Genomic DNA, 55936 nt, shown 5'->3' on the forward strand with positions numbered 1-55936 from the left:
GTTCACGCTGTACCTGTTGGACCTGTATGACCTGCGCATCGCGGCCGAGGACCGGACGCGCGGCTACCGCTTCCTCAAGGCCGCGGGCGTCACCGCGATGGTGGCGGGTGGCGTGATGCTGCTCCTGCCGCTGGCCCTGCCGGTGGTGCTGCCTCCGGGCACGCTGCTGGGTGGCGCGATGGGCGCCCTGGCCGGCACCCTGGTGGTGCGCGTCTCCATCCGGGCGCTGGTGGGTGAACCCGACGCGGTGCTTGTCGTCGGTGATGGCCTCAAGGCCCGCGCGGTGGCGAGCGCCATCGAAGACGGCGGCGAGGGTTCCTTCCGCGTGGTGGCCCTGGTGGACCCGCGCAAGGTGGAGGAGCCGCTGGACGCGATGGCGGCTCGGCTCAACGCCTCCTACGTGGTGCAGGCCGCGGATGACATGCGCGGCGCCAACTGGGTGGACTCGCTGCTGCGCTGCCGGCTGGACGGGCGGCGGGTGTACGACGCGGCGGGCTTCTGCGAGCGCGTGCTGCGCCGCATCCCGGTGCAGTTCTTGCGAGCGAGCGACTTCGCCTTCGCGGATGAGATGACGGTGTCGCCCCTGCGCCGGGCCTTCAAGCGCGTGTTCGACGTGGCGGTGGCGTCGCTGCTCCTCCTGATGGCTTCGCCCTTCCTCATCCTGGTGGCGCTGGCCATCAAGCTGGACTCCAAGGGCCCCGTCTTCTACCGGCAGGACCGAGTGGGCCTGGGTGGCCGCGCGTATCCGCTCTGGAAGTTCCGCAGCATGCGCACCGACGCGGAGAAGAACGGCGCGGTGTGGGCGCGCTCCAACGACGACCGCGTCACGCGGGTGGGCAAGTTCATCCGCAAGACGCGCATCGACGAGATTCCGCAGGTGTTCAACGTGCTGCTGGGCCACATGAGCTTCGTGGGCCCTCGTCCGGAGCGCCCGGTGTTCACCGAGCAGCTCAAGCAGCAGATTCCGTTCTACGGCGTGCGTGAGGCGGTGAAGCCGGGCATCACGGGGTGGGCGCAGATCCGCTACCCCTACGGCGCTTCGGTGGAGGACGCGCGCAACAAGCTGGAGTTCGACCTGTACTACGTGAAGAACGGGTCGCTGTTCCTCGACGTCGGCATCATCTTCCACACCGTCCGGCACGTGCTGTTGGGGCGGGGTGCTCGGTAGCTCGGTTCAGTAGTAGGCGTTGATGACCGTCCGCGGCCTCCGGTTGTCGGGGGAGGCCGGGATGCCAAGGGTGGGTAGCCATGGATTGGGATGGGCGAGGGGGTCGGAACATGGTGGGCATGGACGTGGACGCACCGTTCTCAGAGCAGTGGAACCAGGACGACGCGCGCAACAAGCAGCAGGCCGTGGAGCGCAACGAGCTGCTGCAGGCGCCGAAGAACCGTCCCACGCGCATCGTCGCGATGGGCGGCGGTACGGGCCTGCCCATGGTGCTCAAGGGGCTGGCCCGGCGCGCGGCCCCCAAGGGCGGCCAGCCAGGCGTGGACATCACCGCGGTCGTGGCGATGAGCGACGACGGCGGCAGCTCCGGCCGCCTGCGCCGCCAGCACGGCGTGCTGCCCCCGGGTGACATCCGCAACTGCCTGGTGGCGCTCGCGGGTGGCAAGAGTGCACTGAAGGACGTGTTCCAGTACCGCTTCGGCGGCGCGAAGGGCCTCGCCGGCCACGCGGTGGGCAACCTGCTCATCGCCGCGCTCGCGGAGCTGAAGGGCGACTTCCTGGAGGCGGTGCGGCTGTCCGGGGAGCTGTTGGGCGCGCAGGGCCAGGTGCTGCCGAGCACGCTCGCGTCGGTGCAGCTCGTCGCCCAGATGCATGACGACACGGAGGTCGTGGGCGAGCGCAACATCTGCCGCGCCCAGGGCCGCGTGCGCCGCGTGTCGCTCAGCCCTCGTTCTCCTCCGCCGGTGGACGGCCTGCTGGAGGCCATCTATTCGGCGGACCTCATCGCCATCGGGCCGGGCTCGCTGTACTCGAGCGTGCTGCCCAACCTGCTGGTGGACGGCGTGGCCCAGGCGCTGAAGGAGACGCGCGCGCTGAAGGTCATGGTGGCCAACCTGATGACCCAGCCGGGTGAGACGGACGGCATGAACTGCCTGGACCACGTGCAGGCCGTCATCGACCACGTGGGGCCGGTGCTGGACGCGGTGCTCGTCAACGGCCGGGCGCCCAATGAGGATGCCATCCAGCGCTATGCGCGCAAGGGCTCCTTCATGGTCACGGCGGAGACGCGGGAGCTCTTGTCCTCCGGCGTGATTCCGGTGCAGGCGGACCTCCTCAAGGAAGGTTCCAAGATCCGACACGACAGCCGCAAGGTCGCTGCCTGCCTGCTGAAGATGGCGCGCAGCGGGTTGTAGGCCGCATTGGCCATCACCACCTTGGGGCCCGCGAACATGGAAGCCATTCAACTATCGACTGCCCCCCAGGTCGTGGAAGTCAACGACCGGGCGGACTTCATGTCCCTGGAAGCCGAGTGGAATCAGCTCGTGGAGACGACCTCCCACGAGCTGTTCTACCGGCATGAGTTCCTGCGGCTGTGGCTGGACAACTTCGCCGCCGGGGCACGCATGCGCGTGCTGCTGATGCGCGGCGAGGATGGAACGCTCACCGCCGCGCTGCCGCTGGTGGAGGAGCGCACGTCGATGTACGGCGTTCCTGTCCGCCAGCTCACCTCCGCGGCCAACGCGCACTCCTGCCGCTTCGACATGCTGGCGCGGGAGCCGGATGCCGCGGCCCAGGCATTCCTCGCGCACCTGCGCGCGACGGGCGGCTGGGATGTGCTGCGGCTGACGGACGTGCCGGACGGCGGCGTGGGCTTCCGCCTGATGGAGGCCGCGAAGCAGGCCCGCTTGCCGGTGGGCGAGTGGGAGTCATTGCAGTCGCCCTATGTGCCGCTGCCCGCGAAGAAGGACGCGTACTTCGCGAAGCTGCCGTCCAAGTTCAAGGCCAACTGCCGCCGCCGGCGCCGCAAGCTGGAGGAGAAGGGGAAGGTCACCTTCGAGCGCATCTCCGGCGGGCTGGACCTGGAGGGCACGCTGGAGGAAGGGCTGCTGCTGGAGCAGAGCGGCTGGAAGGGCGCGAATGGCACGGCCATGGCGCAGGACGCGAAGACGCGCGGCTTCTACACGGAGCTGGCGCGGGACTCGGCCTACCGCAAGCGGCTGGCGCTGTACTTCCTGCGCGTGGACGGGCGCGCGGTGGCGTTCCAGTACGGCCTGGAGTTCGGCGGGCGCTACTTCCTGCTGAAGCCTGGCTACGACGAGTCCCTGAAGGAATGCAGCCCGGGGCAGCTCCTGATGGAGGAGGTGCTGGCGGACTGTCTGGACCGGGGGCTCACCGAGTTCGATTTCCTGGGGCCGGACATGGTGTGGAAGCGCGACTGGACGGATCAGGTCCGGCGGCACACCTGGCTCTATGTGTTCAATGACACCGCCTTCGGCCGGGCCCTGTGCGCGGCGAAGTTCCGGTGGGTACCGGCGGCGAAAGAGGTGGTGGCGCGATGGAAGAAGTGAAGACGACCGACAAGATGTTCGTGCCGTCCCTGCCCACGCTGTGGCCGGGCATGCTGATGGCCCCGCCGCGTCCGGGGGCGCTGCCGCCGTTCTCGTCTCCCAACGCGCGGTACTTCTACTTCGCGCGCAACGCCGTCTGGCTGACCATCAAGATGTTGCGCCTGGACGGCGGCGAGGTGCTGATGCCCGCCTACCACCACGGCGTGGAGGTGGAGGCGGTGGTGGACGCGGGCGCCATTCCGCGCTTCTACCGCGTGGGCAGCCGCTGGGACGTGGACGTGGCGGACGTGGCGAAGCGGATTACGCCGAAGACGCGCGCGCTCTATCTCATCCACTACGCGGGCTTCCCGGGGCCGGTGGACGCCATGCGCAAGCTGGCGGACGAGCACGGCATCCCGCTGATTGAGGACTGTGCGCTGTCGCTCCTGTCTTCGGACGGCGCGACGCCGCTGGGCACCACGGGCGACGTGGGCATCTTCTGCCTCTACAAGACCCTTCCGGTTCCCAATGGAGGTGCGCTGGTCGTCAACGGCAAGCGTTCGTACAGCCTGCCGGAGCCGCCGTCGCCGCCGCTGGCGTCCACCTTCAGCCACACCGTGTCCGCGCTGCTGCAGAACATGGAGCTGCGCGGCGGGGCGGTGGGCCGGGGGCTGCGCGGCCTGGTGCGCTCGGTGGGGCACGGCACGGTGAAGGCCGCGAGCATCGAGCGGGTGGCCACGGGCACGCAGCACTTCGACCGGCGGCACGTGGACCTGGGCATGAGCCCGCTGACGAAGCGGATTGCCCTGGCGCAGGACCTGGAGTCCATCGTCGAGGCGCGCCGCCGCAACTACTTCCTGCTGCTGGGCCGGCTGCGCGACGTGTCGCCGCCGCTCTTCAACCAGCTGCCTCCGGGCGTCAGTCCTCTGTTCTACCCGATGGTGGTGCAGGACAAGGAGCTGCTGCTGGCGAAGCTGCGAGAGAAGGGCATCGACGCCATCGACTTCTGGAAGCGCTTCCATCCCGCGTGCGACCCGTCGGAGTTCCCGGAGGTCGCGCAGCTGCGGCGCACGATCCTGGAGATTCCGTGCCACCAGGATCTGTCGCCGGAAGTCATGGGGCAGGTGGCGGACGTGGTCCGGGAGGCGCTGAAGTCCGAGCGCCGGCCGAGCAAGCGCGCGTCGTGAGGGAACAGGGGCTGGCTCCCGGGTTGCAATCGCCCCCGGGGGCCGGGGCATTGCTTCGGGAAAGGCATCAGGGTGACGCGGTGATCCGCGAAGACGAGTTGACGTCGGGGCCGAGGTTGGCGCCGCGGCTGGACGTGGCAGCGGTGGGCAGTGCCTCGCAGCTGGCGGGGATGCGGGCGGAGTGGAACTCGCTGCTGGACGCGAGCACGGCCGGTCCGTTCAACGCGTGGGAATGGCTGTATCCGTGGTGCCGGCGCATCTCGCCTGACGTGCGGCCGCTGGTGCTGACGGCGCGCGACAGGCTGGGCACGCTGGTGGGCCTGTTGCCGCTGGGCTTGGAGCACCGCTGGGTGAATGGCATGCGCGTGCGGCGCCTGGGCTTCCTGGGTGAGACGCACGTGGGCAGCGACTACCTGGACGTGGTGGCGCGCAAGGGCCGTGAGGCGGAGGTGGCCCGGACGTTCTTCAACGTGCTCCAGGGGCTGCGCGACGAGTGGGACGTGCTGGATTTGACGGACCTGCGCGAGGGTTCGACGACGCTCGGCGTGGCGCGCGAGGTGTTTGGCGACGTGCGCGTGACGGAGCGCTACGTGTGCCCGTACGAGACGCTGGTGCCGGGCGAGCCGTTCGATGCGTTCCTCAAGCGCACGGGCCGCCGGGACAACTACCTGCGCCGCCGCAAGTGGCTGGAGAAGCAGGACGGCTACCGCATCGAGCGCACGGACGCGCCGGGTGCGCTTGCCGGGCCGATGACGGACTTCTTCCGGCTGCATGCGCTGCGCTGGTCCTCGGATGGAGGGTCGCAGGGCATCAAGGGCGCCGGGGTGGAGGCGTTCCATCGGGACGCGACGCAGTGGTTGGCGGAGCGGGGCCGGCTGCGGATGTACACGATGAAGGTGGGCGGCCAGGCGGTGGCGTCCGTGTACGGCATCCTGCATGGCCAGACGTTCGTGTACTTCCAGTCCGGCTATGACCCGGCGTGGCGCAACCGCAGCGTGGGCCTGGTGCTGGTGGGCGAGACGTTCAAGGACGCCATCGACATGGGCCTGACGGAGTACGACTTCCTGCGAGGCACGGAGACGTACAAGTCCGACTGGGTGACGAAGCAGCGCCAGACGGTGTCCCTGCGCGCGCACGGCGCGGGCTTCGCGGGCACGTGGTTCACGCGCTCCGAGGAGTGGGCCCGCCAGACGCGCAACGCGGTGAAGGGTGTGCTGTCGGATGAACTGGTGGAGAAGGTGCGCCGGTTCCGTCGGCGGAAGGCCGCGGTGCATTGACGCTCGGTGGCGGCGTGGCGGATCCTGGCGGGTGCCATGGAGAAGCTGCGCTGCGCTGTCCTGGATGACTATCAGGGTGTTTCAACGCGGCTCGCGGATTGGTCTTCCGTGAGCGGACAGGTCGAGGTGACGGTGCTCCGCGAGCACTTCTCCGGTGAGGAGGAGTTGGTCGCGGCGCTGTCGCCGTTCGACCTGCTCGTCGTCATGCGGGAGCGCACGCCGTTTCCGAAGTCACTGCTCGAGCGGCTGCCACGGCTGCGGTTGCTGGTGACGACGGGGATGCGGAATGCGTCCATCGATGTGGCCGCGGCCACCGCGCGCGGCGTGACGGTGTGCGGGACGGCGAGCGCGACCGAGCCTCCGGTGGAGTTGACGTGGGCGTTGATATTGGCGCTCGCGAGGAACGTGGTGGGGGAGAGCACGGCGTTCCGGCAGGGGGGCCCGTGGCAGCACTCGGTGGGCGTGGACCTGCACGGGAAGCGGCTGGGGCTCCTGGGCCTGGGGAAGATCGGGAGCCGGGTGGCTCGCGTGGGTGCGGCGTTCGGGATGGACGTGATCGCTTGGAGCCCGAACCTCACGGACGCGCGGGCCGCTGAAGTCGGGGTGACGCGGGCTTCGTCGAAGGAGGCGCTCCTGGAGACGAGCGACTTCGTGTCCATCCACCTGGTTCTGGGCGAGCGTTCGCGGGGGCTGGTGGGGCGTGCGGAGCTCGCGAGGATGCGGCCCACGGCGTACCTCATCAACACGTCGCGCGCGGCCATCGTGGATCAGGCGGCGCTGGTCGAGGCGCTCCAGCAGGGTGTCATCGAGGGCGCGGCGGTGGATGTCTTTGAAACAGAGCCGGTGCCCACGGACGACGTGCTGCGGACGCTGCCGAATCTGCTGGCGACGCCGCACCTGGGATACGTGTCCCAGGGGAACTACGCGACGTACTTCCGCGAAGCCGTGGAGGACATCCGGGCGTTCCTCGACGGCGCGCCCATCCGCAGGCTGGGATGAGGCTCAGGGAAGGTTGTCGGGTTCGCTTGTGAAGAGCGCGTGAAAGAGCGTCGTCTTCGGAGGGGACTTCCAGCCCACGAAGACGGGCGCTGGGTGGTTGGCGATGTCTGGTGGCAGCAGGCTCAAATCCATCGCGGACTCCATGAGTCTCGCCATCGTGACCGCGGGCTCTGTGGCGGGAGGCTCCAGGTCGAGTTGCCGGAAGATCCGGCGCTCGCCGTACTCAAACTGGACCCGATACACGGTGTAGACGGGCGCGATGATGCTGGCGCAGCCGACGTAGACCCAGTGCAAGCCGGACCGCTCAGGAGAACGCCTTGGGTAGATGGCGCACCAGAAGCATCCATCCCGAGACGTCGTGATGTCTCCGATGGCGTTCTGGGCAAATGCCTGATCGAGTTGATCGATCAATACGTCCCAGGGCCCAGGCTCCGCGAGCTTCTTGCGCCAGAGCGCATGGAGCAGATGTGCTTCGGGGCTGGGTTCCTGATTGGGATCTTCCTCAGAGGGCCAGTAGGTCCGCGCAATCTCCAGCAACTTCTCTAGGGATGGAACCATGGGCTACATGCCTCCGCTGGTGGTTGGCCCCGAAGGTGTCACCACGACGGGCTTGATGCCCATGGCACAGACCTTCGTGACTCGAGCACCGTCAATGGCCGCCTTGAGCGTCAGGTCGTAGAAGGTCTTGAATTCCTCGCAGGCAATTCCGATGGGCGTGGCTGGCGTCGCGCCAGAGAAAGTGGTCCTCGCTGCCTGATTCGCGCAACTCGCGGAGAGGCTTTGGGCTTGTTCCATGGAGATCGCTCCCTGCGCACCGTTGACGATGGGCATCTCCACGCCGAACTTGCAGTAGAGCAACTCTCCCGTGTCACGGGCGATGCCGACGTGGAGACAGGCTGCCATCCAGCCACCTGGTTTCTTTCCACGCTGCTTCACCACTTCATGAAAGACGAAGTGACGGGGGCGCAGGGCGCCCTCTACATACGTCGCGGAACCGCCTGTCGCGCAGGCGGATGACAACGCGACGCCGCACAGCGTGACCGCGGCCTTCCAGAAGCCTGACACACCCATGGCCCACCTCCAGGGGTGACACACTTCACGGGGCCGGAAGTCCGGCCCCTCACAGCGCACAGCCTACTGCTACGGCTGAGCGACCTGCTCGCGCAGCTGGGCGATGGCGGGGGCCAGCTGCGGGGGCTGCATGTTCTTCGGCACTTCCACCGTGAAGCGTTCGAAGTGCTCCAGCGCTCCGGCCTTGTCGCCCCGGCGCAGCGACAGGCTGCCCAGGAAGATGAGCGCCTCCTGCGCGTCCGGCCACGTGTCCACCAGCTCCATCAGCTCCTGCTCCGCGCCCTGCAGGTCGCCCTGCGACGCCGCGCGCAGCACGCCCCGGTGCACCCGCAGCTCCACGTTGAACGGATCCACCGCCAGGCCCTTCAGCGTCACCTTCAGCGCTTCGTCGAACTGCTGCTGACGGATGAGCTCGTGGCTCAGCATCGACGCGGCCTCCACGTCGCCCGGGTTCGACGCCAGCCGCTGACGCGCCTGCTCCAGCTCGTCGTTCATCTCGGGCATCTGCGGCATCTGCTGCTGGGCCATGCCCGGCGGCGTCGCGCCCGTGCCCATCTGGCCTTCTTCGCGCGGCTTCTGCTCGGAGACGAGCAGGTAGCCCAGCCCTCCGAAGAAGACCACCACGCCCGCGCCCCACAGCGCGCCCACCATCTGCGGGTTGCGCGACGCCCAACCCGAGGGCGCCGGCACGTTGCGCGCGGGCGCCTTCACTCCCGCCGCCTGCCGCTTCTGGTGCTCGTCCTTCGCGCGCAGCGCCGCGGCCGCTTCCTTCTCCAGCCGCGCCTTCTCCGCCGTGTAGTGCTCCGCGGTGAAGTGGTGCTTCTCCGCCTCCAGCGTGCGCAGCTGCTCGATGAGCGACTGCGCCCGCTGCGCCAGGTCGTCCGCCGTTCCGTCCGCCTTCGCCGTGGTGTCCGACGGCAGCGCGCTCCCCGTCTTCATCTTCATGTAGAGGAGCCACGCGGCCGCCAGCACGAAGGCGACCGAGAGGACGATGATTCCGGGCAACCAGTTGGTGGGCTCGGGCTGCATGGCTTAGCGCTCCAGCTCCCGGCGCACGGCCTGGAGGTAGGGGTCCGCTTCGTCCGTGGACGGCGCGGGGGTGGAAGGGGAGGGGGCCGGCGCGGCTTCCGCGGGCGCGGCGGCCTCTGGCAATGGCTGACGCTGCTTCAGGATGACGAAGAGGCCGCCCAGCACCAGCGCGACCGGCCCCAGCCACACGAACCAGTTGAAGCCCTCCGCGCGCGGCTCCAGCAACACCCACTCGCCGTAGCGCGCCACGAAGTAGTCGACGATTTCGGTGTCCGTCTTTCCGTCGGAGACCAGCTCGCGCACCTTGTCCAGCTGCGCGCGCGCCATGGACGACGGGCTGTCCGCCACCGACAGGCCCTGGCACACCGCGCAGCGCAGTTTCTTCGCCAGCTGCTGCACTCGCGCCTCCTGGGCCGGCGCGAGAGGCTCACTCGCGGCCTGCTGCGGCGCGAACTGCCCCGTGGCAAGGCTCAGGGCGAGGGTCAACGAGACGAGGACGGCATTCATCGGGGGCTCCAGCGGGGGCCGTCCCTAACTACCGCCCCCTGACGGGTATTGCACACGGAATCCTGGGCCGCACGCCCGCCGCCCGGGCAGCCCTTCCGATTGAAGCCAGCGGCCTAGCCCCGGTAGCCCGAGTCGGGCTCGGTCTCCAGGTCCTGGTCCGGATCGTACGGGTCGTCCTCCGGCGGCAGGTACTCCGCCGGCTCGTCGCGGCCCAGCGCGTGGCGCACGGCATGGAAGCCCACCGCCCCCAGGCCCAGGAGGAACGCGATGGGGCCCACCGCGAGCTTCACCCCCGCGAGCGCCCAGAGCAGGCTCACGCTCACCGCGCCCACCGGCACCCACCGCAGGAAGGCCGGGCGCTCCACGTCCGTCCGCAGCGCCGCGAGCACGAGCAGCGACAGGAGCGCCAGCAGCGGCAGCTCCGACAACGGCAGGTCCCAGCCCGAGCGCGACGCGACGCCGCCCCCCGCGCTGTAGAGAGAGTCGTCCGAGGGCCGCGTGGTGGGAATCACGCGCAACTCGGCCGGCACGCTGCGCACGCCGCCCGGCACCGGCGCGTTGTCCGGCAGCGCCGAGCCGTCCGCCATCACCTTGCCCCACGACAGGAAGAGCGCCACCACGCACACCGCCACGCCCGCCAGCGCCACCACCCGGGGGAAGCGCAGGAGCGAGCGCAGGTCGAAGTCGCGCGCCACGCCGTCCGGCTCCGCGATGACCAGCTTGTACTGCTCCACGGCGATGAGCGCCGTCCCCGCCGCCCAGATGGGGAAGAGCAGGTTGAAGCCGGACAGCAGCCGCACGGACAGCGCCAGCAGCAGCAGCGTGAACGCGGCGGGGATCTCCGGCCGCATCAGCACCAGCGGCACGGAGTCCACCCAGCCGGGCGCGTTGCCGTCGCGGCGCAGCTCCCGCGCGACGAGCGCCACGCAGCCCACCAGCGACAGCAAGGTCCCCAGCACGCCCACGCTGGGGAAGAAGGGCAGGATGGACAGCACCAGCGAGAACGCCACCAGCCCCACGCCCAACACGCTCTGCGAGTGGCCCGGCACGTCCTTCAGCCAGGGGGGGCCCGTGTACGGATCCTCGTCCTCGAACTCCTCCGGCGGAGGCTGTGCCTTGGAGCCGCGTGGGGGCTGAGCGCCGCTGGCCTGGCGCCGGTCTTCCTCCTCTTCGTCCAGGATCTCCGCCGCATAGGCCGGCTCGGTCATGGGACGGCTGGGGCGGTTGCTCCTGGCGCTGCTGGCTCGGGGCGGGGGCGCGGGACGTGCGGGCATTTTCGCGCCGCAGTTCTCGCAGTACATCAAGCGGACGTCCGCCGCGCTTTCACCGCACTCGGGGCACTGCATGGGAAGCCCACCTCGCTGGAGCAGGGGCCGGGGGAAGCCCTCGCGAACGACGCCGACAGATGGGACTTACTACGGATTCCAGGCCTCCCGCGAGGCGGCCCCGGGCCTCCCTCTTCCGGCTCCCGGGTGCCTGCCTTCCAAGCGGGCGCAAGTTGACTCAGTTTTGACGCGCGGCTTCCGCGGTGGGACGGGCCGCCGGCTGGGTCAGCTCCTGCACCCGGGTGGCCAGCGTCTTCGGGTCGATGGGACCCACGTGCTTGCCGCGGATGATGCCCTGCGCGTCGATGAAGTACGTTTCCGGGACGCCCGCGACGCCGTAGTCCACCGCCATGCGCGAGCGCTCATCCATCAGCTGCGGGAAGCTCGCGCCCATGCGGCGCAGGAAGTCGCGCGCGTTGGGCTCCGTGTCCTCGAAGACGACGCCCATGAACACGGCCTGGGAGCCCAGCTCGCGCGCGCCCCACTCGAGCACCGGGTGTTCGTACTTGCAGGGCCCGCACCACGACGCCCAGAAGTTGATGACCACCGGGCGGCCCTTCAGGTCCGCCAGCTTCACGGCGTCGCCGCCGTCCAGCGGCTTGAGTGTGAAGTCCGGCGCGGCCGCACCCTTCAGCATGAAGGGCACCTCGTGAGGGTTCCGCCCGAAGCCCTGGAAGAGGACGAAGAGCAGCGCCGCCCCCACCGCGGCGAACACCAGCGGAAGCCGCCAGCGCTTCATGCCGCACCCCGCTCGGCGTCCGTGCCCGGCAGGGGAGGCGAAGCTCCCACCGTCGGCGCGTCCGCGCGCAGCACCGCCGCCCGGCGCGAAGGCCATACGGCAATGAGCGTGCCCAGCATCAGGAGCGGCAGGCTGTACCAGATCCATCCCACCAGCGGGAACACCCAGACGTTGAAGCTCGCCGTGCCCGTCGTCTCGCTGAAGGCCATCAGCGAGATGTACAGGTCCTCCTTCGGCGACTCACGCACCGCGGGCGTGCCCACGGGGTCCGTGCTCCGCTCGTAGTAGTTCATGCGCGGGCGCGCCTCCGTCACGTCGCCGTTGGGCGCCGTCACCTCCAGGCGCGCGGCGACGAAGGTGCGGTGCGGCTCCTCGCCGCTGGACAGGCCCAGGTACTTCAGCTGGTAGCCGTCCAGCATCATGGTGCCGTCCTTCTTCAGCGTGCCGGACGTGTGCTTCACGTACGCGCTGGAGGCCGCCACGGCGACGATGATGAGCACGATGCCCAGGTGCACCACGTAGCCGCCGAAGCGCCGGCGCGACTTGCTCGTCGCGGTGGTCAGCGCCGTGACGAAGCCCTCCTTGCGCTCCGTCATTCGCACGCGCACCGGCACCACCAGCTCCCGCAGGGTGATGAGGGTGACGAAGCCCGCCAGGCCGAACGTGAGCAGCGGGTACACACCGCGCAGCCCCGCCGCGTAGCAGGCGATGGTGATGACCACGCCCACCGCCGCGGGGATGAGGAACTGCCGGCGCAGCGTGGCCTTGTCCGGCGTGCCCCACGGCAGCACCGGGCCCACGCCCATCAGGAAGAGCACCGCGATGCCGCCCGGCACCGCCATCTTGTTGAAGTACGGCTCACCCACGCTCACGCGGATGCCGCGCACGGCCTCCGACACCAGCGGGTAGAGCGTGCCCAGGAGCACCGTGAAGGTGATGGCCACGAACACCAGGTTGTTCACCAGGATGCTCGCCTCGCGCGACAGCAGCGACGAGAGCCGGCCCTCCGGCGCCAGCAGGTGGCCGCGCGTGGCCAGCAGGCCAATGCACACCACCAGCAGGACGGCGATGAAGACCAGGAACGTGGGCCCGATGTCCGACTGGGTGAACGAGTGCACCGAGTTGAAGATGCCGGAGCGGGTCATGAACGTGCCCAGGATGGTGAGCACGAACGACGCGAGCGCGAGGCTCAGCGTCCACAGCTTCAGCATCCGCTTGCGCTCCTGCACCATGGTGGAGTGCATGAACGCCGTCGCGGTCAGCCACGGCAGGAACGACGCGTTCTCCACCGGATCCCACGCCCAGTAACCGCCCCAGCCCAGCACGGCGTACGCCCACCACGAGCCCAGCACGATGCCCAGCGTGAGGAACATCCACGCGATGAGCGTCCAGCGCCGCAGGGGCGCCATCCACGCTTCACCAATCTCCCCGCGCAGCAGGCCCGCCACGGCGACGCCGAACGGCACCGTCATGCCCACGTAGCCCGCGTAGAGCATGGGCGGGTGGATGATCATCAGGAAGTGGTTCTGCAGCAGCGGGTTCGGGCCTGGACCGTCCGCCGGAACCGGCGACACGGCGCCCCAGGGGTTGGCGGGGCCCGCGATGAGGAAGGCGAAGAAGACGCCCACTGCCAGCATGGTGCCCAGCGCCAGCTGCATGTAGCGCGCGTGCTCCTTGCGGTGCACCCAGGCGAACGCCGCCAGGTACACGCCCATGATGAGGCCCCAGAAGAGGATGGAGCCTTCCAGCGCGCTCCACAGCGACACGATGGTGTAGATGAGCGGCGTCGCGCGGCTGCCCACCTGGGCCACGTACTTCACGCTGAAGTCGTGGTTGATGAGCGCTTCCACCATCACCAGGTTGCTGCCGATCATGCACGCGGCGAAGCCCCACACCGCGCGCAGCACCCAGGGGTAGCTGGCGTCGTTGCGGCGCATGCCGCCCACCAGGCCCAGAATGGCGCCGAACGCGGCGAAGGCCAGGCCCGCGAGGACCAGCCCATAGCCCAACATTCCGTTCACGGCGCCCCCGGCGGCGTCGCGGTCGCGGTGGTGGCACCTTCAGCCAGCGTGTCCTGCCACTTGCGCGGCTCCTCGCCTTCCTTGGGCGCGCGGTACTCGTTGGAGTGGTTCACCATCAGCCGGTTGGACGTGAAGACGCCGGACTTGTCGTAGGTGCCCTCCACCACGACGCCGATCTTCTCGCGGAACATCTGCGGGGGCGTCTCCAGCGAGCGCACGTGCACGCTCTTCGCGTTCGCGTCCGGGCCGTCCGCCACGCGGAAGTCCAGCGTGGTGTGGCCTTCATTCCACTGGATGCTGCCCGGCTGCACCACGCCGCCCAGGCGGATGGTGGCCGTGTAGGCCTTGTCGCCGTTGGAGATCAGCTCCGACGGGCTCCAGTAGTAGACGAGGTTGTCCCCGATGTTGCCGAAGGCGATGAAGCCAAGGCCAGCGCCGGCGAAGAGCAGGGCTCCCAGCGCGATGAGGCGGTTGCGGTTGACGGGCGTCATGGGCTCACTCCTTCGAATCGGCAGCGGCGCGGGGACGGCGCGCCCAGAGGGACACTGAGTAGAGCACGAAGGCGGCCACGGAGATGCCGTAGCAGGCCCCCACGTATCCCCAACCACCCTGGACACGGCCACTGCCCACCTGGGCCAGCAGCATCAGCGACGTCAGCGAGGTCATGTTCAGGCCACCTTCGAGGAATGGGTCGCGCGCTGCGCGGGGTCATCCGAGGGCAGCGCGTCCGGCAGCGCCACCTCCGCCTGCCGCTCCGCGAGCGCGATGCGGTAGCGGTGCACCATGAAGACGATGAGCAGCGCCAGCATGCCGAACGCCGACACGCGCAGCGGCAGCACCATCTGCGGGTCCACCGTCTTGGGGCTGGACTGCACCTGATGGAGGCTGCGCCACCAGCGCACGGAGAACCACACGATGGGCAGGTTGATGGCACCAATGATGGCCACCACCGCGCTCCACACCGCGCGCTTCTCCGGGTCTTCGACGAAGCGCCGCAGCACCAGGTAGCCGGTGTAGGACACCAGCAGGATGGCCTCGGACGTCAGGCGGGGGTCCCACGACCAGTACACGCCCCAGGTGGGGCGGCCCCAGATGGAGCCGGTGATCATGCCCAGCGTGCCGAAGAGCAGGCCGATTTCCGCCGAGGCCTCCGCCATCGCGTCCGTCTTCCATGACTGACGCAGCAGGTACGTCACCGCGGCCACGAAGTTGATGAACATGGCCATCATGGCCATCCACTGGAGCGGCACGTGGACGTACATGATGCGCTGTACTTCGCCCATCTCCCGGTCCGGCGGTGCCCACGCAAGGCCCAGCCACCAGCCCGCGCCCAGCAGCGCCAGCGTCACCGCCGGCAGGCCAAACTTGACGAACTTGTTCATCCTTCAGTCCTCGATGACCCGGGGAAACAGCAAGAAGCCCACGCCCCAGTAAATCAGATTGAACCCCAGCAGAAGCCCCTGCCATGAGCCCAACTGCTGCATCGGGTCACCCTGGAGTACGAGCGTGGTGCCCTTGGCGGCGGAGAGGAGGGCTGGGATGACGAGCGGGAACAATAGCAGAGGCAGCAGCACATCCCGGGCCCGGGCATTGCTGGAGATGGCCGCGTACACGGTCCCCGGAGCGCTGAGCGCCATGCTGCCCAGCACCAGGATGCCCGCCAGGTCACCGACCCCGGTGACGATGCGCACGCCATAGAGGGCGACCATCACCGGCACCAGCACCACCGCCAGCGCCAGGAGCAGCAGGGCGTTGCCCAGCGCCTTGGACAGGAAGATGGCGCGCGCGTCCGCCGGGGCCAGCCGCACGCCGTCCAGGCAGGCGTTCTCCGTCTCCACGCGGAAGGACTCGCCCAGGGACAGCACGCTGGCGAAGAGGATGGCCAGCCACAGGTAGCCGCCCGCGTTGCGCTCCAGCAACTTCGTGTCCGGGCCCAGCGCGAAGGAGAAGAGCAGCAGCGTGGCCATGGCGAAGAACACCAGCGCGTTGAGCCGCGCGCGGGTGCGCCATTCGATGAGCAGGTCCTTGCGCATCAGGACGAGCGTCGTCGTCAGCAGGCCCGGGCGGCGCTTCGTGTTCGGGGGGCTCATGCCGCCACCGCCCGGCCGTCCTGGAGGTGCAGCCGCTCCTCGCACAGGCTCAGGCCCTGCTCGATGAGGTGCGTGGCCAGCACCACCGTGGTTCCGCCCGCCTTCAGCTCCGCGATGACGCCCTCCATGTCCTGGATGCCCGCCGGGTCCAACTCACCGAAGGGCTCGTCCAGGAGCGCCAGGGCCGGGGCCTTCATCAGGAGTCGCGCGATGGCCAAGCGCTTGCGCATGCCCGCGCTGAAGCCTCGCACCGGGCTGTCCGTGCGGCGGTTGAGGCCCACGCGGTTGAGCAGCGCGTCCGCGACGTCCTGCGGCGCGTCAACGCCCAGCAGGCGCCCCAGCACCATCAGGTTCTGCTGCGCGGTCAGGTCCTCGTAGAGGAAGCTGGCGTGGGACAGGAGCGCCACGTCGCGGCGCACGGCTTCACGGTCCTGCACGGCGTCCCGGCCCAGCACCTCCACGCGGCCCGCGGTGGGCCCGAGCGCGGTGGCGACGAGGCGCAACAGCGTCGTCTTCCCGGAGCCGTTGTGGCCGGTGAGCAGCAGCGAACGGCCGGCGGGCAGCGCGTAGGTGAGCCGCGCCAGCGCCCACCGACGCCCATAGCGCTTGCTCACGTCGTGGAGGGCGAGCGCGGGCGCTGAACCAGAGGGGAGAGGGGGCATCGGCGGGCCGTTTCGTAGCCGGAAACCCCGTTGTTCACCAGTGAAACCCCTGGGGTCGCCCGCCGGAGGACAAGAAGAATTTACGCCTGCTTCTTCCGCCGCTTTCGCCGGGGGACTGAAAGGTTTTCGCCACGGGTGGGCGCGCGACTGCCCTGGTACACCCAGGTACGACCTCCAAAGGGGCGTTCCTGCCCTTGGAGGCACGGGGTTTCCCGGGGTTACGGGTGATTTCCACCACCTACCTGCCCTGGCATCCAGCATGCACACAGGCGGCGCGGGGCCCGTTCCATTGGGGGGAGCGGGCAGACGGCGAAAGCCGCGAGGGAGGCGTGATGGCAGGCAGGGTGTTGCGGCGGGCGGCGAAGGCGGCGGCGGCGGGGTTCCTCCACTACAGCGGGGCGCGCAAGGCGATGGCGGCGTACCGCCGTTCGCAGTCGGGTGGCCGGCGCATCCTCATCGTGAGCTACCACCGCGTGGTGAGCGACTTCACGGGGGAGCTGCAGCGCTCCATCCCGGGGCTGCTCATCTCCCAGGAGACGTTCCGTCGTCACCTGGAGCAGGCGCACGCGGCGGGCTTCGAGCTGGCGAGCCTGGGTGACGCGGTGGACGTGATGGCGGGCCGCCGCGCCGCGAAGAAGGACCTGTTCGTGGTGACGTTCGATGACGGCTACCGCGACGTGTACCGGCATGCGTACCCGGTGCTGAAGCAGATGGGCGTGCCGGCCATCACCTACCTGCCCACCGCGTTCATCAACACGGACAAGCGCTTCAACCACGACCGGCTGTTCCACCTGCTGCGCTGCGTGCAGGAGCGCCGGTTCCGCCCGGACTACTCCACCATGCCCGGCCCGTCCGTGCAGCTGTTGGGGCCCATCCTCTCCGGGCAGAAGACGACGTCCGCGGCGCTGGACGACTTCATCGGAGAGCACCCCACGCGCGTGCTCACGGGCATCATCGACGCGCTGGAGCGGCAGCTGGGCGGCGGCTCGGACCTGATGCCCGAGCAGGGCGACGTGATGAACTGGGACGAGGTGCGCCAGATGGCGCGCGACGGCTTCGAGTTCGGCGCGCACACGCTGGGCCACACGGTGCTGACGCTGGAGCCCACGGCGGTGGTGGAGAAGGAGATCGTCGAGTCCAAGCAGACCATCGAGCGCGAGGTCGGTGTCCAGGTGAAGGACTTCGCGTACTGCAACGGCTGGTACTCGGACGAGATGATCCGCGTGCTCAAGCAGAACGGCTTCCGCTCGGGCGTCACCACGGAGGACCTGCCCAACCGCGTGGGCGGCGACCCGTTCGCCCTCAAGCGCAAGGTGATGTGGGAGAACTTCAGCCTGGGGATGATGGGGGACTACTCGTCTGCACTCACGGTGTGCCAGTTCGATGACTGCTTCGGCGTGCTGGGCATGAGCCACCCGGTGCTGGGCCACCGTCCGCACATTCTCTCTCCGGCCGTCAGCGGCGCCCCCAACATCCTGGTCCAGGAGGCGGCCGCCGCGGAGGTCGCGCTCGCGAAGGCGACGCCGGTGGAAGTCGTGGACGTGACAGCGCCGGTGATCGTGACGGATCCGCGGGTTGCGGCCGCGGTGACGGGTGCGCAGGTCGTGGTGGCGCCGAACGTGGCCATTGCCCCGGAGGCGGCGCAGCCGGAGGAGCTCCAGTGAGTGTGTCACCCAAGCCGGCCCCGTCCCCGTCGTTCCTGGGGCGGGCCGGCCCGTTGGTGTTGGCCCGGTTGTTCACCGCGGGGCTGACGCTGTCCATTCCACTCGTGCTCGCCCGGGTGCTTCGCCTGGACGAGTACGGCACCTACTACCAGCTGTTCCTCATCGCCACGACGCTGTCGTACGTGCTGCCGTTCGGCGTGGCGCAGAGCCTCTACTACTTCCTGCCCCGCGCGGAGGCGAAGCGGCCGTACCTGGGCCACGCGCTGCTCTTCGTGACGGGCGCGGGCGTCGTGGCGGCGGGCCTGGTGTGGTTCTTCCTGGGCCATGTGGCGGCCTACTTCAACAACCCGGCGCTGATGGAGCACCGCGCGGCGCTGGCGCTCTACACGGCGTTCTTCCTGGGCAGCTACCCGCTGGAGATTTCGCTCACCAGCCAGGGGAAGACGAAGGCGTCCGCGGTGGTGTACCTGGCGTCGGACGCGGTGCGCTCCGGCGTGATGGTGCTGCCGCCGCTGTTGGGCTTCTCCCTGCACGGGATGATGATCGCCGTGGCCTGCTTCGCGGGCCTGCGCTACGTGGCCACGTGGGTGGTGTCGCTGCGTGGCTCCACCGGGCCGCTGGTGGACTGGAAGCTGTTCAAGGAGCAGCTGGTGTACGCGGCGCCCTTCGGCGCGGCGATGTTCCTGGCCATCCCCCAGCAGAACGCGCACATGTACGCGGTGGCGGGCGTGGTGGCCCCCGCGGTGTACGCGCTCTACCGGGTGGGCTGCTTCCAGCTGCCGGTGGTGGACCTGCTCTACACGCCCACCAGCGAGGTGCTGATGGTGCGCCTGGGCGAACTGGAGCGCGAGGGCCGGCTGGAGGAGGGCGTGGAGGCCTTCCGGGAAGCGGCTGGAAAGCTGGCGTACGTGTTCCTGCCGTTCGCGGCGTTCCTCTTCGCGGCGGCGCCGGAGTTCGTGGGGGCCATGTTCGGCCAGAAGTTCCTGCCCGCGGTCCCCATCTTCCGGGTGAGCGTGCTGGGCGTGGTGCTGTCCATCCTGCCCATGGACGGGACGCTCCGGGCCCGGGGACAGACGCGGGCCATCTTCGCGTCGTACCTGGTGAAGGCGGTGGTGACGGTGCCGCTCCTGTGGTTCGGCGTGAAGCACTTCGGGATGATGGGCGGCATCGCGTCCTGGGCGCTGGCGGAGGTGGTGGGCAAGGGCATGCTGCTCATCCGCGTGCCCCGAGCGCTGTCCACGCCCGAGCGCAAGCTGGGGCTCACGGACGTCATCCCGTGGCGGGAGCTGGGGCAGGCGTCGCTGGCGGCTGTCGCGGCGGGCGGGAGCATCTTCCTGCTGCGCACCGGCGTGCATGACACGTGGATGAACCTGCCCACGGGCTTCCTGTGGCGGGTGCTGCCACTGGCGGTGGCGGGGCTGCTCTTCGTGGTGGGGTACGTGGTGGGTCTGTATGCGCAAGGCGTTCGCCCGTGGAGCGCATTGCAGTCCCTCCGTCCCCGCCGGGCGGCCTGATCCACCGTCGGGTATCGCACGCGTGGGGGGCACTTCCCTCCCCACGCGTGGGTACCTACCTTCCAGGCGTCACGGAGTTCGGATGTGGGCGAGGAGAGGCGTGATGGGATTCGACGCGATGACGCTGTACCGGATGGCTCATGGGCTGAAGAAGCGAGGGGTGCCGTTGCTGCCCGCCGTTCTGCGCAAGGCCATCTACTACCTGCACAGCTCCTACATCCCTGAAGACGCGGAGCTCGGCGAGGGGACGCAGCTGGGCTACGGCGGCATCGGCGTGGTCATCCACAAGGCGGCGAAGGTGGGCCGACACGTGCTCATCTCGCAGCAGGTCACGATTGGCGGACGCTCCGGGCTGGAGGGCGCGCCGGTGATTGGCGACTACGTGCGCATCGGCGCGGGCGCCAAGGTGCTGGGCAACATCCACGTGGGCGACTTCGCGGTGATTGGCGCCAACGCGGTGGTGGTGAAGGACGTGCCCTCGGGCGCGGTGGTCGCGGGCGTGCCCGCGAAGCTCATCCGGCAGGACGCGGATCCGCTCACCACGTACCAGCGCGAGATGGGCCTGTTGCCCACGCGTGCGCCGCCGAAACTCACCCAGGTCCCACGTCCCTCCGCGCAGGCTTCCGCGCGCTAGGCACTTCGCTTCGTTGGGCAAGGGGCTTCCTTCATGCGCGTGCTGCTCGTCGGGGACTACCCGCCGCCGTACGGGGGCGTGGCCATCCACGTCCGTCAACTCCATCAATTTCTGCGCGACCGCGAGGTCGAAGCGAAGGTGCTCGATATCGGGAAGGGTGGCCGGCCGGCTCCGGACGTCCTCCCCGTACACGGCGCCGCCGCCTTCGGCCTGCGGCTCGCGGGATTCACCTCCGCGGGCTGGACGGTCCACCTGCACACCAGCGGCAACAACCCGAAGGCGTGGGTGCTGGCGGCGCTGGTGGGCACCATGCCCGGGCCTCGCTCGCCGCGCGTCATCACGCTGCACTCGGGGCTGATTCCTGACTACCTGGCGGAGTCGCAGGCCCGGCGCGTGTTCGCGCGCACGGCGCTGGCGGGCTACGCGCGGGTGGTGGCGGTGTCCCCGGCGGTGCGCGACGCGGTGGTCGCGTGCGGTGTGCCGGAGGAGAAGGTCGTGGTGCATCCGGCCTTCTGCGGTTCGCAGGTGCGGCCCGGTCCGGTGACGCCGGAGGTGGAGGCAGCGCGGTCCCGGCGCGGTCCGCTGCTCGCGATGGCGCACCACCCGTCGCCTGTGTACGGGCGCAAGCAGATGTTCCGCGCGCTGAAGCTCGTGGCGGAGACGCACCCGGGCGTGGGCCTGGCGCTGTTCGGGCCGGGCACGCGCTCGGAAGAGTTCATCCGCGACGCGCGCGAGCTGGGCGTGGCGGGGCTGCTGGAGGACCTGGGCGAGCTGGAGCACGCGAAGGCGCTGGGGCTCTTGTCCCAGAGCGACGCCTTCATCCGGCCCACGACGCACGACGGGGACTCCATCTCCGTGCGCGAGGCGCTGGCGTTGGGCGTGCCGTGCGTGGCCAGCGACGTGTGCGCTCGGCCGGAGGGCACGCGGTTGTTCAAGGCCGGGGACGAGCGGGCGCTGGCGCAGGCGGTGCGCGACGCGCTGGCGGCGGGCCCGGCGAAGGTGACGGCTCCGGATGCGGGGCCGGTGATGCTGGACATGTACGCGGAGTTGATGCCGTCCGGCATGGCAGGTGCAGGAACCGTGAACGCGGCGTGACGGAGTGGGGACGGGTTGGGGCGCCTTCGAGTGAGAGGGCGCGCTTCAGGGCTTTCAGCACGGAACTTTTGACTTCAGGAGAAGACGATGCGGCGCAGTGAAGAGATGGACCTGTCGAAGCGGGCCCTTCGTGGGCGGGACCTGGTGGTGTTCTCCAACGACTGGGACGGGGATCCGCTGTCGAAGGTCCACATCATGCGGATCCTCTCGCGGGACAACCGCGTGCTGTGGGTGAACAGCATTGGCAACCGCGCGCCCAAGGCGAACGCGCACGACGCGCAGCGGATCATCAAGAAGCTGAAGACGTTCACCCAGGGCATCCGCGAGGTGGAGCCCAACCTGCACGTGCTCGCGCCGCTGGCGATTCCGTTCTACGGCTCGGAGACGGTGCGCCAGGCGAACCGCCACCTGCTGCGGCTCCAGGTGCTTCGCGCGATGAAGCAGCTGAAGTTCGAGCGCCCCATCTCCTGGAGCTTCCTGCCCGCGTCCGCGCCGGTGTCCGGCACGCTGGGCGAGGACTTCGTCGTGTACCACTGCGTGGACGAGTTCTCCGCGTTCAGCGACACCAACGGCAAGCACATCGCGGAGCTGGAGGAGCGCCTGCTGCGCCGCGCGGACATGTGCATCACGTCCGCGGAGCGCCTGTATGAGAACAAGAAGCGCATGAACCCGCGCACGGTGCTGGTGCGTCACGGCACGGACCACGCGCACTTCGTGAAGGCGTGCGACCCGGCGACGAAGATTCCGGAGGACATCGCGAAGCTGCCCAAGCCCATCATCGGCTTCTTCGGGCTGGTGGCGGACTGGATTGATCAGGACGCCATCATCGCGTGCGCGAAGGCGCACCCGGAGGGCTCGGTGGTCATCGTGGGCAAGACGACGCCGGACTGCGACGACAGCCGCCTGCGCGCGGTGCCCAACATCCACATGCTGGGGCGCAAGCCGTACGCGGACCTGCCGGGCTACAACAAGGCGTTCGACGTGGCGCTCAACCCGTTCGTCATCAACGAGCTGACGCTGAACTCCAACCCGCTGAAGGTGCGCGAGTACCTGGCGTCCGGCCTGCCGGTGGTGTCGTCGGATCTGCCGGAGGTCCGCAAGGTGGGCCTGTGCCGCATCGCCACCACGCCGGAGGACTACGTGAAGCAGGTCAACGCGGCGCTGGCGGACAACCCGGGCCCGAACCGGGAGCGCGCGGAGAAGATCTTCCACGAGAGCTGGGAGGCGCGCGTCACGGAGATCCGCCAGCACGTGGGTGAGGCGATGCTCGCGGCGGGCAAGAAGCTGTAGGTCCGGTCCGGTACCGGGCGACAAGAGGGCGCGGGTCCGGAGCGTGTGAGCGCGCCGGACACCGCGCCTTCGTCATTCCTGGAGATCGCCAGCGCGACCCGTCACGCGGCGCTCCAGCAGGGCGTAGCGGCGAGCGAGGCGGGTGTAGTCGGCGGGGCGGATGGGTGTGCGCTCCCGCGTGCGCACGAGGTCTTCCTTCGCGTCCAGGTAGTCGCGCGCGGGGATGCCGCAGGTCTCCGCCAGGAGGCGCGCGGCCTCCGCGTCCGGCAGGGAAGGGGCAATGCCCAGGCGCTCGTGCATCAGGCGTCGCAGGCCGGTGTCGAGCTCCGGCAACAGCTCCGCCTCCACCTTCGCGCGGCGCATGAGCCAGCCCAGGGAGCGCACGTACTCGCGAGATGAGCGGTGCCGCTCCACGCGCACGGGCCGGGGCGCGCCGAAGCGCGTGCCTCGGGAGACGACGTAGACGAGCCCCACGGCGAGGCTCTGCGCGATGAAGACCCAGAGGCCCTGGGATAGGGGCGGGCGGGTGATGACGGCGTGGTGGAACTCGTCGAAGCGCAGGGGGCCGCGCGCGGCGAGCGCATCCCAGAAGCGCAGGTTGTCGAGCAGCTCCAGTCGCCGGTTCTCCGCGAGGTCCGGGCCCGCGGCGACGTAGACCTCGCCCTGGTCCAGGCCCCAGCGCCACAGCACGCTCGCGCCGCCCAGGCCCGCCAGCGGCACCGCGTCTCCGTGTTCTACTCGCAGGCTCCGATCCCGGGCCACGCGCAGGAGCGACAGGTCGCGCAGCGCGCCAGCGGGCAGCCACACGTCCACGGTGACGCCGGCGGGATCCACCCATTCGGAGGCAAGGCCCTGGTGGTTCGTACCGGGCAGTGCGCCCGAGGTGATGTGCAGCCAGTCCTCCATGCCCGGTTGGTGTTCCGCCAGCGCATGCGGAGACAGATACACCAGCGTGCCGCCGCCTCGGACGAAGCGCTCCAATGCGGCGACTTCTTCCTTCGTCACGGGCTGGGCTTGCGGCGCGGCGATGACCAGCGTGCGCGTGTCGGCGGGAATCGAGTCCAGGGATGTCGTCTGCGCGCTGACGTCCCGTCCGCGTTCCTCCAGGTAGACGAAGAGGGCCTTGAGCCCCAGCGGGCCCGGGTTCGTGATGGATGGCACGGGCGAGTCCGGCGGGGCCTCGTGCGAGGCAAGGCCCACCGCCAGCGCCACGGCGATCATCAAGCCCAGGACGATCGCGACGCGCGCGTTCCTCACGGTCGGACCTCCGCGAGCGAGCCGTGCAACTGCTCCACGGACTCCACGAAGCGGGTGGCCTCTTCGCGCGACACCGGCTCCAGCGAATAGAAGGCCCGGTCGTACCAACCGACCAGCCGCTCCACTTCACCCGTCACGCGCGCGGGGGCGCCTCGAGTGGGCAGCTCCGCGGCGAGCTCGCGGTTCGTCTTCACGCGGTCCGGCCGCGCCAGCTTGCGCTGCTCCAGCGTGGACAGCAGGCCCAGCAAGCCTTCGCGGATGGCCTCGCGCGCGTCCTCCGTCTCCAGCGCGGTGCGCGCCCGGCCCAGGTGTTCTCCAGGCGTGTCCAATTCCAGGGGCGCGGCTTCACCTTCCACTCCCTGCGCGGTGACGGTCTTCTTGCTCCGGCGCCAGCGCACCCGAAGCACGCCGAACAACACCACCGCCAGCGCCAGGCCCAGCATCACCGCGCGCGTGGCCACCGCGAAGCCCTGCGCCCCCCGGGATTCGAAGAGGCCCTCCAGCCAGGTCTGCAGCTCGCGCAAGAGGCGCGTCAGCAGGTCGCTGTTGCGCTGCCGGGCTCTCGCGAACTCCGGCCGGTCGAGGATGGCGCGCAGCCGCTCCGGCTCGCTCGTCACGCCGGGCGATACGGCCGGCTCCGCGTCCAGAGCGCACACGGCCTCCAGGTACACGGTGAGCTGCCGTGCACGGTCGGGCTCCGTCTGGCCGGAGGTTCCGGGCGGCAGGGGCACTCCGTCCAGCGCCTCCATCAACCGGTTCACCTCCGCGTTGAACGCGGCGGGCCGCGAGCGCGCCGTGTCCTCGAGCCGGCGCGACACGGCCTCCCGGTCAGCGCACGGGGGCAGGGCAGCCAGCAGGAGGAGCAGGGGCAGGGCGGGCACGGGTTGTCAGGGGGACGGCGTCGCCGGCTCCGCGGTCGCGATGCGCCGCTCCAGGTCCAGGCCCTCGCGGCGCACGCGCATGTCCACGTAGAAGAACGCGGACACCACGAAGCTCAGCGGCGTGAAGAAGGACTGCCCCACCACCTGCAACAGCTCCGCGGGGACGAGCAGCGCCTGAGGAATGGCCGCCTGGGACGCCGGATCCAACAGGTTGCCACCGTAGGCGAGCCGGACGATCCACGCGGGCAGCCCCGACACCAGGCTCACCGCGATGAGGATGCCGCCCACCACCGTGGACAGCACCATGGCCCGCACCGTGCCCCGGCCCATGAAGCCCGGCTCGACACGCCCCTTCAGCAGGGCCCCGGAGCGCTTGAAGGCCGCCCACGCGCCCACGTCCTCCATGGCCAGCACGGGGGGCAGGAGCATGAAGCGCAGGAAGTACCAGAGCACCGCCGCCAGCGCCCCCAGGCCCAGCACGATGGCGCCGATGATGATCAACGCGATGCTGAGCACCGTTCCGCCGCCAGTGCCCTTGCCGGTGACGGCCGCGACCACGCCCATCCCCATGACGAGCGAGCCGGGCAGGCACAGCAGGAGCGTCACCCCCGCGGCCCACGCGATGGACAGCAGGTAGGTCGCGGTCAACGTGCCCAGGCGCGACACGGCCCGCCGCAGGCCTTCCGAGGGACGCACCGGCTCACCCAGCCGCGCGGGAATCACGTACCGGGCCGCCGCCGTGGTGGCCACCCAGAAGTTCCACACCAGGAACGTGTACAGCACGAGCATCAGCCCCATCACGATGCCGGACTGGGTCAGGGCCTGCGTGGGGTCCGTACCCGCGGGAGCCCCACCCAGCCCGGGCAACACGCCCACCGTGCGCGTCATCGCGACGGTGAACGCCTTGACCGCGATGTAGTTAAGCAGGTCGAACCCCAGGACCAGCACGAACAGGGGCTTCAGGTGAGCGCGCCAGAACGTCGCCGCGCGGTCGATGATTTCTCCGATGGCGAGCGGGCGCAGCTCAACGGAGGTCGGGGATGGCGTCACGGCCGCGCAGCATAGCGCCGCCTCAATCGCGCGGGGGCCGGCATGCGTCCAGCAACGCCCGGGCCGCCGCGCGCGGATCCTCCGCCTCCAGCACGGCGGAGATGACCGCGACGCCCCAGGCCCCCGGCACCTCCCGGGCCCGCTCCGGCGTCATCCCCCCTAGCGCCAGGGCAGGGCAGGGCAACCGCTCCGCGAGCCCCCTGAAGCCATGAGGCCCCAGCGTGTCGCGCGTGTCCCCCGGCTTGGACCCCGGAGCGAACACGGGGCTCACCAGCGCCAGGTCCGCGCCCACCGCGGCACCCGCCTCGCGTGCGTCATGCACCGCCACGCTCACCCACCGGTCCGCGGGCAGGAACGGGCGCACGTCGCGGGGAGAAGGGCCAGAAGCGGGCAGATGCAGGTGCGCGCCCACGAGCAGCGCGACATCCATCCGGCCATTCACGAACAGCGTCCGGCCCCGGCACACGTCCGCCAGGAGCCGGGCCTCCTCCAGGAACAGCCGCCCGGAGGCCTCTGGGTGACGGTGCTGCACGGCGACGTCCGGCCCCGCCTCCAGCGCCCGCTCCAGCGCGGTGAGCAACCGCGCCCGGGGCAGCCGCCAGTCCGTGATGACCACGAGGCGGGGCAGGACGGGCACCGCTACTCCACGAGCCCTTCGATGGGGCTGGACGCGGAGCCGTACGCCTTGCGCGGGATGCGGCCCGCGAGGAACGCGTCGCGGCCGGCCTCCACCGCCTTCTTCATGGCCACGGCCATGCGCACCGGATCCTTCGCGCCCGCGATGGCGGTGTTCATGAGCAGCGCGTCCACGCCCAGCTCCATCGCGATGGCCGCATCGGACGCCGTGCCCACGCCCGCGTCCACGATGACCGGTACCTTCACCACCTCGCGGATGAGCCGCAGGTTGTGCGGGTTGCGGATGCCCAGCCCGCTACCGATGGGCGCCGCCAGCGGCATCACCGCCGCGCAGCCCGCGTCCTCCAGCTTGCGCGCGGTGATGGGGTCGTCGCTGGTGTACGGCAGCACCGTGAAGCCTTCCTTCACCAGGATGCGAGCGGCCTTCACCGTCTCCTCGACGTCCGGGTAGAGCGTCTTCTCGTCGCCAAGCACTTCCAGCTTCACCCACTTGCTCATGCCCAGCTCTTCCGCCAGCCGGCACGTGCGCACCGCGTCGTCCGCCGTGTAGCAGAGCGCCGTGTTGGGCAAGAGGCGCATCTTGTTGCGGTCGATCCAGTTCATCAGCGACGCCTCGCCCGTCGCCTTCAGGTCCAACCGCCGCACCGCCACCGTGACGAGCTCCGCGCCCGACGCTTCGTGGCACTGCTTCATCACCTCGTGGCTGGGGTACTTCCCCGTCCCGACGATGAGCCGCGAGGTGAACGTCACCCCCGCCAGCGTGAAAGGCTTGTCCGCGATACCGCTCATGACCGTCTCCTCTCCAGGGCCTGCACTCACCCGCCACCCACGAAGGTGACGATCTCCACCCGGTCCCCGTCCTGGAGCCGGTGCTCGGGGTGACGGGCGCGGCGCACCACCTCCGCGTTCACCTCCACTGCCACCCCCGGGCCGCTGCCCAGCTCCAACAGCGCCAGCAGGGACGAAAGGGTGCTGCCCTCTGGCAGCGTCCGCGCTTCTCCGTTGACCCACACGTTCACGGCCTCACGGCTCCTTCCGGTCCCCGTCGGTCGGGACCCGCCGGTGCCAGTACAAGGGCGGTTCTGCCCTGTCAACGCACAGCCTCCCCCACGCAAAAGGCCTGCTTCAGCGCACTGGAACGGATTTTTCGCGCTCGAATGCGTTTTGTTCCGCTTCCCCAGCAGGCGAGCGGCCAGGGCCTTCCTCGTGCGCGGGCCGCCCCTGCTCATGGCTCCATGCGTTGCCAAGCGCTGTGCAGGTACGGGGGGAGCGACCAGTTTCTGCCCAACGCCGGGGAACAAATCACCGGCACTCAAGAACACACTCACAGGGGGCGGTCACACATGCGGAAGCTCATGATTGCGGTTACGGCGGTCGCGGGTCTGACGATGGTCACCGGCTGCAAGAAGGATGACGTCCAGGCGCAGCGCGAGGATGTCGCCGAGGCCCGTCAGGAAGCGGCGCAGGAGACGGCGGAGGCGCGTCAGGACGAGAACCAGGAGATGGCGTCGGCGCAGCATGACGCCAACGAGGACATCGCGGAGGCCCGTCAGGACGCGAACGACAAGATCGCCAGCGCCAACGAGGACGTCCGCGACGAGGAGCAGGACCTGGCCGAGGCCCAGGCCAACCGGAATGAGGACCTGGCCGAGGGCGGCTCCGGCATGGCCGGCACCACCAGCGCCGCGGCGGCGACCACCGTCAACGGCCGCGTGATCGCCAAGTCCGGTGACACGCTGACGCTGGTGGACAGCACCAACAAGGAACTGAAGATCAAGACCAATGACCGGACCGCGCTGATGGACAATGGCAGCCGCGCGGTGAAGCTGGACGACATCAAGGAAGGCTCGCAGGTGCGCGCCTCCTACGTGATGGACGGCAAGGACATGGTCGCCCGCGACGTCACCCTGGTGGCGGCGGTGAAGAAGCTGGACAAGTAATCCCCGCGCCTCACGCGCCTCTGTCTTTCCGGACTGGGGAAAATACTTGAAGGCGGCGGCTCCCACCCTCGCGGTGGGGGCCGTTTCCTTTTTAGTCGGGAGATGCCCGGTGGGGTCGGATGGGGATGTCTGACCCGGGTGGTAGGACGCGGGCGTGAGGAGTTCCTCATGCCTTCCCACCCCCGGGAAGCGCCTCTTCGTCAGGAGCGTCACCCACGATGGCCACCCATCCCCCCGCGTCCTCCGCGTCCCGGCCGTTCATCCTCTTCACCACCGGGGCCACGTCCTATGAGCTGGTGCGCTACCTGGGGTCGCGCGCCGGAGGGGAGCTGCTGCTCGCCCGCCGGCACTACGCGCGCACGCCGGGCGGACTGGTGCTCATCAAGCGCCTGCGCGACGTGACGGATGACGTGGCGCGGGCGCGGCTGCGGGAAGAGGTGAAGCTGCTCATGCGGCTGTCCCACCCGGCCATCGCGCCGGTGTACCTGGTGCGGGTGCACGACGGCGCGCCCCATCTGGTGACGGAGTACGTGGACGGGCCGTGCCTGGAGACGCTGTCCAGCTTCGCGGCGCTGCGGCGACGGCCCTTCTCGGAGGCGTTCGCCGCGTACGTGGGCGCGGAGGTGGCGGACGCGCTCCATCACGCCCATGCGTTGGAGGACTCGCGCGGCCTGCCCGTGGGGGTGGTCCACCGCGACATCAGCCCCCGTTCCCTGCGCGTGGACGTGCACGGGCGGGTGCGGCTGTCGGACTTCGCGCTCGCGTGGTCGCGGCTGCCCGGGCGCGTGGTGACGGAGCCGGGGCTCGTGCGCGGGGACGTGGCCTATGCCTCGCCAGAGGCGCTGGAGGGCCTGCCGCTGGATGGCCGCGCGGACCTGTTCTCCCTGGGGATGGTGCTGCTGGAGCTGCTCACCGGGCTGCACCTGCTGGACCTGGACGACGTGGAGCGCGCCGCGCAGCAGGCCCAGCCCGTGCCTGGAACGCGCGGGCTGTGCGCGGAGACACCCAGCTGGCTCCCCGCGCCGCTGATGGCCGCGCGCATGGCGTGCCTGACACCGGCGCACGTGGAGCAGGCCACGCGGGGGCTTTCGCCGGGAATGCGGGCCGTGCTCCAGAGGGTGCTCCAGCGCGACCGCGACCTGCGCTTCCAGACGGGCGCGGAGCTGCGGGATGCGCTCCGGGGCCTGCTGAACGCGGAAGGGCGGCCCTATGGTCCCCCGGAAGCGCTGCGCGAGGTGTCGGAGGTGCGCACGGACGCGCTCGTGGGCCCGGCGGGAGCGGCGGAGGCGGGGCTTCCGCTGGAGGATGACCTCTGGGACGGCTGCGATGACGACGGCGCGGACTGGACGTGAGGTGTGACGGGGGGATGTCCCGGGGCGCTTGTCATCGCGGGAGGGCGTGGCGAAGACTGCTGGCATGGGTGACGTGAAGGAGCTGCATCGCCAGTGGTGCATCGCGGACGGACACGCGGATTCGCTGATGTGGAACCGCGACCTGTGCGAGCGGTCGACAGAGGGGCACGTGGACTTCCCCCGCCTGCGCGAGGCGGGGGTGAAGCTGCAGTGCTTTACGCTGGTGACCCGGGGCTTCCCGTTCATTGGCGGCTTCCCGCTGTTCGCCGCGTGGCGCAAGTGGCCCCGCGAGGCGCGCGGCAGCGAGTGGACTCGCGCGCTCTGGCAGATTGAAAAGTTGGACTCCTTTTGCGCCCGCTCCGGGGACACCGTGCGTGTCGCCACCACGGGGGCGGCGCTGGAGGACAACCTCGCGCACGGGCGGCTATCCGCGGTGCTGGGCGTGGAGGGCGGCCACGCGATTGAAGGCCAGGTGGAGCGGATCGAGGAGCTGCACCGGCGCGGAGTGCGCTTCATGGGGCTCACGCACCTGTCCAACAACGACCTGGGCGGTTCGTCCTTTCCCATGATGGGCAACCGGGGGCTGACGCCGCTGGGGAACCAGGTGATGGAGGAGATGGCCCGCCTGGGAATGAGCGTGGACGTGGCGCACGCCTCCGAGCAGACGCTCACGGACCTCTTCGCGCACCCCACGGTGCGCTACTTCTGTTCGCACACGGGCGTGCGCGCGGCGGGCGGCGGCTGGCGCAACCTGTCCGACGCGGCCCTGCGCACCATTGCCCAGCGCGGCGGTGTGGTGGGCATCATCCTGGCGCCGGTGTACCTGGGCGGCGACACGTGGGACGACGTGGTCCGCCACGTGGAGCACGCCGTGGACGTGATGGGGGAGGAGGGCGTGGGCGTGGGCAGCGACTACGACGGCATGGTGGCGCTGCCCCGGGGCATGCGGGATGTGACGGATTTGCCGCGACTCACGGAAGCCCTGCTCAAACGACACCCGGAGTCGTGGGTGGAACGTGTGATGGGTGGCAACTTCCGGCGTTACTTTCGCGAGACGCTCGGCGGCGGTTGACAGCGAAAAACCTGTCGAAAAGAGTCGCCGGCACCCATGAACCGTCTTCCCCTTGCGCTCTTGTCTCTCGTCGGTTTCTTCCTTCTTTCCGGTTGTGGCGGGCCGGGTTCGGGCGACTCGTGTGACGGCGGCGACTACGTGTGCCAGGACGACGCGCAGGCACTGGAGTGCCGCAACGGCACCTGGCGCCCGCTCGCGTGCCGGGGGCCGCTGGGCTGCCGGGAGCTGGCGGACAGCGTGCGGTGCGACACGTCCCTCAACCAGGAGAACGACGGGTGCGCCACGAACGCGGAGGGCAAGGGCGTGTGCAGCCCCAACGGCGCCGCGATCCTCACGTGCCAGCAGGGCGTGCTGGTGAAGACGGCGGATTGCTCGTCGTGCGCCGTGCAGGACTCGCAGGTCGTCTGCCAGCCGTGAGCCTCAGCGCTCCGGTTCCCCTCCGGACCTGGGGGGGGAACCGGGAGGTGGCGTGGGCGGGTAGCCGCCCGCGGCCATGCGCTTCCCGGACCGTTCGTACATGGCCGGTGAGAGGCCCTGGACGCCGGTGCCGTCAATCCACCGGTTGTAGAAGTTGAAGAGGGCGCAGACGGAGACCGCGTCGTACACGGCCTCGTCCGACCAGCCGGCCGCCTTCAGGCGCTCCACGTCCTCGCGGCGCAGGTCTCCGGGCGCGTCGTTGAGTTGATCCACGAAGGCGAACAACGCCTTCTCGGCCTCCGGGATGGGGGCCGTCTTCACATCGTCCAGTACCGCCTGGACGTGCTCCTTGCTGCCCAGCAATTCCGCCGCGACCGCGGCGTGAGAACCCGTTCAAAATACGCAGGCGTTGCGCCGCGAAGTGTACGCGGCGATGAGCTCCCGCAGCCCGGCCGACAGCGGGGACGGGCCACGCATCACCTCGTGGGTGAAGGCGGACAGCGCGTCCGTCATGCGCGGCTTGAACGCGAACAGGTGCCAGATGCCCGGCGGCGTCATGCCCCCGGCCCGCGCCATGGCGATCATCTTCCCGTAGTGCCCGTCGGACTCGTGCGACTCGACGTCGGGCAGGTACATGTTTTCCGGAGCGGGGGACTTCATCATCGCGCACTTCCCTGGCGAAAGGACGGGGATGCCGCCCATCAGGCCAGTGACGCGAGGAAGCTGTCCAGCACCGAGTTGAAGGCCTCCGGCTGTTCCTGGTTCGGCAGGTGCGCCGCGCCGGGGATGACCTCCAGCCGCGCGCCCTGCACCAGGTCCGCCATCTGCTTCGCCTTCGCCAGCGGCGTCACGGTGTCGTGCTCGCCCACCACGACCAGCGCGGGCCCCGCGTAGCGTGCGAGCAAGTCCTTGCTGTCCAACCGCAGCGCCATGCCCCGCTGCGCGGCGGCGATGGACTCCGGTGAAACGGACAGCCCCAGCTTCGTCACCTCGCGGCCCACCAGTGAGTCCGGCGCCGCGTGGACCAGCTTGGGCACCAGCCCCTGGACGACGGACGCCGTGCCTTCCTTCAGCGCCTGCTGCGCGGTGGCCTCGCGCTTGTCCTTCCCGGCGGCGTCGTCCGCGGTGCACTGCGTGTCCGAAAGCACCAGTCCGCGCACCCGGCCCGGGTCCTCGCGCAGGAGCGCCAGGGCCGCGTAGCCGCCCATGGACACGCCGCCGACCACCGCCGTGTCGATGTTCAACGCATCCAGCAGCGCGAGCGCGTCCTGCGCCAGCTTGCGCATCTCCGTGGGGCCTTCACCCAGTTGGCTCTGCCCGAAGCCGCGCAGGTCCGGCACGAGGAAGCGGTAGCGCCCTGACAGCGCGGCCACCTGCCGGTCGAACGCGGAGCCATCCAGCGGGAAGGCGTGCATGAGCAGCACCGGCAACCCCTGGCCCACGTCCCGGTAGTGCAGCGGAATCCCATCCACGGCGACCGTCAGCATGCGTGCCTCCTCGCGGCCCGTCGCAGGGGGCGGCGTCAGATCCACTTCTTGTACTTGAACCAGCCGACGAGCCCCAGGGGGAAGCCCACCATGGTCACCCACATGGCGACGTACCAGCCCGTTCCCGTCAACTGTTCGAAGTTCTGCCCGAAGAACCCCACGATGAAGGACAGGGGCAGGAAGAGGGTGGCGAAGATGGTGAGCTGCTTGCTGATGTCATTGGTGCGTTGGGCCACCACGGACAGGTAGCCGTCCATCACGTTGCCCACCACGTCACGGCTGGCGTCGATCTGCTCGTACAGCCGTATCAGGTGGTCGTAGACGTCGCGGAAGTACAGCGTCGTCTTCTCTTGAATCTGCGGGATTCCCCGGCGCGACAGCATGCCCACCACGTCGCGCTGCGGAGACAGCACGCGGCGCAGCGTCACCAGCGCGCGCTTGAGCTGGAAGATGCGCTGCAGGTGCTCCGGATCCGGCTCGGCGAAGATGGCGTCCTCCAGGTCATCCAGCCGGTCGCCGAATTCGTCCATGATGGGGAACTGCGCGTCCACGAGCGCGTCCGCGAGCATGTAGAGGATGACGTCCACGCCCCGGCCCAGCGTGCCCGCGGGGTCGTCCTTCACGCGCCGTAGGACGGCGTCATGGCTGGGCAGGCGCAGCTCGTGCACGCTGATGAGCCAGTCCTGCGCGAGGAAGAAGTGGTGCTCGTGCAGCGTGAGCTCCGTGACGTCCGAACCGCAGCTGAAGCCCTGCATCACGATGAACTGGTGGTGCGGGTATTCCTCCAGCTTGGGCCGCTGGTCCAGGTGCAGGCAGTCCTCCACGGCCAGCCGGTGTAGCTGGAAGCGCTCGGCCAGTCGGCCCAGCACCTCCGCGTTCGGCTCCAGGACGTCGATCCACTTGGGCCCCGGCTTATCGAGCAGTTCCTCACCCCCCGAGACAGCCCTGCCGTCCTCCCACAGACAGACCTGGATCATTTCCGTGGACTCCCCGGCCCAGCCCTCGGGCCCGGGACGCTTGCTAGAACTCCCCGGACGCGATGTCGAGCGGTAGAGTGGGGGCAACGTGTCCGCTGCCGCCGAGAATCCACCGCCGGCCTCCCTGACCCCGAGGCTCGAACAAATCCTCCAGTCGCTGCCCGACCGCGCCTTCTCCGCGCGGCTGAGAGCGGTGTATCTCGCCGCGGCCCAGGCCATCTCCCGGCTGAGCGACCTGGACCTGGTGAAGTACGAGACGCCCGTCGTCGACGCCAGCCCCGACCTGTCGCTGTGGGAGGAGATGGCGCCCGTCATCCGCGACACGGTGATGGACGTCAACGCGCTGCTCAACGTCATCCGGGAGCAGTTCCCCGGCACGCCGCAGCCGGCCGCGTCCCGCAAGGGCCCCGCGGACGTGCCCGCCATACTCCAGGAGGGCATGGCCAGTCTGGCCCAGAGCATCACCCAGCTGGGCGAGGCCATGCGCAACCCGTCCGTGGTGAGCGACCGCTGGCAGCTGTTGGCGGAAATCCAACGCTTCCGGTCTGACTACCGCGAACAGATGAGCCAGCTCGTCTTCGAGTCCGCGAGCACCTTCGGCGAGGTGTCTCGCGCCCAGGTGGTGCCCGGCTACGAGGCGGAGGTGAAGGCGGCCGTCACGGTGCGCGCCATCACGTCCGACCTGTCGCGCATCGTCACGGCGCGGCTCAACAAGGTGCGCGACGCGAAGCCGGAGGAGGTGCTGTGGAACGCGCAGCAGCTCCAGACGGAGCTGGACGCCTTCGGCCGCACCGCCGCGTACCGGAACCTGCGCGCACAGGACAAGCGCCACATCGTGGAGGCCCGCGCGGAGATTGGCGCGCTCGCGCTCGAGTCCGCCCCCGAGCCGGGACGGCTGCTGACGGTGACGGAAGGGCTGGAGGAGCTGGTGCGGAGCCTGTCGGCGGTGAACCAGCGCCAACTGCTCATCCTCCACGACCGCGAGGTGTGGGCCGCGTGCGGCGTGCGCCTGGAGCGCGCGCTGGCCCAGTCCACGAAGGATCCGGTCGCGTCCGCGAAGGCCCTGGCGGAGGCCGCGGCCAGCGCCCAGTCGCTCTACGGCCGGGACCCCACCATGGACGCGTTCCTGCGCAAGGCGCGCAAGCTGAAGCTCGCCACGCTCACGGGCCCGGAGCTGCTCTCCACCATCGAGTCCTTCCAGTCCCAGCTCGCGCAACTGGACGTGATGTGAAGACAGTGAGTGTGAAGGCCGTGGAACCGCGCCCCCTGCGGCAGGCGGACCTGTCCGGTGTGCAGGGCGTCTTCACCGACGTGGACGGCACGCTGACGACGGGCCACAAGCTGCGCAGCCAGACGGTGCGGTCCCTGGAGCAGCTGTCCGCGTCCGGCCTGCGCGTGGTGCTGGTGAGCGGCCGTCCGGCGGGGTGGGGCGAGGCATGGGCCCGCCAGCTCCCCGTGGACGGCGTCGTCGTGGAGAACGGCGGGCTGTTCTTCCTCAAGGACGCCAAGGGGAAGCTGCGCAAGGTGTACCTGGAGCCGCCCGCCCAGCGCGTGGCGAACCGCCAGCGCCTGGAGAAGGAGGTCGAGCGCGTGCTCGCCCAGGTGCCCGGCGCGCGGCTGTCCGTGGACAGCCGCTACACGGAAGTGGACCTGGCGGTGGACTACAACGAGGAGGCCCGGCTGGGCGATGACGGGGCCTCCCGCATCGAGTCGCTGCTGCGGGCTCGGGGCGTGACAGCGGTGCGCTCGTCGGTGCACGTCAACTGCTGGCTGGGCCGCTTCGACAAACTCTCCGCGTCGCGCCGCTTCGCCAAGGTAGCGTGGGGCGAGAAGCTGGACCCCGCGGACGGCCGGTACGTCTACGCGGGGGATTCTTTCAACGACGCTCCGATGTTCCAGGCGTTCAAGCTGGGCGTGGGCGTGGCCAACGTGCGCGCGGTGCTGGATCGCATCGACGCGCCGCCGGCCTTCATCACCCGGGCGCCCGAGGGGCGGGGCTTCGAGGAGCTGGCGCGTGCCCTCCTCTCCCGCCGCCGGCCGGCCCGCAGTCGAGGAGTTTCAACGTGAATGTCGTGAAGCTGGAGCTGGCCCGAGGCCTGGGGCGTCACCTGCGTGCGGGGCACCCGTGGGTGTTCCGCAAGGCCCTGGAGCACATGCCGCGGATTCCGGCCGGCAGCGTGGTGGACCTGACGGAGAACGGGAAGTTCGTCGCGCGCGGGTACTACGACCCGCACTCGGCCATCGCGGTGCGCGTGCTCACGCGGGACGCGAGAGAGACGGTGGACTCGCGCTTCATCACCCAGCGCGTGCAGCGGGCCCTGGCCGCGCGCACGGCGCTCATCGACCTGAAGGACACGGACAGCTACCGCCTCATCCACGGCGAAGGCGACGGCCTGCCCGGCGTGGTGGTGGACCTGTACGCGGGCTGGGCGGTGATGAAGCTCTACTCCGCGGGCCTCACTCCCTACCGCCCCCTCATCGTGGAGGCGCTGAAGGCGGGCGTCCCAGGCCTGAAGGGCATCCTCGGCCGTGACGAGGTGGGGCGCGACGACGTGGAGGAGGACGACGGGCGCGGCAGCGGGAAGATGCTGTGGGGCGAGGAGGCCCCGGAGCTCATCCCCATCCGCGAGCGCGGCGCCATCTTCCTGGTGGACGCGTGGAAGGGGCAGAAGACGGGCTTCTTCCTGGATCAGCGTGAGAACCGCTACCTCATCCGCCGGCTGGGGCAGGGGAGGGACGTGCTCAACTGCTTCAGCTTCAGCGGCGGCTTCTCCGTGAACGCGGCGCTGGGCGGGGCCAACAGCGTCTTCTCGGTGGATCAGGATCCGGAGGCCATCGCCCTGGCGCGGGAGAACTTCACGCGCAACGGGCTGCCGGCGGCGAAGCACGACTTCCTCGCGGCGGACGCGTTCGACCTCATCCAGTCGTTCAAGGAGGAGGGCCGCACGTTCGACCTCATCATCCTGGACCCGCCCGCCTTCGCGAAGAGCCAGCGCGCGGTGGAGGCCGCCGTGGACGGCTACGCGTCCCTCAACCGGCAGGCCCTGGCGCTCTTGCGTCCCGGCGGTCTGCTGGCCACGGCGTCGTGCTCCGCGCGCGTGACGGGGGACCTGTTCATGGGCGCCGTGCGCGAGGCGGGCTTCAAGGCTGGCGTGGACCTGGCGCTGGTGGAAGAGCGCTACCAGCCGCCGGACCACCCCGTGCGCCTGCAGTTCCCGGAAGGGAAGTACCTGAAGTTCTACGTGATGCAGTCGGTGTAGCGGCTTTGCCCGGCCCCGGGGCGCGCCTGACATGAGGCGCGCCTCCAGTGGTGCTCGGGAACGCTCAGGTGCCGAAGACCTTGTGGGCCACGCGGTCCAGCACGTCCTTGCCCCAGACGATGCTGGCCTTGCCCAGCCGGTCCAGGTCGCGGGTGAACTCGCGGCCGTCCGGCATGACTTCGTAGGTGCGGGTCAGGAACAGGTTGCCGGTGTCCGGCTCGAAGTCGACGTTGCCGCCGCCGGTGTCCGTGCCCTCTTCCTGCTGCTGTCGGAAGCCCTCGATGATGCCGGGCTTGGGTGCTTCACGGAACCGGTAGATGAGGGCGCTGCACTTGAGCGCGGGCGGGGACTCGACGTGCTCGAAGGCGTACTGGCCTTCGCCGCTCATCATGCCGCCCAGCCCCTGCTCGTTGAGGCCCTCGGTGACGCCAGCGCCCTGGGACTGGAGGTACCACTTCACCAGCTGCCGGGCCGCGTCGCGCGTCATCGGGCCCCCCGCGGGCGGCGCAGGACGCGCCAGTCCCATGGAGGACAGCAGCCACTGCACCTTGCTGGAGAAGGAGCTGATCACTTCGCGGGGATGACGCGATCCGCGACGCGGTTGAAGACTTCGTCGCCCCACACGAGGCTGGCTTCCACGAGCCGGTCCACGTCTTCCTTGAACTGCTGCTCCGACGGCACCACGCCGTACGTGCGGCTCAGGAAGAGGGACTTGTTCTCGGTCTCGTAGTCCACCTTGCCGCCGCCGGTGTCCGTGCCCTTCTTCTCTTCGTCACGGAACCCGTCGATGACGCCCGGCCGGGGCGCGTCGCGGAAGCGGTAGATGAGGGCGCTGCACTTCAGCGCCCCCGAGTCCTTCACGTGTTCGAAGTAGACCTGCGCGTCGCCAAGCGCGGCGCCGCCAAATCCCTTCGCGTTCAGCCCGGAGGCCTGCGCATCGCCTCCGTGGCCCCGGATGAATGACTGCACCAGTCGCTGGGCTTCTTCGAGCGTCATACGTGCAGTCATATCACACGCCGTTCCCTACCTCAGAAATTGCCGGTGCGGGCCTGGTCGAACGGGACGCGCTGGTTGAGGTACGTGTCGTTGATGTTGTGCGCGCCGGAGAAGATGCTCTTCTCGGAGAAGTAGTGGATCTTCGCGTCCTTGCCCGCGTGCTTGATCAGATCCAGGGGGCCCTTGCCGCTGGTGCCCAGACCGAACAGGCCCGGCACGGGGTCCTTGTCGTTGACGTAGTGGACGTACTTGGGGCCGTCCGGGTAGGTCGCCGCCGCGGCGCCGAAGGTCTCCACGGAGACCTTGCCCAGCTTCTCCTGCACCTGCGCGGGGGACAGCCCGTCTTCGATGCGCAGCCGCTTGGCCACGTCGCTCAGCGCGCGGCTGGTGATGAGGCCACCCTGGCTGTGCGCCATCAGGTGCACGTCACGGCCGGCCTTCAGCTCCGTGTAGAGCGAGTCCGCCAGCGTATCCACGGCCGGGTTCTTGCCCTTGTCCATCTTGTCCGTGATGCACTGGCCCAGGTCCTTGAAGAAGCCCTCGGTGGAGTTGTGGATACCGATGGTCTTCTGGCCCGTCTTGTCCGCGATGGCCTGCATCGTGGTCTCCTGGCCAGCCTTGTCCGTCATCATCCCGTTCACGTAGATGATGGTGCCGGGCTGCTTCACGCCGCCCTTGGGCTCGTAGGCGGGGATCTGGCTCAGCGGGGTGCTGGCGTCGAAGGCCTGCCCGCCCTTGCCCATGATCTTGCCGTCGTAGGCCTTGTCCTTCGCGCCGGCCGGAGCCGTGAACACGCCCGTGGGGGCCGCGGTGCGGACCGCGCCGCTCGACGACTTGGTGTCGAAGCCGTCCTTCACGGTGTTGGCCGGCTTCGCCGTGACCGGGGTCGCCGTCTTGGCCGGGGCGGCCGCGCCGGCCCCCGTGGTCGTGGTGGTGCGCGCGATGGTGTTGTTGGAGGTGCGCCCGATGGTTCCCATGGCTTGAGGCTCCTGCGGTGTGCGGATTTTTGAAGGGGGAAGGGAAAGCTTGCTGCGTTGATCCATTCTCACCCAAAGCGCCGAAAAGTTGCGAGCAGGTCACGGAATGTGTGCAACGCGCTGCGGCACGGGAAGTCCGGGAGGGGGGCGGGGACAGGAATCCGGCCCGGGCGCGGACGGGGGGACGGCTTATGGTGGGGGCATGGTCCAGAAAGGTCAGTTCCTGGAGCGCTCCACGCTCATCCCCGTGGGGTCGTCCGGCGCGGTGATGGAGGGCACGGTGCACCGGGGCCAGAAGTCGCCGCCGCTGCTCATCCTCCCGCCCCGGCCTGAGGAAGGAGGGGGGATGGATCACGTCCTGGCGGCGGAGCTGGCCTTCGCGGTGGCGAGGGCGGGCTTTCCCACCTTGCGCTTCAACCACCGGGGCGTGGGGGCCAGCCAGGGCGTCCGGGGCACCGGCGGGGCGCTGGTGGAGGACGCGGAGGCCGCGATGCGGGTGACGTTGGAGAACGCGGGGACGACGGCGCTCGCGGTGGCGTCCCTATACGGGGGGGCCCGGGTGGCGTTGGCGCTCCAGGAACGGCACCCGGCCGTGGGCGGACTGTGTCTGGTGGCTCCGGATGTGGACCCGCTGTCACTCGTGCGACTGTCGTGTCCGCTGCTGGTGATTGTGGGGGCGGAGGACACCCGGGTGCCCCGGGCGGCGCTGGCCGCGGCTGTCGCGGAGGCCGGGGGCGATTTAGAGGTCATCGACGATGCCGGGGCGACCTTCCATCGCAACCTTCCCCAGGTGGGGCGGGCGGCGGCGGCGTGGCTCCAGCGCCTGTCGGGTGGGTAGGGCGTTGGCGTGCAAACCGTTGGACTTCTTCACCTTTCTTCATCCCCCATGCCTTGCACGGCCGGCCGGGGGGCGGACAGACTGAAAGCGCAGACCCAATCGTCCCGCCGTGCGTTCGTAGTGGGTCTTCGAGGCGTCTTCGTTCAAGGAGTGTCCCGATGCGGATGAGGCGATGGAACGTGGTTCTCGCGGCGCTGGCCCTGTCGGCCTCGGCGTGCGCTTCCGCATCTCGGGAGCCGGAGGCCCCCGCCGGGCAGGACCTGGCGGCAGCGCAGGCGGAGGTGTCCCAGGCGGTGGCGGAAGGCTCGGACGACGTGGTGTCCGGCGCCATCGTGGTGGACTTCAAGGACGGCACCACCAAGGAGCAGTTCGACGCCTGGGAGCAGGAGTGGGGCGTGGACCTGGAGTTCAACTCCCTGGAGGGTCCTCGCACGGGTGTCACGCTGGCGGTGGGCGTGGACGGCGTGGAGGACGTGCTCCAGCGCATCCGCCAGAACCCGGCGGTGGAGTCCGCCGAGCCGCTCATGCAGGTGCGCACCAGCTACACGCCGAACGACCCCCAGTTCGAGTCCCAGTGGAACCTCCGGATGATCGACATGCCGAAGGCCTGGGACGGCAACCGGGGCAAGGGCGTGGTGGTGGCGGTCATCGACACGGGCATCGCCTACGAGGACCACGACGACTTCAAGCAGGTGCCGGACCTGAAGGGCGTGTCGTTCGTGAAGGGCTATGACTTCGTCAACGACGACGAGCACGCCAACGACGACCACGGCCACGGCACGCACGTGGCGGGCACCATCGCGCAGGCCACCAACAACGGCGAGGGCGTGGCGGGCGTGGCGTTCGACGCGACGCTGATGCCGCTCAAGGTGCTGAACCACTTCGGCAGTGGCACCTCCGCGGACATCGCGGACGCCATCCGCTTCGCGGCGGACCACGACGCGAAGGTCATCAACATGTCGCTGGGCGGTGGCCTGTATTCGCAGGTCATGGCCAGCGCGGTGGAGTACGCGCGCAAGAAGGGCGTCACCGTGGTGGCCGCGGCGGGCAACACCGGGCGCGGCAAGGTGGAGTTCCCCGCGGCGTACCCGGGTGCGGTGGCGGTGAGCGCGGTGGGCCCGGCCGGCACGCGCGCGCCGTACTCGTCCTACGGCAAGGAGCTGGACATCGCGGCGCCCGGTGGTGACAAGAGCCGGGGCGATACGGGCGGCATCCTTCAGAACACCATCGACCCGCGCGACCCGTCGCGCTCCATCTACGCCTGGTACCAGGGCACCAGCATGGCCGCGCCGCACGTGGCTGCCGTCGCCGCGATGCTCTACGGCGCGGGCGCCACCACGCCGGACGAGGTGGAGCAGGCGCTCTACGCCGGCGCCAAGGCGACGGAGAACCAGGCCTGGTCGGAGGAGTACGGCCATGGCGTCCTCAACGCGAATGCCTCGCTGAAGGCCTTCAACGGCGCTTCGCCCCGGTGGCCGTCGCTGGGCTGGGCCGCGGCGCTGCTCGCGCTGGTGCTGCTCACGCTGCGTGGACGCGAGCGCCCGGGCTACCTCAACGTGCTCTTCCGCCCGGCGTTCCTCGTGCCGTTGGTGCTCTCCACGGTGGGCTTCTTCTTCCTGCGCACCTGGTTCGCGGGCGCGGCGGGCTCGGCCCAGGAGGTGGTGAGCGTGGCGTCGCTGCCCATCCCGGACTGGCAGCGCATCATCTTCGGCCGGGGCGCGGTGAATCCGCTGTTCTACAGCGCGCTCATTCCCCTGGTGCTGTCGCTGCCGGCCATCGCGTGGCGGGGCTTCCGGCCGGCGGTGGGCGGCCTGGCGTTGGGCTTCGCGGGCTTCCTGGCCTACGCGGCGTGGGTGGGCGCTCCGGCGCTGGCGTGGATGCCGTTCACCTTCCTGGCGAAGCCGTGGCTGGGCTTCAACACGGTGGTGTGCCTCGTCATCGCCCGCGCGATGCTCAAGCGGGAGGACGCATGAAGCTCTCCGGCACGGTGCAGTACCAGGACCTGGAGGGCGGCGTGTGGGTCCTGAAGGCCGACGACGGCCGGACGTACCAGCTCGCGGGCGGTGACCGGAAGATCAAGAAGGACGGTCAGCGCATCTCCGCCGAGGGCAGCATCCAGCGCGACGCCGTCACCGCCGCCATGGTGGGGCCGGTGTTCCACGTCAGCTCGTACAAGTCGGAGTGACGTGGTGGCCGGAGGGAGCCATCCCTCCGGGCCTCAGCGGCTGCGCTTGTCCTTGCCGGGGCCATAGGCCTCCGACTGGCGCAGCCGCTCTTCTTCGTAGGCCTCCATGGGCACCTCGCCCTTGCGTACGGCGTCGCGGAGCTGCCGCATGGCCTTGCGCTCTGCCTGGAGCGCGGGAGCCGCGTCCTTGGGCAGCGGATCCACCGGGTGCTGGACGTCGTAGACGCTCAGCGACACGCCACGCCCATCCACGAGGCCCAGCCCCACCAGGGACAGCGTGGCCGCCGTCACCCAGGGCAGCAGCTGGAGGGCGAAGAGGGGCACGGGCTTCGTGGCGCGCACCTCCTCATCGCTGGGGGGAGTGCCGCGTCCCCACACGGAAGGGAAGTGCCGGGACGCGGCGCGCAAGCCCAGCAGCGCCGTCCAGCCCACCAGCACCAGACCCACCACGGCGCGCCAGTCCGTCACGTCGTCCGTCGCTCCGTCCTTCGCGAGCCCCGAGTGCGTGGCGATGAGGAACAGCGCCGATGACACGATGTTGTTGGCCGCATGCGCCGCGATGCCCGGCCACAGCGAGCCGGTGCGCCAGAAGAGCCAGCCGAACAGCAATCCCAGCTCCGCGCGGGCGAGGAAGCCCACCGGATCCAGGTGGAACGCGCTGAACACCACGGACGAGATGATCAGCGCGCGCCAGGGGGATGCGGGGGCTGGCGGCGTCAGGGAGCGCTGGAAGAGGCCGCGGAAGAAGACCTCTTCGCACAGCGGAGCGGCCACGGACACGCCGCCCAGCAGCAGCGCCAGCTCAATCGGCGTCTGGCCTTCGAAGAGGCGCGAGGCGTCGAACATCTCCCGCAGCCATGCGGGAGCCACCTTCTGCGCGAGGAACTGTACGGGCACCACCACGCCGACGAAGTTGGCCACGCCCAGCAGGAAGCCGAACAGGGTGGGGGCGCCCAGGAACGGCGTGAGGCCCACGTACGCGGCGGGCCGGTACCCCGAGCGGCGCAGCATGATCCACGCGAGGCCCAGGAAGAGGAACACCTCCGTGAACCACACTCCGAAGGCGGGGTTGAGCAACTGGGTGACGGCGCCCACCGTCACGAAGAGCCCGAAGGCCAGGGCCGCGGCGAGCACGGGGTGTGGCGGCGACAGCGGCGCGGGGGCCTCCGCCGGCCGCGGGTCGCTGGAAGGGAAGGCTTCGTCCACCGTGTCGTCTCCTGCCCCCTCTCCGTCAGGCGGAGAGGGGTGGGGTGCCGCGTTCGCTTCGAGGAGGAAGTGCTTCGTCAGGCCCGGTGGAGGTAGCCGCGGATCTCCTCCGCGAGCGGGTTCTTCCGGGGAAGCTCCGCCGCCGCGGCCGGGTCACCCAGCCGCAGCTTCTTGTCCTCTTCCACGAGGATGCGCTGATCCAACAGGTACTCCACCGCGTTCTCCAGCGTCGTCTTCGCCAGGGACTCGGCGGCGGTGATGCGGCCGGCGTTGTACTCGCCGCGCCCCGTCTCCAGCGCCAGCTTGACGAACGTCTTGCGGTCGGTGGCCACGCCCGCGGCCACGTCCGGCAACGTCATGGCGGCCAGCAGGTAGGCCTCCAGGAAGTCGCGCAGCAGGTCCGCCAGGAACTCCAGGTCCGGCTGGGCGTGGGCCTCCGGCGCGCGCGTGAGCGTGTCACCCTCGTGGATGACCAGACCCATGCGCACGAGCCGCTCCACGCACTCGGCGAAGATGGTGTCGAACGACGCGCCCACCCGGTAGATGAACTCCACCTTGAAGAGGCGCGACAGGAACAGCGCGCGGGCCTTCACGGTGTCGTACGGCGCGGGCGTGCCCGCGAGCAGCGCGTTGGCCACCAGGCTGCGCGCGGCCACCAGGTTCATCAGCGTGTTCTTGTAGAAGGACATCTCCGGGCGGCGTGAATCCTCCACCTGGTAGCTGACCTCGCCGCGCGCCTCCTTCGTGCGCACCATCTCGTCGGAGATGAACTCACGCATCGCGTCCTGGATGGGGCCCAGCGTCTCCGGGTTGCTCGGCGCGTTGGCCAGTTCCTTGGACAGCCGCGCGCCGTCCTCGGAAGCGATGCGGCGCAGCAGGCTGATCCGATCCGTGAGCTCGCGCTGGGTGAGGCCGCGCCGGCGGTGGGCCAGGAGCGACGCGCTCACCAGCGCGTGAGGCGTGACGGTGGACACCTTGCTGATGCCGTACATCACGCGGTTGCCCAGCGCGCGCACCAGGCCCTTCTTCTGCTCGTCCGTCACCGGCTCCTGCGGCGACAGGCCACGCGCCTGCATGAACTCCACCAGCGACAGCGGCTCGTCGAAGGTGAGGTGGATGCGCCCGTAGCGTGCGGCCAGCACCTTGGGCGCGCTCAAGAGGGCCTTCAGGTCCTCCGGCTTCTTCTCCCCGCCGGCCAGCTCCTTCGAGTAGCTGTCGGACTCCACCACCTTCTCGTAGTCGATGGAGACGGGCACGAAGTAGAGGTCGTTGCGCGCGCCATCCAGCACCGCCTCGACCTGCCACGTGAGCATGCCCAGCTTGGGCGTGAGCAGCTTGCCCGTGCGCGAGCGGCCACCCTCCGGGAAGAACTCCTGGTGGATGCCGTCATGCACCAGCTTCTTGATGTACGCCTTGAAGGACGCGGCGTAGACCTTGTCGCCCTTGAACGACCGGCGCAGGAAGAACGCGCCGCAGCGGCGGAACAGCACGCCCAGGGGCCAGAAGGACAGGTTCGCGCCCGCGGCCACCAGCGGCGCGGTGTAGCCCCGGTTCCAGAGCACCCAGCTCATCACCAGGTAGTCCACGTGGCTCTTGTGGCTGGGGCAGAGCACCACCGGCGCCTTGCCCGCGGCCTTGAGCGCGCGGTGCAGCCCGGCCTCGTCCACGCCGATGCCGTCGTAGATGCGGTTGAACACCCACTCCAGCATCGGCGCGATGAGCGCCAGCACGGACGGGTTGGGCTTGGCGGCAATGGCTTCCAGGTTGCGCTGGGCCTCGCGGTACACGCTCGAGGGCTTGCGGCCCGTGGCGGCGGCGTGCTCGTCCAGCACCTTGCGCAGCTGACGGTCGCGCAGCGTCTCCTCGATGAGCCGGTCGGTGGGCTTCTGCGGCGGGCCGAACACCGCGCGCGTCTCACGCGCGAGGAACACGTGCAGCGTGCTGCGCACCTTGCGCGCCAGCACCTCGTCGCTGACGCCCGGGTTCTCCTCGATGAAGCGGCGCAGGTCGATGGGCTCTCCCACGCGGAACTGCGCGCGCTTGTAGTTGCGGAAGAACGCCACCATGGAGTGCACGAAGCCCGGTGCCTCCGGGCTTCCGAACAGCGCGTCGCGCCAGCCCGGCTTGAGCTTCGCGGGGCGCTTCTCCCAGACGAACAGCTCCGGCACCAGGAACACCGGGCGCTCGGAGCCGCGCGCCAGCCGCACCAGTTCGGGGAAGGGGTCCTCGCGCGTCTCCTTGCCGGAGGCGTGCAGGAGCGCCGTGCGGCGCAGGAACACCAGGCCGCTGCCGCCCTGCTCGCGGGCGTAGCGGAAGCGCTCCTCCACCGCGCCACCCTGCGCCGTCTGGCGCCAGGGTTTGGTGAACCAGGGGCGCAGGTTCACCACCGCGCGGATGGGCGGCATGGCCCGGCGGACCATGGCCCACGCGATGTAGAGGAAGTTGATCCACGCCGTGGTGCGCATGACGTGCACCACGAAGCCCCGGGCGCTGAGCGCGCGCAGCTCGTTCTCGGCCTCCGGCGGGAAGTGCACCCCGTCGAAGTACCGAGCCCCGAGCACCCGGGACATGGGACCGAATTCCTCCTTCAAAGCCTCTCCTTGCGTCGCGGTCTGCGCCAGCGCGGTGTCCATCGCAGCCCCCCAGGCTACATGTTTTCCGGCGTCGGGATGCCCAGCAAGGTGAGCCCCGCCGCCAGCGTGATGCGCGTCGCGTCCGTGAGCGCCAGCCGGGCCGCGCGCACCGCGTCATTCCCCTCCACGAGGATGCGCTTGTCGCGGTCCTTGTTGCCGGCCGTGTAGTAGCGGCTGTACGCCGCCGCCACGTCCAGGAGCAGCCGCGCCACCAGGCTGGGCTCGTACTGCTCCGCCGCCGCCTTCACCGTGTCCGGCAGCCGCATCAGCTCACGCACCAGGGCCTGCTCTTCCGGGAGCGTGAGCAGGGACGGATCATACGCCGAGGGCACGCCGCCGCCCTTGCGCAGCACGTTCGCGCTCCGGGCATGCGCGTACTGGAGATAGGGCCCCGTGTGCCCCTCGAGGCTCGTCACCTCGTCCCAGTCGAACGTGTAGTCGCTGGCGCGGTTGTGCTTGAGGTCGCCGAAGACGATGGCGCCCAGGCCGATCTGCTCCGCCAGCGCCTCCGCATCGGTCGTCTCCAGGTTGCCCTGCGCGACGTTCTCCTTCACGCGCTGGAGCACGCGCTCCTTCGCCTCGTCCAGCACCTGATCCAGCTCCACCACCTGGCCCTTGCGCGTGCTCATGCCGTGGATGCGGCCGAACGGCACGTGCACGCACTTGTCCGCCCACGGCTGGCCCATCTCCGTCAGGGTGCGGAACACCTGCCGGAAGTGCAGCGCCTGGTCCTGCGCGACGACGTAGAGCGACTTGTCGAAGTTGAAGCGCGCGTGGCGGTCCTCTGCGGCGGCCAGATCGCGCGTGGCGTAGAGCGTGCTGCCGTCGTTCTTCTTGAGGAGCACGGGCGGCTCGCCGTCCGCGTAGGGCATGTCCACGATGATGGCGCCCTGGGACTCCTTCACGCCGGGCTTCTTCGCGATCTGCTCGATGACCGCGTCCATCTTGCCCTGGTAGCGGCTCTCGCCCTCGATGTGCTCGAAGTCGATACCCATGCGCGCGTAGACGCGCTTGAAGCCCTTGAGGCTCGTCTCCCGGAACTGGTTCCAGAGCTTCATCGCCTCCGCATCACCCGCCTCCATGCGGCGGAAGAACTCGCGGGCCTTCTCGTCGAAGGCCGGGTCTTCACCGGCGCGCTTGTTGGCCTGAACGTAGACCTGGACCAGATGCGCCATGTCCTCCCGGAGTTCCTCCTTGCCGAACTCCTGGAAGCCCACGGCGACGAGGCCGAACTGCTTGCCCCAGTCACCCAGGTAGTTGACGCCCTCCACGCGCCAGCCCAGCGCGCGGTACAGGTTCGCGATGCAGTGGCCCAGGAACGTGGTGCGGATGTGGTGGAAGCCAATGGGCTTGGCGATGTTGGGCGACGAGTAGTCGATGACCACCGTCTTGCCCTTGCCGTCCTCCGCGTCGCTCCCGTAGGCGAGCCCCGCCAGTCGCACGCCGTCGATGACCTCCTGGGTGAAGGGGAGGGGGAGGAAGCGCGCGTTGACGTAGGGGCCCACGGCCTTGACCTCCAGGCCCGGGACCTGGAGCGCCTGCGCGAGCTGCGCGGCGATGGCGGGGGGCGCCTTCTTCTGCGCCTTGGCGAGGGGGAAGGTGGCGAAGCTCAGGTCGCCGTGCGCGGGATCCGCGGGCTTGACCTGAGGCTCGATGTCAGCGGCGGGGACACCCAGGGCCCCGGCGAGGGCCTGGGCGAACGCGGCGCGATAGCGGCTATAGACAGAAGTGCTCATGGACCGCGCGGATACTACCCAAGGCGGGGCGCCTTCCATCCACCTCTTCTGTGGGGAAGGCGTCAGAGCGTCATTCAGGTCACGGCGGGGCCGCGGCTCTTGGGGCGCACCACCGAGGCCACGGTGTCCAGCAGCTTGGGCAGCTTCAGGGGCTTCTCGAAGTACCCGTCGATGCGGTCCGGCCCTTCACCCGAGGTGAGGGACGCGACGTCGCTCGCGCCGGAGATGATGTAGACGACCACGTCCGCCAGCGACTCCGTGGTGCGGATGTAGTGGAGCACGGAGCGTCCGTCCTCCCCCGACAGCCGCAGGTCCAGCAGCACCATGGCCGGACGGATGTGGGACAGGATGGAGCGCGCCTCGGCGGCGCCGGAGGTGGCCATCACCCGGTAGCCCTCCTGCTCCAGCACCTGTTCCAGCACCTCGCGGCAGTCCACGTCGTCCTCCACCAGGAGGATGCCGCCCGCCTTGGGCGCGGCCTGGTTCACGTCCGGGGCGCTCACGGCGCTCGCGAACAGGGGCAGGACCATCTGGAACGTGCTGCCCTCGCCCAGGATGCTGCTGGCGTCCACGCGGCCGCCGTGCAGCGCGACAATCTTGGCGACCAGCGGCAGGCCCAGTCCCGTGCCCGGGGGACGGGGCATGCCCGGCTGCGCCCGGTAGAACGAGTCGAACACGTGCTCCAGGGCTTCCGCCGTCATGCCCTGGCCGGAGTCCTTCACGGTGAGGACGCCCAGGCCCTCGCTGGACGACACGCTCACCTCGACGACGTCCTCCGTCTCGCTGTGATGGATGCCGTTCTCCACGAGGTTGTGGATGGCCTCGGAGATGCGCTCGCGGTCGCCTCGGACGAACACCTCCGGGCAGGGGGGAATCACCACGCGCACGCGGCTGTGCTCCGCGACGGCGCCCAGCCCGCGCACCACCTCTTCCGCCACGGCCTTGAGGCCGAAGGGGCGCTGGTTGAGCTGCATCTTCCCGGACGACAGCCGGGACATCAGCACCAGATCGTTCACCTGCTGGAGCAGCCGGTCCGCGTTGCGATCACAGATCTGCACCGCGCGGCGCTGCCCGTCCGTCAGCGTGCCCAGCTTCTCCCGGCCCAGCATGGCCAGGTAGGCCTTGATGGTGGTGAGCGGGTTCTTCAAGTCATGGGACACATTGCCGAGCAGCTCCTCGCGGTTCTGCTCCAGGCTCTTCAAGCCCGCGATGGCCGTCTGCAGGTCCTTGTTGCGCCGGGCGCTGTCGTCGCGCAGCCGGGCCACCTCGTAGGCGGCGGTGAGCTGCGACGCCAGCGACTGCATCAGCACGTCGGACGCCTTCCGGCGCGCGCCCAGCACCACGAGCACGCCCGTCACGCCCTGCGGTCCCTCCAGGGGCACGGCGACGGTGTCGTCCTCGCGCAGGAGCACCTTGTCGGTGAAGCACCGGCCCACCACGCCCTCGCCCGGGACGGCGGCGGTGACGCGCTCGTCGTAGCGTCCGCGCACGTGCTCCACGTGCAGCTGGTTGCGCGACGGGAAGTGGCGCGCGACGTAGCAGACCTTCGGCTTGAGCAGCGTGTGGAGCGTCTGCAGCTGCGCGCGCAGGGCCTCGGTGGGGCCCGCGTTGTCGGTGAGCTGCCGACCCATCTCCAGCAAGGCCTGGGCGGCGGTATCGGTGTCCACCGGAGGAGGCGGTTTCGCCGCCCGCTTCGGTGGAGCCTTCTTCGCGATGGTGGCGGGGCGCAGCGGGACGACCTCTGCGAGCTGCGGACCCTTCTTCTTCGATGGCACGGGTGAATCCTGCTTCATGTCTCGCGTGGGAGGGAACCGCACCGAAGCCCGGTGCCCTCCACCAACGCCGAGCGTGTCAGGTGCCCGACAGCCCCCCAGCCCCGCTGTCCGCTTCCCGGGCCGGGGTACTGGAATGACTCAGGGTCGGCGCTGGATGCGGCCGTCCTTGTCCAGGCTGTAGGGCTCCACGAGGGCGGCCTGCACCTTCTCCTGGTAGCCCTGCACGCCAAAGCCGCTCTCCGCCAGGGCCGCTAGCGCCACGGTCTGCACGCGCCGCGCGGTGTCCTCGGAGGTGAGCAGCTTGAGCAGGGGCTCGCGCGCCGGCTCGTACTTCAGGGGCCCCAGGACGTTGATGGCGGCGATCTTCACGTCGTCGGACATGTCCTCCAGGAAGGGGAGGACGGCCGGGGCCACGCGCGGATCCTGCTTGCCCAGCACGTGGTGGAGCAGCACGACCTTCTTCTCCGGGTCGCGCGTGTAGCGGGAAGACAGGTGCTGGAGCGTGTCCGCGATGACGCCCATGAGCGCGTCCTCGGCGAGCAGCTCCTGGAGGATGCGCAGCGCCCAGGACGTGGCCTGATCACTCGACTTGAGGAAGGCGCTCACCGGCGCGACGGCGTCCTGGCCGAAGTGCTTGATCAGCTCGAAGGTGTGCTCCTTCTCGTCGGCGTCGGTGGTGAGCGGGTCCACGGTGATGGTGAACCGGCTGAGCAGCACCGTGACGGCCTCGGGGTACTTCATCTCCCCCAGCTGCTGCAGGGCCTTCTGCCGCGTGGACGGCTCCCCGTACTTCTGGGTCACCTTGGACTTGAGCTTGAGGGCTTTGTCGGGGCCCGAGCCGCCCGTGAGGAAATCGAAGAGACCCATAAGTACGTACCCGCTCCGGAATCGGAAGAGTGGAGGCGCGATGTAGGACGGTGCGCCTTCCAGGACAAGTGGCAACGACAACTACAACGTCAGCTCCCGGCGCACGTCGCCCCGGTAGGCCCGCGCCAGCGTCTCCGCGGCGGCCCGGACCTCGTCCGTGGCCTCCTCGGGGACCTTCACCTGGAGCAGCAGGTACATGTCGCCCGGAGTACCGCCCCGGAGCGACGGCACGCCGCGCCCCTTGAGCCGCATCTTGCGGCCGGACTGTGAACCTGGAGGCACCTTCAGCGTCACCTCACCCTGGAACGTAGGCACGCGCACCTCGCCGCCCAGCAGCGCCTCGGAGACCGTCACCGGCAGGTCCAGGTAGAGGTCGTCGCCCTCGCGGCGCACCAGCGGATGCTCGGCCACCTCCGTCTCGATGTAGAGGTCCCCTGGAGGGCCCCCCTGGACGCCCGCCGCGCCCTGGCCGGCCAGCCGCACCTTGGAGCCGGTGACGACGCCCGCCGGAATCTTCACCGTCAGCCGGGTCGTCTCCTCCTTGATGCCGCTCCCACCGCACTGGGAGCAGGGCTCCGGGGCCTTCCCGCTGCCGCGGCAGGTGGGGCACACGCCGGATCCGCCGAACATGGCGCCGCCCCGCCGGGCCCGGCCCGTGCCGTTGCAGGTGGGGCACGTCACGAGCTTCCCGGTGTTGCCCTCGCCGTGGCACTTGGAGCAGCGCCCCGGCCGCTGGAGCGTCAACGCGCGCTCGGTGCCGGTGACGGCCTCCGCGAGCGAAACCTGCACGCGGGTCGTCAGATCATCGCCGCGCTCGGCCGCGGTGGACCGGCTGCCGCCCCGGCCCCGACTGAAGAGGTCGTTGATGTCGAAGCCGCTAGAGCCCCCGCCGCCTCCACCCGAGCGCCCGAAGATGTCGTTGAAGAGGTCCCCCAGGTCCACGCCCTCGGTGCTGAAGGGGATACCGCCGCCCCCGCTGCCCCCGGCAGCCTGGGCGGCGCGGTACTGGCGGTAGGCCGCGGCCTTCTTCTCGTCGAAGCCGATCTTCTCCGCGTCCTCGCCGAACTCGTCGTAGAGCGCGCGCTTCTTCGTATCGCCCAGCACCTCGAAGGCGGTGTTGATGCGCTTGAACTTCTCCTCCGCCCCCTTGTCGCCAGGGTTGACGTCGGGGTGGTGCTGGCGCGCCAGCTTCCGGAAGGCCTTCTTGAGGTCGTCCGCCGAGGCCGTCCGTGGCACGCCCAGAATCTGGTAGTAGTCGTCAGCCATAGGTTTTGAGGGTGGTGCAGTACCCGACAAAGGAGAACGTAACCAGCGGTGCGGTGAGCGCCAGCACGGGATGTCCGGACAGCACCGCGATGGTTACAGTCGCCGCAAGATGAGGAAGGCCATGCCAGCACCGCGCGCCCGCCGGAAGGCCCCCCTGTGGCTGGCATGCGGGCTGCTCCCGGCGGCTCTGGGTACCGCCCCGGGGTCCGGGGGGACCGCCCACGCCGCCCCCCCGCCGCCCGCTCCCGCCGTGGAGGAGGGCAGGGTGGTGGACCGCGTCGTGGCGGTCATCGAGGGCCAGGTCCTCACCCAAAGCGAGCTGGAGATGGAGGCCCGGGTGGCGCTGATCCAGCGAGGGGCCGTGCAGGCCGCCGCCCTGCCTCTGGATGAGCAGACGCTCCGGGGAGCCCTGGAGCTCTCCATCAACCAGCGCCTCCAGGTCCTGAGCGCGGATCGCCTGCAGGCCTTCCCGGCCGAGCCGGCGGAGGTGGAGGCCCGGCTGGAGGCCGTCCGGGCGCGGCTGGGAGGCGAGGCGGCGCTCCAGCGCTTCCTGGACCGGCATGGCGTAAACCGAGACGCCCTGGTGGCCGTGCTGGCGCGGGGCCTGCGGGCGGAACGAATCCTCGACAGCCGTGTCCGGTTGAAGGCACAGGTGAGCGAGGCGGAGGTCCGTCACCACTATGATGCCCACCGGGACCTGTACCCCGGTGAGTTCGACCAGGCGGCGCGCACGGCCATCCGCGAGGAGTTGGTGCGGGCGCGCTACGGAGAGCTGGCGGCCCAGGCCCTGGCTGAAGTACGCAAGTCAGCGCAGGTACGGCGGGTGGCGCCCTTCGCGCGGGAGGCACGGCGATGAGACGGCTGCGGGACGACGGGACGCCCGACAAGGGAAAGGGCTTCCTGATCCGGCAGATGACCGTGGATGACATGCCGGCGGTGATGGCGCTGGAGAAGGCGTCCTTCAAGAACCCCTGGTCCACGGAGCTGCTCGGGCGCGAGCTCCAGCACGACTGGTCCACCATCCTCCTCGTGGAGGAGCCGGTGCCCGAAGGCGGAGTCGTCCTGCTGGGCCTGGCCATCTTCTGGATCGTCCACGACGAGGTCCATGTCCTCAACGTCGCCACCGCTCCCGTTCACCGCCGCCGGGGCGTCGCGCGCGTCGTGATGGAGGAGGTGCTTCGCCGGGGCGTGGCGCGGCGCTGCTCGCTGGCCACCCTGGAGGTGCGTCGGGGCAACGAGTCCGCCCTCAACCTCTACCGCTCGCTGGGCTTCCGGCCGGTCGGCATCCGCCCGAACTACTACGCGGACGAGGGCGAGGACGCGATCGTGATGGTCCTCGACTTCTAGGGGCGTAAGGGAGTAGAGCGTCCGGCCGTCGTCGCAGTCCCAGGTTTTTCGGGTGTGAGGGAATGCACCCGGGTCCTCTGGCCGGTTCTGGCCCAGGGGCAGGCCATGCTTGACACCCCGGGGGCCCTCCCTATACTCGCGGGCCTTTTGTGTAGCCTGTAGGTAGATATGCTCCGCTTTCGTGTAGCCGGACGCGGGGTTCCCACGAAGAAGAGGTTTCAGTGCCGACCATCAGCCAGCTCGTCCGCAAGGGCCGCGAGAAGCTCAACATCAAGGGCAAGAGCCCTGCCCTGAAGGAGTGCCCCCAGAAGCGCGGTGTTTGCACGCGCGTCTACACCACGACCCCGAAGAAGCCGAACTCGGCCCTCCGCAAGGTGGCCCGCGTGCGTCTCACCAACGGCATCGAGGTGACTTCCTACATCCCCGGCGTGGGTCACAACCTCCAGGAGCACTCGGTGGTCATGATCCGCGGTGGCCGTGTGAAGGACCTCCCGGGCGTTCGCTACCACATCATCCGCGGCACGCTGGACTCCGTGGGCGTTGCCGGTCGCAAGCAGAGCCGCTCCAAGTACGGCGCCAAGCGCCCGAGCTAGTCCGGTTCTCCCGCGCGTCGTTGGCGCGGAACACCTTCGCGGTATCTGAAGCAGTGTTGGACGCTGGCCCCACACCCTGGGGAGTGTCCCTGGAAGTTCCAAGCAGTGTTCTTGAAGCCCCTGAACAAGGCTTTCCTCCGAGTGAGGAGAGTGGGGCGTAAGGGAAGAGATGCCTCGTCGTCGCGTAGTCGCCAAGCGGAAGATTCTCCCGGATCCGAAGTTCCAGGACCGGCTCGTCACCAAGTTCGTCAACGACCTGATGCGCAAGGGGAAGAAGTCCATCGCGGAGGGCGTGTGCTACGGCGCCTTCGCCCTCATGGAGGAGCGCGCGAAGGAAGACCCCCTCAAGACGTTCAAGAAGGCCCTGGACAACGTCAAGCCCGTCCTCGAGGTGAAGAGCCGCCGCGTCGGTGGCGCCACCTACCAGGTCCCCGTGGAGGTCCGTCAGGACCGCCGCGTCGCGCTGGGCATGCGCTGGATCATCTCCTACGCCAAGGCGCGTGGTGAGAAGACCATGCAGGAGAAGCTGGCCGGCGAGATCATGGACGCCGCCAACAACCGCGGTAACGCGGTGAAGAAGCGTGAAGACACGCACAAGATGGCGGAAGCCAACAAGGCCTTCGCTCACTACCGCTGGTAGGTCCCGAAAGGGGCTTCGCGGTTGCCGCCCGGATGCGCTGCCAGCGTCCGGGCGGTTTCGTTTATCTGCCCTGGCAGAAGCCCAAGAGAAGTCCGGAAGGAACCGAGTCATGGCCCGTGAGTTCCCCCTCGAGCGCTACCGCAACATCGGCATCATGGCGCACATCGATGCCGGCAAGACGACCACCACCGAGCGGATCCTGTTCTACACAGGCGCCATCCACAAGATGGGCGAGGTGCACGAAGGCACCACCACCACGGACTGGATGGTCCAGGAGCGCGAACGCGGCATCACCATCACCTCCGCGGCCATCAGCGCCTTCTGGGAGCGGACGGGCCAGCGCTACCGCGTGAACATCATCGACACGCCGGGCCACGTGGACTTCACCATCGAGGTGGAGCGCTCGCTGCGCGTGCTCGACGGCGCCATCGCGGTGTTCGACGCGGTCAACGGTGTCGAGCCGCAGTCGGAGACGGTGTGGCGCCAGGCGGACCGCTACAAGGTCCCGCGCATCTGCTTCATCAACAAGATGGACCGCGTGGGCGCGGACTTCGAGATGTCCGTCGGCACCATCAAGGAGAAGCTGGGCGCGCGCCCCGTGCGCATGCAGCTGCCCCTGGGCAGCGAGGACAAGCTCAAGGGCGTCATCGACCTGGTGCGAATGAAGGCGCTCGTGTTCCAGGACGCGGAGCAGGGCAGTCGCTTCGAGCTCCAGGACATCCCCGCGGAGTACCAGGAGGCCGCCGCCGCCGCGCGCGGAGAGCTGCTGGAGGCCGCCGCCGAGCAGGACGACGCGCTCACGGAGAAGTTCCTCAACGGCGATGAGCTCACCGAGGACGAGGTGCGCGGCGCCATCCGCAAGGGATGTGTGGGGCTGAGGCTGTTCCCGGTGTTCTGCGGCTCGGCGTTCCGCCACAAGGGCGTGCAGCCTCTGTTGGACGCGGTGGTGGACTACCTGCCCAGCCCGCTGGACATCCCGCCGGTGCAGGCCAAGACGCCCAAGGGCGAGGACGTCATCCGCGAGACGCGCGACGACGCGCCCTTCAGCGCGCTGGCGTTCAAGATCATGAACGACCCGTCCTTCTCCTCGCAGACGCTGACGTTCCTGCGCGTCTACTCGGGGAAGCTGGAGGCGGGCACTGCGGTGTGGAACTCCGTGAAGGGCAAGCGCGAGCGCGTCAGCCGGCTCGTGCAGATGCGCGCGGACAAGAAGGACGAACTGACGGAGTGCTACGCCGGCGACATCTGCGCGGTGGTGGGCCTGAAGCTGGCGAGCACGGGCGACACGCTCTGTGACGACAAGCAGCCCGTCATCCTGGAGCGGATGGAGTTCCCGGAGCCCGTCATCGACATCGCCATCGAGCCGAAGTCCACCGCGGACCAGGACAAGATCATCCAGGCCCTGCAGCGGCTGGCCATGGAGGACCCGTCCTTCCGCGTGCGCTCCAATGAGGAGACGGGCCAGACGCTCATCGCCGGCATGGGCGAGCTGCACCTCGAAATCATCGTCGACCGGCTCCTGCGCGAGTTCAAGGTGGACGCGAACATCGGCAAGCCGCAGGTGGCCTACCGCGAGACGGTGACGGCGACGAAGGTCGCGGAGGGCAAGTACATCCGCCAGGCGGGTGGCAAGGGGCAGTACGGCCACATCAACCTGCGCGTGTCCCCGAACGAGCCCGGCAAGGGCTTCGAGTTCGTCAGCACCATCACCGGTGGCGCCGTGTCCAAGGAGTTCGTGGACGCCGCGCGCGACGGCGCGAAGGAGGCCATGCAGAACGGCCCCGTCGCCGGCTACCCCATGGTGGACGTGAAGGTGGAGGCCTACGACGGCTCCATGCACGACGTGGACTCGTCGGAGATGGCCTTCAAGATCGCCGGCTCCATGGCCTTCAAGGACGCGGTCCGCGCGGCGAACCCCGTCCTGCTGGAGCCCATCATGGCCACGGAGG

Annotated in this window: 57 protein-coding genes (2 of these 57 running past the window's edge); 26 read left to right on the forward strand and 31 right to left on the reverse strand. The window is 69.6% G+C overall.

Features of this window, described 5'->3' with window-relative positions:
• The 6 genes from exoE to GTZ93_RS40650 form a co-directional block, all read left to right on the forward strand.
• Positions 1-1168 carry the 3' portion of a polyisoprenyl-phosphate hexose-1-phosphate transferase ExoE gene (gene exoE, locus GTZ93_RS40625; RefSeq protein ID WP_139919517.1) on the forward strand. Its footprint begins 200 nt before the window's first position, so 1168 of the gene's 1368 nt are visible here — the last part of the coding sequence; its start codon lies off the left edge, out of view; the stop codon is at positions 1166-1168.
• A 110-nt stretch (positions 1169-1278) separates the two neighbouring features.
• On the forward strand, positions 1279-2361 hold the full coding sequence (locus GTZ93_RS40630; RefSeq protein WP_120595990.1) for a gluconeogenesis factor YvcK family protein: 1083 nt from the start codon (positions 1279-1281) through the stop codon (positions 2359-2361).
• 36 nt (positions 2362-2397) lie between these two features.
• On the forward strand, positions 2398-3516 hold the full coding sequence (locus GTZ93_RS40635; RefSeq protein ID WP_139919518.1) for a GNAT family N-acetyltransferase: 1119 nt from the start codon (positions 2398-2400) through the stop codon (positions 3514-3516).
• Positions 3504-4682 (forward strand): DegT/DnrJ/EryC1/StrS family aminotransferase, encoded by a 1179-nt coding sequence (locus GTZ93_RS40640; RefSeq protein ID WP_167548721.1) that lies wholly within the window; start codon positions 3504-3506, stop codon positions 4680-4682. Before GTZ93_RS40635 ends, GTZ93_RS40640 begins: the two co-directional genes overlap by 13 nt.
• Before the next feature lie 80 nt (positions 4683-4762).
• Positions 4763-5959, forward strand: coding sequence for a GNAT family N-acetyltransferase (locus GTZ93_RS40645; RefSeq protein ID WP_120578280.1), 1197 nt, complete (start codon positions 4763-4765; stop codon positions 5957-5959).
• Between the two features lie 36 nt (positions 5960-5995).
• Entirely contained in the window at positions 5996-6958 is a 963-nt protein-coding gene (locus GTZ93_RS40650; RefSeq protein ID WP_139919519.1) for a D-2-hydroxyacid dehydrogenase family protein, read from the forward strand.
• Positions 6959-6961: 3 nt separating this feature from the next.
• Here the strand turns inward: GTZ93_RS40650 and GTZ93_RS40655 are convergent, their stop codons facing one another.
• From GTZ93_RS40655 to ccmA, 12 genes are all read right to left on the reverse strand, one after another.
• Positions 6962-7516: a hypothetical protein gene (locus GTZ93_RS40655; RefSeq protein ID WP_139919520.1), complete on the reverse strand. Its 555-nt coding sequence runs from the start codon at positions 7514-7516 to the stop codon at positions 6962-6964.
• Positions 7517-7519: 3 nt separating this feature from the next.
• On the reverse strand, positions 7520-8029 hold the full coding sequence (locus tag GTZ93_RS40660; protein ID WP_139919521.1) for a hypothetical protein: 510 nt from the start codon (positions 8027-8029) through the stop codon (positions 7520-7522).
• Positions 8030-8098: 69 nt separating this feature from the next.
• The gene (locus GTZ93_RS40665; protein WP_139919522.1) at positions 8099-9058 is read right to left on the reverse strand and encodes a tetratricopeptide repeat protein; all 960 of its coding nucleotides are present in this window, start codon (positions 9056-9058) and stop codon (positions 8099-8101) included.
• A 3-nt stretch (positions 9059-9061) separates the two neighbouring features.
• Positions 9062-9565 (reverse strand): cytochrome c-type biogenesis protein, encoded by a 504-nt coding sequence (locus GTZ93_RS40670; protein WP_161663342.1) that lies wholly within the window; start codon positions 9563-9565, stop codon positions 9062-9064.
• Between the two features lie 113 nt (positions 9566-9678).
• Positions 9679-10773, reverse strand: a complete 1095-nt coding sequence (locus GTZ93_RS40675; RefSeq protein ID WP_139920518.1) for a zinc ribbon domain-containing protein — start codon at positions 10771-10773, stop codon at positions 9679-9681.
• Positions 10774-11068: 295 nt separating this feature from the next.
• Positions 11069-11629, reverse strand: a complete 561-nt coding sequence (locus tag GTZ93_RS40680; RefSeq protein WP_120578276.1) for a TlpA family protein disulfide reductase — start codon at positions 11627-11629, stop codon at positions 11069-11071.
• Positions 11626-13650 (reverse strand): heme lyase CcmF/NrfE family subunit, encoded by a 2025-nt coding sequence (locus GTZ93_RS40685; protein ID WP_139920520.1) that lies wholly within the window; start codon positions 13648-13650, stop codon positions 11626-11628. Before GTZ93_RS40685 ends, GTZ93_RS40680 begins: the two co-directional genes overlap by 4 nt.
• On the reverse strand, positions 13647-14141 hold the full coding sequence (locus GTZ93_RS40690) for a cytochrome c maturation protein CcmE (RefSeq protein WP_120578274.1): 495 nt from the start codon (positions 14139-14141) through the stop codon (positions 13647-13649). The genes GTZ93_RS40685 and GTZ93_RS40690 overlap by 4 nt, the downstream gene beginning before the upstream one ends.
• A gap of 4 nt (positions 14142-14145) precedes the next feature.
• Complete coding sequence (locus GTZ93_RS42235; protein ID WP_167548723.1) at positions 14146-14316, reverse strand: hypothetical protein; 171 nt, start codon at positions 14314-14316, stop codon at positions 14146-14148.
• A 2-nt stretch (positions 14317-14318) separates the two neighbouring features.
• Positions 14319-15032, reverse strand: a complete 714-nt coding sequence (ccsA, locus tag GTZ93_RS40695) for a cytochrome c biogenesis protein CcsA (protein ID WP_120578273.1) — start codon at positions 15030-15032, stop codon at positions 14319-14321.
• Positions 15033-15035: 3 nt separating this feature from the next.
• Positions 15036-15740 (reverse strand): heme exporter protein CcmB, encoded by a 705-nt coding sequence (locus GTZ93_RS40700; protein WP_139920522.1) that lies wholly within the window; start codon positions 15738-15740, stop codon positions 15036-15038.
• Positions 15737-16402 carry a heme ABC exporter ATP-binding protein CcmA gene (ccmA, locus tag GTZ93_RS40705; protein WP_120578271.1) on the reverse strand — a complete coding sequence of 222 codons (666 nt, stop codon included), beginning with the start codon at positions 16400-16402 and terminating at the stop codon, positions 15737-15739. The genes GTZ93_RS40700 and ccmA overlap by 4 nt, the downstream gene beginning before the upstream one ends.
• A 410-nt stretch (positions 16403-16812) precedes the next feature.
• Here ccmA and exoL point away from each other — a divergent pair, with 410 nt between their 5' ends.
• From exoL to exoP, 5 genes are all read left to right on the forward strand, one after another.
• Positions 16813-18066, forward strand: coding sequence for a spore coat polysaccharide deacetylase ExoL (gene exoL, locus GTZ93_RS40710; protein WP_306464210.1), 1254 nt, complete (start codon positions 16813-16815; stop codon positions 18064-18066).
• Positions 18063-19580, forward strand: coding sequence for an oligosaccharide flippase family protein (locus GTZ93_RS40715; RefSeq protein WP_139920525.1), 1518 nt, complete (start codon positions 18063-18065; stop codon positions 19578-19580). The genes exoL and GTZ93_RS40715 overlap by 4 nt, the downstream gene beginning before the upstream one ends.
• Positions 19581-19683: 103 nt before the next feature.
• Positions 19684-20214, forward strand: coding sequence for a serine O-acetyltransferase (locus tag GTZ93_RS40720; protein ID WP_139920527.1), 531 nt, complete (start codon positions 19684-19686; stop codon positions 20212-20214).
• Between the two features lie 33 nt (positions 20215-20247).
• Entirely contained in the window at positions 20248-21309 is a 1062-nt protein-coding gene (locus GTZ93_RS40725) for a glycosyltransferase family 4 protein (RefSeq protein ID WP_139920529.1), read from the forward strand.
• Positions 21310-21396: 87 nt separating this feature from the next.
• Complete coding sequence (gene exoP / locus GTZ93_RS40730; protein ID WP_120578266.1) at positions 21397-22599, forward strand: spore coat polysaccharide biosynthesis glycosyltransferase ExoP; 1203 nt, start codon at positions 21397-21399, stop codon at positions 22597-22599.
• Between the two features lie 72 nt (positions 22600-22671).
• Here exoP and GTZ93_RS40735 read toward each other — a convergent pair whose 3' ends face one another.
• From GTZ93_RS40735 to thiS, 6 genes are read right to left on the reverse strand one after another with little or no spacing between them, the layout of a single operon-like run.
• A complete protein-coding gene (locus GTZ93_RS40735; protein WP_139920531.1) occupies positions 22672-23856 on the reverse strand; it encodes a DUF4350 domain-containing protein in 1185 nt (394 codons plus the stop codon).
• On the reverse strand, positions 23853-24737 hold the full coding sequence (locus GTZ93_RS40740) for a DUF4129 domain-containing protein (protein WP_161663343.1): 885 nt from the start codon (positions 24735-24737) through the stop codon (positions 23853-23855). The genes GTZ93_RS40735 and GTZ93_RS40740 overlap by 4 nt, the downstream gene beginning before the upstream one ends.
• A 6-nt stretch (positions 24738-24743) precedes the next feature.
• Positions 24744-25787, reverse strand: coding sequence for a hypothetical protein (locus GTZ93_RS40745; protein WP_139920886.1), 1044 nt, complete (start codon positions 25785-25787; stop codon positions 24744-24746).
• A 22-nt stretch (positions 25788-25809) separates the two neighbouring features.
• Complete coding sequence (locus GTZ93_RS40750) at positions 25810-26424, reverse strand: thiamine phosphate synthase (protein ID WP_139920885.1); 615 nt, start codon at positions 26422-26424, stop codon at positions 25810-25812.
• Positions 26425-26426: 2 nt separating this feature from the next.
• Complete coding sequence (locus tag GTZ93_RS40755; protein WP_120598755.1) at positions 26427-27212, reverse strand: thiazole synthase; 786 nt, start codon at positions 27210-27212, stop codon at positions 26427-26429.
• Between the two features lie 26 nt (positions 27213-27238).
• Entirely contained in the window at positions 27239-27442 is a 204-nt protein-coding gene (thiS, locus tag GTZ93_RS43350) for a sulfur carrier protein ThiS (protein WP_120530083.1), read from the reverse strand.
• 336 nt (positions 27443-27778) lie between these two features.
• On the opposite strand from thiS, the gene GTZ93_RS40765 reads away from it, so the two are divergent.
• From GTZ93_RS40765 to GTZ93_RS40780, 4 genes are all read left to right on the forward strand, one after another.
• Positions 27779-28363 carry an SPFH domain-containing protein gene (locus GTZ93_RS40765; protein ID WP_233597387.1) on the forward strand — a complete coding sequence of 195 codons (585 nt, stop codon included), beginning with the start codon at positions 27779-27781 and terminating at the stop codon, positions 28361-28363.
• Positions 28364-28581: 218 nt separating this feature from the next.
• Positions 28582-29715 carry a serine/threonine-protein kinase gene (locus GTZ93_RS40770; protein ID WP_139920883.1) on the forward strand — a complete coding sequence of 378 codons (1134 nt, stop codon included), beginning with the start codon at positions 28582-28584 and terminating at the stop codon, positions 29713-29715.
• A 64-nt stretch (positions 29716-29779) separates the two neighbouring features.
• The gene (locus GTZ93_RS40775) at positions 29780-30787 is read left to right on the forward strand and encodes a dipeptidase (protein ID WP_121752228.1); all 1008 of its coding nucleotides are present in this window, start codon (positions 29780-29782) and stop codon (positions 30785-30787) included.
• Between the two features lie 36 nt (positions 30788-30823).
• Entirely contained in the window at positions 30824-31204 is a 381-nt protein-coding gene (locus tag GTZ93_RS40780; RefSeq protein WP_121761183.1) for a hypothetical protein, read from the forward strand.
• Positions 31205-31207: 3 nt separating this feature from the next.
• Here GTZ93_RS40780 and GTZ93_RS40785 read toward each other — a convergent pair whose 3' ends face one another.
• From GTZ93_RS40785 to GTZ93_RS40800, 4 genes are read right to left on the reverse strand one after another with little or no spacing between them, the layout of a single operon-like run.
• Positions 31208-31567, reverse strand: a complete 360-nt coding sequence (locus GTZ93_RS40785) for a carboxymuconolactone decarboxylase family protein (protein WP_139920881.1) — start codon at positions 31565-31567, stop codon at positions 31208-31210.
• Positions 31568-31597: 30 nt separating this feature from the next.
• Positions 31598-31867, reverse strand: a complete 270-nt coding sequence (locus GTZ93_RS40790; protein WP_120580313.1) for a carboxymuconolactone decarboxylase family protein — start codon at positions 31865-31867, stop codon at positions 31598-31600.
• Between the two features lie 38 nt (positions 31868-31905).
• Entirely contained in the window at positions 31906-32691 is a 786-nt protein-coding gene (locus tag GTZ93_RS40795; RefSeq protein ID WP_139920879.1) for an alpha/beta fold hydrolase, read from the reverse strand.
• 35 nt (positions 32692-32726) lie between these two features.
• Positions 32727-33668, reverse strand: coding sequence for a magnesium transporter CorA family protein (locus GTZ93_RS40800; protein WP_139920878.1), 942 nt, complete (start codon positions 33666-33668; stop codon positions 32727-32729).
• Between the two features lie 88 nt (positions 33669-33756).
• Here GTZ93_RS40800 and GTZ93_RS40805 point away from each other — a divergent pair, with 88 nt between their 5' ends.
• The 3 genes from GTZ93_RS40805 to GTZ93_RS40815 are packed head-to-tail and all read left to right on the forward strand — an operon-like array spanning position 33757 to position 36928.
• A complete protein-coding gene (locus tag GTZ93_RS40805) occupies positions 33757-34899 on the forward strand; it encodes a hypothetical protein (RefSeq protein WP_139920876.1) in 1143 nt (380 codons plus the stop codon).
• 20 nt (positions 34900-34919) lie between these two features.
• On the forward strand, positions 34920-35735 hold the full coding sequence (locus tag GTZ93_RS40810) for an HAD-IIB family hydrolase (protein ID WP_257979379.1): 816 nt from the start codon (positions 34920-34922) through the stop codon (positions 35733-35735).
• Positions 35732-36928 (forward strand): class I SAM-dependent rRNA methyltransferase, encoded by a 1197-nt coding sequence (locus GTZ93_RS40815; protein WP_120580318.1) that lies wholly within the window; start codon positions 35732-35734, stop codon positions 36926-36928. The genes GTZ93_RS40810 and GTZ93_RS40815 overlap by 4 nt, the downstream gene beginning before the upstream one ends.
• A 64-nt stretch (positions 36929-36992) precedes the next feature.
• Here GTZ93_RS40815 and GTZ93_RS40820 read toward each other — a convergent pair whose 3' ends face one another.
• Genes GTZ93_RS40820 through GTZ93_RS40830 form a run of 3 tightly spaced genes read right to left on the reverse strand, consistent with a single transcriptional unit; the run spans position 36993 to position 38901 of the window.
• A complete protein-coding gene (locus GTZ93_RS40820; protein ID WP_233597390.1) occupies positions 36993-37499 on the reverse strand; it encodes a hypothetical protein in 507 nt (168 codons plus the stop codon).
• Positions 37496-37924 (reverse strand): hypothetical protein, encoded by a 429-nt coding sequence (locus tag GTZ93_RS40825; RefSeq protein WP_120580319.1) that lies wholly within the window; start codon positions 37922-37924, stop codon positions 37496-37498. Before GTZ93_RS40825 ends, GTZ93_RS40820 begins: the two co-directional genes overlap by 4 nt.
• 32 nt (positions 37925-37956) lie before the next feature.
• Positions 37957-38901, reverse strand: a complete 945-nt coding sequence (locus tag GTZ93_RS40830; RefSeq protein ID WP_126933285.1) for an alpha/beta fold hydrolase — start codon at positions 38899-38901, stop codon at positions 37957-37959.
• 202 nt (positions 38902-39103) lie between these two features.
• On the opposite strand from GTZ93_RS40830, the gene GTZ93_RS40835 reads away from it, so the two are divergent.
• From GTZ93_RS40835 to GTZ93_RS40845, 3 genes are all read left to right on the forward strand, one after another.
• Positions 39104-39739, forward strand: coding sequence for a serine aminopeptidase domain-containing protein (locus tag GTZ93_RS40835; protein WP_121755436.1), 636 nt, complete (start codon positions 39104-39106; stop codon positions 39737-39739).
• A gap of 158 nt (positions 39740-39897) precedes the next feature.
• Positions 39898-41712: a S8 family serine peptidase gene (locus GTZ93_RS40840; RefSeq protein WP_139921493.1), complete on the forward strand. Its 1815-nt coding sequence runs from the start codon at positions 39898-39900 to the stop codon at positions 41710-41712.
• On the forward strand, positions 41709-41924 hold the full coding sequence (locus tag GTZ93_RS40845; protein ID WP_120580769.1) for a DUF5818 domain-containing protein: 216 nt from the start codon (positions 41709-41711) through the stop codon (positions 41922-41924). Before GTZ93_RS40840 ends, GTZ93_RS40845 begins: the two co-directional genes overlap by 4 nt.
• 33 nt (positions 41925-41957) lie before the next feature.
• Here GTZ93_RS40845 and GTZ93_RS40850 read toward each other — a convergent pair whose 3' ends face one another.
• The 6 genes from GTZ93_RS40850 to GTZ93_RS40875 form a co-directional block, all read right to left on the reverse strand.
• On the reverse strand, positions 41958-43130 hold the full coding sequence (locus GTZ93_RS40850) for a type II CAAX endopeptidase family protein (RefSeq protein ID WP_257979410.1): 1173 nt from the start codon (positions 43128-43130) through the stop codon (positions 41958-41960).
• 77 nt (positions 43131-43207) lie between these two features.
• Positions 43208-45763 (reverse strand): 1-acyl-sn-glycerol-3-phosphate acyltransferase, encoded by a 2556-nt coding sequence (locus GTZ93_RS40855; protein ID WP_120580768.1) that lies wholly within the window; start codon positions 45761-45763, stop codon positions 43208-43210.
• A gap of 14 nt (positions 45764-45777) precedes the next feature.
• Positions 45778-47499 carry an arginine--tRNA ligase gene (argS, locus tag GTZ93_RS40860; RefSeq protein WP_121761177.1) on the reverse strand — a complete coding sequence of 574 codons (1722 nt, stop codon included), beginning with the start codon at positions 47497-47499 and terminating at the stop codon, positions 45778-45780.
• 74 nt (positions 47500-47573) lie between these two features.
• Positions 47574-49274 (reverse strand): hybrid sensor histidine kinase/response regulator, encoded by a 1701-nt coding sequence (locus tag GTZ93_RS40865; RefSeq protein ID WP_121779099.1) that lies wholly within the window; start codon positions 49272-49274, stop codon positions 47574-47576.
• 138 nt (positions 49275-49412) lie between these two features.
• On the reverse strand, positions 49413-50141 hold the full coding sequence (locus GTZ93_RS40870) for a HEAT repeat domain-containing protein (protein WP_139921495.1): 729 nt from the start codon (positions 50139-50141) through the stop codon (positions 49413-49415).
• A gap of 81 nt (positions 50142-50222) precedes the next feature.
• Complete coding sequence (locus GTZ93_RS40875; protein ID WP_139921497.1) at positions 50223-51407, reverse strand: DnaJ C-terminal domain-containing protein; 1185 nt, start codon at positions 51405-51407, stop codon at positions 50223-50225.
• Positions 51408-51672: 265 nt separating this feature from the next.
• On the opposite strand from GTZ93_RS40875, the gene GTZ93_RS40880 reads away from it, so the two are divergent.
• The 5 genes from GTZ93_RS40880 to fusA all read left to right on the forward strand — a co-directional run.
• Positions 51673-52263, forward strand: coding sequence for a hypothetical protein (locus tag GTZ93_RS40880; protein WP_315967417.1), 591 nt, complete (start codon positions 51673-51675; stop codon positions 52261-52263).
• Positions 52260-52754, forward strand: coding sequence for a ribosomal protein S18-alanine N-acetyltransferase (gene rimI, locus GTZ93_RS40885; protein WP_120581491.1), 495 nt, complete (start codon positions 52260-52262; stop codon positions 52752-52754). Before GTZ93_RS40880 ends, rimI begins: the two co-directional genes overlap by 4 nt.
• A 221-nt stretch (positions 52755-52975) precedes the next feature.
• A complete protein-coding gene (gene rpsL, locus GTZ93_RS40890) occupies positions 52976-53347 on the forward strand; it encodes a 30S ribosomal protein S12 (RefSeq protein ID WP_014395857.1) in 372 nt (123 codons plus the stop codon).
• A 169-nt stretch (positions 53348-53516) separates the two neighbouring features.
• Positions 53517-53987: a 30S ribosomal protein S7 gene (rpsG, locus tag GTZ93_RS40895; RefSeq protein ID WP_014395858.1), complete on the forward strand. Its 471-nt coding sequence runs from the start codon at positions 53517-53519 to the stop codon at positions 53985-53987.
• Positions 53988-54096: 109 nt separating this feature from the next.
• A protein-coding gene (gene fusA, locus GTZ93_RS40900) for an elongation factor G (protein WP_139923652.1) crosses the window boundary here: on the forward strand, positions 54097-55936 show its 5' portion. The gene runs 242 nt beyond the window's last position; only the first 1840 of its 2082 coding nucleotides appear in the window; the start codon lies at positions 54097-54099; the stop codon falls past the right edge of the window.

The organism is Corallococcus exiguus (genome assembly GCF_009909105.1).
GTDB classification, from domain to species: Bacteria; Myxococcota; Myxococcia; order Myxococcales; family Myxococcaceae; genus Corallococcus; species Corallococcus exiguus.

Excerpts from the sequence above, each read along its gene's own strand:
- GTZ93_RS40655 (WP_139919520.1), bottom strand. The coding sequence starts at position 7,516 with ATGGTTCCATCCCTAGAGAAGTTGCTGGAGATTGCGCGGACCTACTGG.
- GTZ93_RS40825 (WP_120580319.1), bottom strand. The coding sequence starts at position 37,924 with ATGACGCTCGAAGAAGCCCAGCGACTGGTGCAGTCATTCATCCGGGGC.
- GTZ93_RS40680 (WP_120578276.1), bottom strand. The coding sequence starts at position 11,629 with ATGAAGCGCTGGCGGCTTCCGCTGGTGTTCGCCGCGGTGGGGGCGGCG.
- argS (WP_121761177.1), bottom strand. The coding sequence starts at position 47,499 with ATGAGCACTTCTGTCTATAGCCGCTATCGCGCCGCGTTCGCCCAGGCC.
- exoL (WP_306464210.1), top strand. The coding sequence starts at position 16,813 with ATGGCGGCGTACCGCCGTTCGCAGTCGGGTGGCCGGCGCATCCTCATC.
- GTZ93_RS40875 (WP_139921497.1), bottom strand. The coding sequence starts at position 51,407 with ATGGCTGACGACTACTACCAGATTCTGGGCGTGCCACGGACGGCCTCG.
- GTZ93_RS40650 (WP_139919519.1), top strand. The coding sequence starts at position 5,996 with ATGGAGAAGCTGCGCTGCGCTGTCCTGGATGACTATCAGGGTGTTTCA.
- GTZ93_RS40670 (WP_161663342.1), bottom strand. The coding sequence starts at position 9,565 with ATGAATGCCGTCCTCGTCTCGTTGACCCTCGCCCTGAGCCTTGCCACG.
- ccmA (WP_120578271.1), bottom strand. The coding sequence starts at position 16,402 with ATGCCCCCTCTCCCCTCTGGTTCAGCGCCCGCGCTCGCCCTCCACGAC.
- GTZ93_RS40640 (WP_167548721.1), top strand. The coding sequence starts at position 3,504 with ATGGAAGAAGTGAAGACGACCGACAAGATGTTCGTGCCGTCCCTGCCC.
- GTZ93_RS40790 (WP_120580313.1), bottom strand. The coding sequence starts at position 31,867 with ATGATGAAGTCCCCCGCTCCGGAAAACATGTACCTGCCCGACGTCGAG.
- GTZ93_RS40635 (WP_139919518.1), top strand. The coding sequence starts at position 2,398 with ATGGAAGCCATTCAACTATCGACTGCCCCCCAGGTCGTGGAAGTCAAC.
- GTZ93_RS40800 (WP_139920878.1), bottom strand. The coding sequence starts at position 33,668 with ATGATCCAGGTCTGTCTGTGGGAGGACGGCAGGGCTGTCTCGGGGGGT.
- GTZ93_RS40660 (WP_139919521.1), bottom strand. The coding sequence starts at position 8,029 with ATGGGTGTGTCAGGCTTCTGGAAGGCCGCGGTCACGCTGTGCGGCGTC.
- exoP (WP_120578266.1), top strand. The coding sequence starts at position 21,397 with ATGCGGCGCAGTGAAGAGATGGACCTGTCGAAGCGGGCCCTTCGTGGG.
- GTZ93_RS40855 (WP_120580768.1), bottom strand. The coding sequence starts at position 45,763 with ATGGACACCGCGCTGGCGCAGACCGCGACGCAAGGAGAGGCTTTGAAG.
- GTZ93_RS40630 (WP_120595990.1), top strand. The coding sequence starts at position 1,279 with ATGGTGGGCATGGACGTGGACGCACCGTTCTCAGAGCAGTGGAACCAG.
- GTZ93_RS40770 (WP_139920883.1), top strand. The coding sequence starts at position 28,582 with ATGGCCACCCATCCCCCCGCGTCCTCCGCGTCCCGGCCGTTCATCCTC.
- GTZ93_RS40840 (WP_139921493.1), top strand. The coding sequence starts at position 39,898 with ATGCGGATGAGGCGATGGAACGTGGTTCTCGCGGCGCTGGCCCTGTCG.
- GTZ93_RS40830 (WP_126933285.1), bottom strand. The coding sequence starts at position 38,901 with ATGGGAACCATCGGGCGCACCTCCAACAACACCATCGCGCGCACCACC.
- GTZ93_RS42235 (WP_167548723.1), bottom strand. The coding sequence starts at position 14,316 with ATGACCTCGCTGACGTCGCTGATGCTGCTGGCCCAGGTGGGCAGTGGC.
- GTZ93_RS40720 (WP_139920527.1), top strand. The coding sequence starts at position 19,684 with ATGGGATTCGACGCGATGACGCTGTACCGGATGGCTCATGGGCTGAAG.
- GTZ93_RS40775 (WP_121752228.1), top strand. The coding sequence starts at position 29,780 with ATGGGTGACGTGAAGGAGCTGCATCGCCAGTGGTGCATCGCGGACGGA.
- GTZ93_RS40795 (WP_139920879.1), bottom strand. The coding sequence starts at position 32,691 with ATGCTGACGGTCGCCGTGGATGGGATTCCGCTGCACTACCGGGACGTG.
- rimI (WP_120581491.1), top strand. The coding sequence starts at position 52,260 with ATGAGACGGCTGCGGGACGACGGGACGCCCGACAAGGGAAAGGGCTTC.
- GTZ93_RS40665 (WP_139919522.1), bottom strand. The coding sequence starts at position 9,058 with ATGCAGCCCGAGCCCACCAACTGGTTGCCCGGAATCATCGTCCTCTCG.
- GTZ93_RS40690 (WP_120578274.1), bottom strand. The coding sequence starts at position 14,141 with ATGACGCCCGTCAACCGCAACCGCCTCATCGCGCTGGGAGCCCTGCTC.
- GTZ93_RS40780 (WP_121761183.1), top strand. The coding sequence starts at position 30,824 with ATGAACCGTCTTCCCCTTGCGCTCTTGTCTCTCGTCGGTTTCTTCCTT.
- ccsA (WP_120578273.1), bottom strand. The coding sequence starts at position 15,032 with ATGAACAAGTTCGTCAAGTTTGGCCTGCCGGCGGTGACGCTGGCGCTG.
- rpsG (WP_014395858.1), top strand. The coding sequence starts at position 53,517 with ATGCCTCGTCGTCGCGTAGTCGCCAAGCGGAAGATTCTCCCGGATCCG.
- GTZ93_RS40725 (WP_139920529.1), top strand. The coding sequence starts at position 20,248 with ATGCGCGTGCTGCTCGTCGGGGACTACCCGCCGCCGTACGGGGGCGTG.
- GTZ93_RS40870 (WP_139921495.1), bottom strand. The coding sequence starts at position 50,141 with ATGGGTCTCTTCGATTTCCTCACGGGCGGCTCGGGCCCCGACAAAGCC.
- GTZ93_RS40700 (WP_139920522.1), bottom strand. The coding sequence starts at position 15,740 with ATGAGCCCCCCGAACACGAAGCGCCGCCCGGGCCTGCTGACGACGACG.
- GTZ93_RS40755 (WP_120598755.1), bottom strand. The coding sequence starts at position 27,212 with ATGAGCGGTATCGCGGACAAGCCTTTCACGCTGGCGGGGGTGACGTTC.
- GTZ93_RS40765 (WP_233597387.1), top strand. The coding sequence starts at position 27,779 with ATGATTGCGGTTACGGCGGTCGCGGGTCTGACGATGGTCACCGGCTGC.
- GTZ93_RS40675 (WP_139920518.1), bottom strand. The coding sequence starts at position 10,773 with ATGACCGAGCCGGCCTATGCGGCGGAGATCCTGGACGAAGAGGAGGAA.
- GTZ93_RS40845 (WP_120580769.1), top strand. The coding sequence starts at position 41,709 with ATGAAGCTCTCCGGCACGGTGCAGTACCAGGACCTGGAGGGCGGCGTG.
- GTZ93_RS40835 (WP_121755436.1), top strand. The coding sequence starts at position 39,104 with ATGGTCCAGAAAGGTCAGTTCCTGGAGCGCTCCACGCTCATCCCCGTG.